Origin of the sequence: Thermomonospora catenispora, from assembly GCF_006363815.1 — a bacterium.
Lineage (GTDB): Bacteria > Actinomycetota > Actinomycetes > Streptosporangiales > Streptosporangiaceae > Thermomonospora > Thermomonospora catenispora.
The window spans coordinates 1-40,444 of sequence record NZ_RRYT01000038.1; the positions used below are offsets into that span (position 1 = coordinate 1).

42 protein-coding genes, 3 tRNA genes and 3 pseudogenes are annotated in these 40,444 nt (G+C 73.1%); 35 read left to right on the forward strand and 13 right to left on the reverse strand.

Annotated features, from left to right (window positions below):
- Positions 1-250: pseudogene (locus EIO00_RS21155) on the forward strand (TCP-1/cpn60 chaperonin family protein); the annotation flags it as partial.
- 194 nt (positions 251-444) lie between these two features.
- On the opposite strand, the gene EIO00_RS21160 reads toward EIO00_RS21155, so the two are convergent.
- Together EIO00_RS21160 and EIO00_RS21165 are read right to left on the reverse strand one after the other, a co-directional pair.
- Positions 445-642: a DUF397 domain-containing protein gene (locus EIO00_RS21160; RefSeq protein ID WP_140181769.1), complete on the reverse strand. Its 198-nt coding sequence runs from the start codon at positions 640-642 to the stop codon at positions 445-447.
- Positions 639-1,451, reverse strand: a complete 813-nt coding sequence (locus EIO00_RS21165; RefSeq protein ID WP_161602769.1) for a helix-turn-helix domain-containing protein — start codon at positions 1,449-1,451, stop codon at positions 639-641. Before EIO00_RS21165 ends, EIO00_RS21160 begins: the two co-directional genes overlap by 4 nt.
- Positions 1,452-1,780: 329 nt before the next feature.
- Between EIO00_RS21165 and EIO00_RS25700 the strand changes: the two genes are divergently transcribed.
- Together EIO00_RS25700 and EIO00_RS21170 are read left to right on the forward strand one after the other, a co-directional pair.
- A complete protein-coding gene (locus tag EIO00_RS25700) occupies positions 1,781-1,906 on the forward strand; it encodes a hypothetical protein (RefSeq protein ID WP_277752896.1) in 126 nt (41 codons plus the stop codon).
- 336 nt (positions 1,907-2,242) lie between these two features.
- The gene (locus EIO00_RS21170) at positions 2,243-2,890 is read left to right on the forward strand and encodes a TetR/AcrR family transcriptional regulator (protein WP_140181698.1); all 648 of its coding nucleotides are present in this window, start codon (positions 2,243-2,245) and stop codon (positions 2,888-2,890) included.
- 153 nt (positions 2,891-3,043) lie between these two features.
- Here the strand turns inward: EIO00_RS21170 and EIO00_RS21175 are convergent, their stop codons facing one another.
- On the reverse strand, positions 3,044-3,970 hold the full coding sequence (locus tag EIO00_RS21175) for a 3-oxoacyl-ACP reductase (RefSeq protein WP_140181700.1): 927 nt from the start codon (positions 3,968-3,970) through the stop codon (positions 3,044-3,046).
- A 109-nt stretch (positions 3,971-4,079) separates the two neighbouring features.
- On the reverse strand, positions 4,080-4,799 hold the full coding sequence (locus EIO00_RS21180; RefSeq protein WP_241661499.1) for a MerR family transcriptional regulator: 720 nt from the start codon (positions 4,797-4,799) through the stop codon (positions 4,080-4,082).
- Between the two features lie 124 nt (positions 4,800-4,923).
- On the opposite strand from EIO00_RS21180, the gene EIO00_RS21185 reads away from it, so the two are divergent.
- Complete coding sequence (locus EIO00_RS21185) at positions 4,924-5,820, forward strand: ABC transporter ATP-binding protein (protein ID WP_140181704.1); 897 nt, start codon at positions 4,924-4,926, stop codon at positions 5,818-5,820.
- On the forward strand, positions 5,817-6,677 hold the full coding sequence (locus EIO00_RS21190) for an ABC transporter permease (RefSeq protein WP_140181706.1): 861 nt from the start codon (positions 5,817-5,819) through the stop codon (positions 6,675-6,677). Before EIO00_RS21185 ends, EIO00_RS21190 begins: the two co-directional genes overlap by 4 nt.
- Positions 6,678-6,684: 7 nt before the next feature.
- On the opposite strand, the gene casG is transcribed toward EIO00_RS21190, so the two are convergent.
- Complete coding sequence (gene casG, locus EIO00_RS21195) at positions 6,685-8,334, reverse strand: steroid-24-oyl-CoA synthetase (protein ID WP_140181708.1); 1,650 nt, start codon at positions 8,332-8,334, stop codon at positions 6,685-6,687.
- Positions 8,335-8,545: 211 nt separating this feature from the next.
- Here casG and EIO00_RS21205 point away from each other — a divergent pair, with 211 nt between their 5' ends.
- The 8 genes from EIO00_RS21205 (at position 8,546) to EIO00_RS21240 (ending at position 17,485) form a co-directional block, all read left to right on the forward strand.
- Positions 8,546-9,316, forward strand: coding sequence for an SDR family NAD(P)-dependent oxidoreductase (locus EIO00_RS21205; RefSeq protein WP_241661500.1), 771 nt, complete (start codon positions 8,546-8,548; stop codon positions 9,314-9,316).
- 108 nt (positions 9,317-9,424) lie between these two features.
- Complete coding sequence (locus EIO00_RS21210) at positions 9,425-10,606, forward strand: NADH:flavin oxidoreductase (protein ID WP_241661501.1); 1,182 nt, start codon at positions 9,425-9,427, stop codon at positions 10,604-10,606.
- Between the two features lie 11 nt (positions 10,607-10,617).
- Complete coding sequence (casI, locus tag EIO00_RS21215; protein ID WP_140181714.1) at positions 10,618-12,267, forward strand: steroid-22-oyl-CoA synthetase; 1,650 nt, start codon at positions 10,618-10,620, stop codon at positions 12,265-12,267.
- A 32-nt stretch (positions 12,268-12,299) separates the two neighbouring features.
- On the forward strand, positions 12,300-13,463 hold the full coding sequence (locus tag EIO00_RS21220; protein ID WP_140181715.1) for an acyl-CoA dehydrogenase family protein: 1,164 nt from the start codon (positions 12,300-12,302) through the stop codon (positions 13,461-13,463).
- On the forward strand, positions 13,460-14,500 hold the full coding sequence (locus tag EIO00_RS21225) for a bifunctional MaoC family dehydratase N-terminal/OB-fold nucleic acid binding domain-containing protein (RefSeq protein ID WP_140181717.1): 1,041 nt from the start codon (positions 13,460-13,462) through the stop codon (positions 14,498-14,500). Before EIO00_RS21220 ends, EIO00_RS21225 begins: the two co-directional genes overlap by 4 nt.
- On the forward strand, positions 14,500-15,606 hold the full coding sequence (locus tag EIO00_RS21230; protein ID WP_140181719.1) for an acyl-CoA dehydrogenase family protein: 1,107 nt from the start codon (positions 14,500-14,502) through the stop codon (positions 15,604-15,606). The genes EIO00_RS21225 and EIO00_RS21230 overlap by 1 nt, the downstream gene beginning before the upstream one ends.
- Positions 15,603-16,313, forward strand: a complete 711-nt coding sequence (locus EIO00_RS25410; protein WP_241661502.1) for a MaoC family dehydratase — start codon at positions 15,603-15,605, stop codon at positions 16,311-16,313. The genes EIO00_RS21230 and EIO00_RS25410 overlap by 4 nt, the downstream gene beginning before the upstream one ends.
- Positions 16,310-17,485 carry a lipid-transfer protein gene (locus EIO00_RS21240; protein ID WP_140181721.1) on the forward strand — a complete coding sequence of 392 codons (1,176 nt, stop codon included), beginning with the start codon at positions 16,310-16,312 and terminating at the stop codon, positions 17,483-17,485. The genes EIO00_RS25410 and EIO00_RS21240 overlap by 4 nt, the downstream gene beginning before the upstream one ends.
- Positions 17,486-17,687: 202 nt before the next feature.
- On the opposite strand, the gene EIO00_RS21245 is transcribed toward EIO00_RS21240, so the two are convergent.
- Entirely contained in the window at positions 17,688-17,882 is a 195-nt protein-coding gene (locus EIO00_RS21245) for a DUF397 domain-containing protein (protein WP_140181723.1), read from the reverse strand.
- A 159-nt stretch (positions 17,883-18,041) separates the two neighbouring features.
- Positions 18,042-18,341 carry a Scr1 family TA system antitoxin-like transcriptional regulator gene (locus EIO00_RS24290; RefSeq protein ID WP_161602770.1) on the reverse strand — a complete coding sequence of 100 codons (300 nt, stop codon included), beginning with the start codon at positions 18,339-18,341 and terminating at the stop codon, positions 18,042-18,044.
- A gap of 84 nt (positions 18,342-18,425) precedes the next feature.
- Here EIO00_RS24290 and EIO00_RS21255 point away from each other — a divergent pair, with 84 nt between their 5' ends.
- On the forward strand, positions 18,426-18,878 hold the full coding sequence (locus EIO00_RS21255; protein ID WP_140181725.1) for an SUKH-3 domain-containing protein: 453 nt from the start codon (positions 18,426-18,428) through the stop codon (positions 18,876-18,878).
- Between the two features lie 83 nt (positions 18,879-18,961).
- Positions 18,962-19,297, forward strand: coding sequence for a hypothetical protein (locus EIO00_RS21260; RefSeq protein ID WP_140181727.1), 336 nt, complete (start codon positions 18,962-18,964; stop codon positions 19,295-19,297).
- A gap of 67 nt (positions 19,298-19,364) precedes the next feature.
- Here the strand turns inward: EIO00_RS21260 and EIO00_RS21265 are convergent, their stop codons facing one another.
- The gene (locus EIO00_RS21265; protein ID WP_140181729.1) at positions 19,365-20,114 is read right to left on the reverse strand and encodes an SDR family oxidoreductase; all 750 of its coding nucleotides are present in this window, start codon (positions 20,112-20,114) and stop codon (positions 19,365-19,367) included.
- Positions 20,115-20,295: 181 nt separating this feature from the next.
- On the opposite strand from EIO00_RS21265, the gene EIO00_RS21270 reads away from it, so the two are divergent.
- The 5 genes from EIO00_RS21270 to dmpG all read left to right on the forward strand — a co-directional run bounded on the left by EIO00_RS21270 (position 20,296) and on the right by dmpG (position 25,250).
- Entirely contained in the window at positions 20,296-21,462 is a 1,167-nt protein-coding gene (locus EIO00_RS21270; RefSeq protein WP_140181731.1) for an acetyl-CoA C-acetyltransferase, read from the forward strand.
- A gap of 54 nt (positions 21,463-21,516) precedes the next feature.
- Positions 21,517-22,422, forward strand: coding sequence for an SDR family oxidoreductase (locus EIO00_RS21275; RefSeq protein ID WP_140181771.1), 906 nt, complete (start codon positions 21,517-21,519; stop codon positions 22,420-22,422).
- A gap of 69 nt (positions 22,423-22,491) precedes the next feature.
- Positions 22,492-23,274, forward strand: a complete 783-nt coding sequence (locus tag EIO00_RS21280) for a 2-keto-4-pentenoate hydratase (RefSeq protein ID WP_140181733.1) — start codon at positions 22,492-22,494, stop codon at positions 23,272-23,274.
- A gap of 13 nt (positions 23,275-23,287) precedes the next feature.
- Positions 23,288-24,178 carry an acetaldehyde dehydrogenase (acetylating) gene (locus tag EIO00_RS21285; protein ID WP_140181735.1) on the forward strand — a complete coding sequence of 297 codons (891 nt, stop codon included), beginning with the start codon at positions 23,288-23,290 and terminating at the stop codon, positions 24,176-24,178.
- A 1-nt stretch (position 24,179) separates the two neighbouring features.
- Positions 24,180-25,250 carry a 4-hydroxy-2-oxovalerate aldolase gene (gene dmpG, locus EIO00_RS21290; protein ID WP_140181737.1) on the forward strand — a complete coding sequence of 357 codons (1,071 nt, stop codon included), beginning with the start codon at positions 24,180-24,182 and terminating at the stop codon, positions 25,248-25,250.
- Between the two features lie 30 nt (positions 25,251-25,280).
- Here dmpG and EIO00_RS21295 read toward each other — a convergent pair whose 3' ends face one another.
- The gene (locus EIO00_RS21295; protein ID WP_161602771.1) at positions 25,281-27,005 is read right to left on the reverse strand and encodes a hypothetical protein; all 1,725 of its coding nucleotides are present in this window, start codon (positions 27,003-27,005) and stop codon (positions 25,281-25,283) included.
- A 155-nt stretch (positions 27,006-27,160) separates the two neighbouring features.
- Here EIO00_RS21295 and EIO00_RS21300 point away from each other — a divergent pair, with 155 nt between their 5' ends.
- On the forward strand, positions 27,161-27,553 hold the full coding sequence (locus EIO00_RS21300; RefSeq protein WP_140181742.1) for an NUDIX hydrolase: 393 nt from the start codon (positions 27,161-27,163) through the stop codon (positions 27,551-27,553).
- A gap of 147 nt (positions 27,554-27,700) precedes the next feature.
- On the opposite strand, the gene EIO00_RS21305 is transcribed toward EIO00_RS21300, so the two are convergent.
- A complete protein-coding gene (locus EIO00_RS21305; RefSeq protein WP_140181744.1) occupies positions 27,701-28,330 on the reverse strand; it encodes a MerR family transcriptional regulator in 630 nt (209 codons plus the stop codon).
- Between the two features lie 66 nt (positions 28,331-28,396).
- Here EIO00_RS21305 and EIO00_RS21310 point away from each other — a divergent pair.
- Positions 28,397-29,429: pseudogene (locus EIO00_RS21310) on the forward strand (redoxin domain-containing protein).
- A 103-nt stretch (positions 29,430-29,532) separates the two neighbouring features.
- On the opposite strand, the gene EIO00_RS21315 reads toward EIO00_RS21310, so the two are convergent.
- Positions 29,533-30,252, reverse strand: coding sequence for an IclR family transcriptional regulator (locus EIO00_RS21315; RefSeq protein ID WP_140181748.1), 720 nt, complete (start codon positions 30,250-30,252; stop codon positions 29,533-29,535).
- A 112-nt stretch (positions 30,253-30,364) separates the two neighbouring features.
- Here EIO00_RS21315 and leuC point away from each other — a divergent pair, with 112 nt between their 5' ends.
- The 5 genes and pseudogenes from leuC to EIO00_RS21340 all read left to right on the forward strand — a co-directional run bounded on the left by leuC (position 30,365) and on the right by EIO00_RS21340 (position 33,648).
- A complete protein-coding gene (gene leuC, locus EIO00_RS21320; protein ID WP_140181750.1) occupies positions 30,365-31,762 on the forward strand; it encodes a 3-isopropylmalate dehydratase large subunit in 1,398 nt (465 codons plus the stop codon).
- Between the two features lie 101 nt (positions 31,763-31,863).
- Positions 31,864-32,451, forward strand: a complete 588-nt coding sequence (gene leuD / locus EIO00_RS21325; protein WP_140181752.1) for a 3-isopropylmalate dehydratase small subunit — start codon at positions 31,864-31,866, stop codon at positions 32,449-32,451.
- A gap of 103 nt (positions 32,452-32,554) precedes the next feature.
- Positions 32,555-32,782, forward strand: a pseudogene (locus EIO00_RS21330) (SCO5555 family protein); the annotation flags it as partial.
- A 184-nt stretch (positions 32,783-32,966) separates the two neighbouring features.
- Positions 32,967-33,245, forward strand: a complete 279-nt coding sequence (locus EIO00_RS21335) for an HU family DNA-binding protein (protein ID WP_140181754.1) — start codon at positions 32,967-32,969, stop codon at positions 33,243-33,245.
- Positions 33,246-33,429: 184 nt separating this feature from the next.
- Entirely contained in the window at positions 33,430-33,648 is a 219-nt protein-coding gene (locus tag EIO00_RS21340) for a cold-shock protein (RefSeq protein ID WP_241661504.1), read from the forward strand.
- Here EIO00_RS21340 and cofC read toward each other — a convergent pair.
- On the reverse strand, positions 33,617-34,303 hold the full coding sequence (cofC, locus tag EIO00_RS21345) for a 2-phospho-L-lactate guanylyltransferase (RefSeq protein WP_140181756.1): 687 nt from the start codon (positions 34,301-34,303) through the stop codon (positions 33,617-33,619). The two genes, EIO00_RS21340 and cofC, sit on opposite strands and share 32 nt — an antisense overlap.
- A 94-nt stretch (positions 34,304-34,397) precedes the next feature.
- Here cofC and EIO00_RS21350 point away from each other — a divergent pair, with 94 nt between their 5' ends.
- Together EIO00_RS21350 and EIO00_RS21355 are read left to right on the forward strand one after the other, a co-directional pair.
- Positions 34,398-35,147: a lysophospholipid acyltransferase family protein gene (locus EIO00_RS21350; protein WP_140181758.1), complete on the forward strand. Its 750-nt coding sequence runs from the start codon at positions 34,398-34,400 to the stop codon at positions 35,145-35,147.
- Between the two features lie 86 nt (positions 35,148-35,233).
- Positions 35,234-36,241 carry an NAD(P)H-dependent glycerol-3-phosphate dehydrogenase gene (locus EIO00_RS21355; RefSeq protein ID WP_140181760.1) on the forward strand — a complete coding sequence of 336 codons (1,008 nt, stop codon included), beginning with the start codon at positions 35,234-35,236 and terminating at the stop codon, positions 36,239-36,241.
- A gap of 25 nt (positions 36,242-36,266) precedes the next feature.
- Here the strand turns inward: EIO00_RS21355 and EIO00_RS21360 are convergent, their stop codons facing one another.
- On the reverse strand, positions 36,267-37,274 hold the full coding sequence (locus tag EIO00_RS21360) for a D-alanine--D-alanine ligase family protein (RefSeq protein ID WP_140181762.1): 1,008 nt from the start codon (positions 37,272-37,274) through the stop codon (positions 36,267-36,269).
- Between the two features lie 204 nt (positions 37,275-37,478).
- Here EIO00_RS21360 and EIO00_RS21365 point away from each other — a divergent pair, with 204 nt between their 5' ends.
- From EIO00_RS21365 to EIO00_RS21390, 6 genes are all read left to right on the forward strand, one after another.
- Positions 37,479-38,150, forward strand: a complete 672-nt coding sequence (locus tag EIO00_RS21365) for an acetamidase/formamidase family protein (RefSeq protein ID WP_241661505.1) — start codon at positions 37,479-37,481, stop codon at positions 38,148-38,150.
- Between the two features lie 140 nt (positions 38,151-38,290).
- Complete coding sequence (locus tag EIO00_RS21370) at positions 38,291-38,779, forward strand: hypothetical protein (RefSeq protein WP_140181766.1); 489 nt, start codon at positions 38,291-38,293, stop codon at positions 38,777-38,779.
- Between the two features lie 311 nt (positions 38,780-39,090).
- Positions 39,091-39,163: transfer RNA gene (locus EIO00_RS21375), tRNA-Leu, on the forward strand.
- A gap of 4 nt (positions 39,164-39,167) precedes the next feature.
- Positions 39,168-39,241: transfer RNA gene (locus tag EIO00_RS21380), tRNA-Leu, on the forward strand.
- A 31-nt stretch (positions 39,242-39,272) separates the two neighbouring features.
- Positions 39,273-39,355, forward strand: a tRNA-Tyr gene (locus tag EIO00_RS21385).
- Between the two features lie 213 nt (positions 39,356-39,568).
- Positions 39,569-40,201: a hypothetical protein gene (locus EIO00_RS21390; RefSeq protein WP_140181768.1), complete on the forward strand. Its 633-nt coding sequence runs from the start codon at positions 39,569-39,571 to the stop codon at positions 40,199-40,201.
- The last annotated feature ends 243 nt before the right edge of the window (positions 40,202-40,444 follow it).

Sequence of the window (40,444 nt, forward strand, 5' to 3'; positions counted from 1 at the left end):
GCCTGGAGGGCGGCGTCGTGGTCGAGAAGGTCCGCGCCCTTCCGCCCGGTCACGGGCTGAACGCGGCCACCGGCGAGTACACCGCCTGTTCGCGGCCGGCGTCATCGACCCGGCCAAGGTGACCCGGTCGGCGCTGCAGAACGCCGCCTCCATCGCGGCGCTGTTCCTGACCACCGAGGCGGTCATCGCCGAGAAGCCGGAGAAGGAGAAGGCCCCCGCCACGCCGGGCGGCGGCGACATGGACTTCTGAACCCGCGCGGCGGCCTTCCCGCAGGGGTGGCGAGCGGACGGAGCCCCGACCCGCCGCATCCCCGGGGCGGGCGGCGACGACCCCGCCCGCCCCGGGGCGGCACCGTGACGACGGCACGTCGTCGTCGACGATGACCTGTGAGACGAGAGGCCCTGCGCCTGGAAGGCGCAGGGCCTCTCACGGTCCGGGTGCGATCAGCCCCGGCGCAGGTCGTGGTCGCCGTTCTTGACGGCCATGATGAGGTGCGCCATCGCGGTGAGGCTGAACCTGTGCCGGGGCCCGTCCGGCTGCTTGGAGTCGCGTGCCGCGATCCACCGCGCTCCGGAGACGCGCGCCAGCTCGACGCATGCACCGCCGTTGGCTCCGCTGTAGGACGACTTGCGCCACTTCATCTCGTCCACCGCTCTTCCATGGTCTTCCTGATCAGCTCGATCGAGTCCGGCTGGCTGAGGGAGTGCGACCTGAAGCGTTCGAACATCCTCCGCAACAGCGCTATGTTCTCCGGCTCTTCGGTCACTTCACCGTTCAGTTGGTTGTCCAGGTAGGCGACTTCTCTTCCGTCGATGGTGGCGATGATGAAATTCGCCAGGAATCCGGCGCAGACCTCGGACATCATCGGGACGACGTGAAGGAAGACGTCGCTTCGCCGGGCCATCTCGATCAGATGCGCCAGTTGGCCGCGCATGACCTCTGCTCCGCCCACGTTGTACAGGAGAACGGCCTCCGAGATGACCGCGACCAGGGTCGGGGAGTCGTATTCCTGGGCGAGGATCTGCTGGCGCCGCAGGCGCTCTTCCGTCATTTTGTCGATGTCGCCCAGGTGGTCCGCCGTCCGGAAGACGGCGGCCGCGTACTCGGGGGTCTGCAGCAGTCCCGGGACGACGTTCGTCTCGAACCACAGCAGCGCCGTCGCCTGTCTCTCGACCTGTCGCCACTCCTCCATCCACTCCAGGGGCGCGGCCGAGTTGATCAGTTCCTCGCGGAGTCCGGTGAGGACGCCCTGGGTGTGGAAGATCTCTTCCAGTTTCCCGAGGTGATCCGGTTGCGGCACGCGCCTGCCCCGCTCCCACGCCCGGACGAGGCTCTCCGAGACGAAGACGCGCCGCGCGAGTTCCTCCCGGGTCAGCCCATTGGCCTCTCGGAGGCGTTGAATCGTCTTCGCCAGAAACCGTCTGGGCGATGTCCGGTGACGCTCGCTCATGGGCGCTCCGCGTGGTGAAGGCTCATCCGGCCGTGGAGGCTTGGGGCTCACCTCAGCGTAGACCTTTGTCGCCTTTGGTGGGCGAATCTTGTGTGATAAAGCCGCAGATAGTTCGGGTAAAAGTGGTGAAGCGGACATTTTGTCGTGCGGAAGTCGTGCGCCGTTCCCATCGCCCCGCGGGCCGTCGAGAAGACGGGCGCCACGAAAGATCGGTGTCAAGGGCGCCGGGCCGGCCGTGACAACGAATCGCCGGTCGGCGTGTCCATGACCGGAGAACGCCCGGAAGCGGTCATCACCGAGAAGCCGAAGAAGGAGAAGGTCCCGCGGCCGTGGTCGCCTCGGAGGAGACCGCCCGGTGCCTGGTGCACCGGCTGGCGATCGCCCATGAGATGCAGCGGGACGGCCACGAGATCGTCTACACGGCCGCCGCGAAGCTCCGCCTGCGCGCACGGTAGCGCTCCATGCAGCGGGCCCGCCGATGCCCTGAGAGGAGGCGCCGGCGGGCCCGTCGCGTTCGCGGGCCGGGCGCCGGTCCGGACGTTCGGCGGCTGGAACGCGTTCGATGCCGCCGCGGCGGCGCCGGTGTGCAGCGGACCGTCCACGGCGTCGTTCCCGTGCCGCGTCTTGCCGAGCGGCTTCGGCGGCGACCGCCGAAGCCCGGGGAGCCGCGGGCGCCGTTCGCGGCGTCCGGCTGCGCCGGATCTCACATCCCGCTCATCGGAATCGGCGGACCGGCCCGTGGTAGAGGGCTCTGTATCGTCATGCGGGAACCGAGCGTGAACGGAGAAGACGTGCCGAGGATCGCATCGGCCCGGCCGCCGGCCGAGCCAAGCTCGCCTGAGCAGCACGACAGGCGTCGGCGCATCCTCCGCGCGGCCGCGCGCATCGGCGGCGAGAAGCCGCTGGAGCGCGTTCAGATGCACGAGGTGGCCAAGGCCGCCGGGGTCGCGATCGGCACGCTGTACCGCTACTTCCCCTCCAAGGTCCACCTGTTCGCGGCGGTGATGTGCGCGCAGATCGAGCGGTTCCGGGAGAGCATCCGGCCGCCGGAGCCCGGCATCGCTCCCGAGGACGCGGTCGGTGAGCTGATGGTGCAGGCCAGCCGGGAGCTGCTGAGCCGCCCGGTGCTGGCGACCTCGATGCTGCAGTCGTGCAACGCGGCCAGCGCGGCGACGACGGCGGACGCGATCCGGATCGACACCATGTTCCGCGAGATCGTGCTGGAGACGCTCGGCATCGACACCCCCACCGCCCAGGACGTGACGCTGGTGCGGCTGCTGCTGCAGTGCTGGTACGGGGTGCTCCAGTCGAGCCTGAACGGGCGGTCGTCGATGGCCGACGTGGAGAGCGACATCCGGCTCGCCAGCCGCCTGCTGCTGGCCCCCCGCTCCAACGCGCCCCGATCCGAGACGTCCCGCGCCGAGGCGCCCGGCGACTGACGGGGGCCGACCGCGGTGCGTCCGCGCCGACCGCCCTCCCCGGTCACCGCGCCGCGTCGTTCGCGTCGCCCCGCGCATCATCCCCGTGCCGCGCGCCGCGCCCGGGCGGCCCCGTTCGGCGCCGCCCGGGCGCTCGGCGCCGTGCGGGGCCGGTCAGCCGGGGGACTTGGTGACGCCGGTGGTGTCCAGGGCGTGGACGCTCCAGGCCGCGTACGTCCGGAACGGGTCGCGGCCGGTGAAGTAGGGGGTGAGCTTGGCGTCCAGCTCCTCGACCGAGAAGACGCCGCCGTCGGCGGTCCAGGTGCGCTCCACGAGCGGTGCGGCCATCAGCGCCACCATGTCCCCGTACACGACGAACACCTGGCCGCTGATGTGCTCGGCGGCGGGGGAGGCCAGATAGCCGACGAACGTCCCGACCCGTTCGGGCGCCATGATGTCCAGCCCGCCGGCGGTGACGCCCTCGGCGAACTGCTCGGCGGTCATCGCGGTGCGGGCGCGGGGGCAGATCGCGTTGGCGCGCACCCCGTACCGGGCCAGGCCCTGGGCGGTGGAGAGGGTGAGCGCGACGATCCCGGCCTTGGCCGCCGCGTAGTTCGCCTGCCCCGGCGGGCCGAACAGGAACGCCTCCGAGGCGGTGTTGATCACCCGCCCGTACACCGGCCCGCCCGTGGCCTTGGCGGCGGCCCGCCAGTGCACCGCGGCGGCCCGGGACACCGACGCGTGCCCCTTGAGGTGCACGCGGATCACCTCGTCCCAGTCGCCCTCCGACAGGTTGAACAGCATCCGGTCGCGCAACACGCCCGCGTTGTTGACCACGATGTCCAGCGAGCCGAACTCCTCGACCGCGGCGGCGACGAGCGTGTCGCCCAGCGACCAGTCGCCGACGTCGCCGGTCACCGCCACCGCCCGGCCGCCGGCGGCCTCGATCTCGGCCGCCACGTCCTCGGCGGCCGGTCCGATGTCGTTGACGACGACGGCGGCGCCCCGCGCGGCCAGCGCCAGGGCCTCGCTGCGGCCGAGCCCGGCGCCCGCGCCGGTGACGACGGCGGTCCGGCCCGCCAGGCTGAGGTCACTGCCCATGCTTGCTCCCGGTCCTACGGTCCACGTGCCGCGGACGCTAGTACGGATCCCGGCGGCGGCCCGGCGACGATCTCACTGAGCGGGCCCTCGGGCGGGCCGCCCGGGCGGATCATCGGGCGGACGCCTCCTCGGCCTCCTCCGGCGTCGACAGCAGCTCGTGCAGCCGGGCGGAGCCCGCGAGCAGGGCGGCGGATCGGCGGGTCAGCTCCTCGCGGCGCCGGGCGATGGCCGCGTGCAGCTCCTCGGTGCCGCCCGTCCGGCGCAGCCGATCCATGATCGGCCGGATCTGGTCCAGCGGATACCGGTTGTCCCGCAGCATCTTGATCATCTGGGCGTGGCCGATCTCCGTGGGGCCGAACCGCCGGTAGCCGGTGCCCGGTTCGCGGTCGGGGGTCAGCAGCCCGGCGGCCTCCCAGACGCGCAGCGCGGAGGCGCGCACTCCGAGCAGGGCGGCCGCCTCCCCGATGCGCATGCCGGAGCGCGGCACGTCCGGCGGGGCCGGGACCCGGCGCGCGATGAGCTCCACGGCCTCGGCCGTCGCCTCCAACGCCCGGCGTTGCGCGTGCAGCTCCGCATGACAGGCGTCCACGGCGGCCAGCGCCGCGGCGACGTCCCCCGCCTGCACGGCCTGGACGATCGTCCGCGCCGCGACCGGTCCGCACCCCGGCAGCAGCGCCCGGTAGGCGAGCAGGAAGCGCAGATGCCGGTCGTCGTAGCGGCGATAGCCGGAGACGGTGCGCGGGGCGGGCGGCAGGATCCCGGCGTCCTCGTAGTTGCGGACCTGCTGGGGGGAGATGCCCGCCGCGCGGGCCAGATCGACGGGACGCAACCGGTCTCCTTCCTTCGCCATGGGTTGCTCTCGGGATTTGAGGGTCGACATCTGATCGTCGGAGTTCATTTCACTGAAAGTCAGGAAAAGTTCCAACAGGAGCTTTAATGACACACTTGAAGGCATGACTACCGGCAGCAGTGCTGGCCCTGTGATCGAGGTGCGTGATCTGCGCATGCGCTACGGCTCGGTCGACGTGCTCCGCGGAGTGGACTTCCGCGTCGGCCGGGGCGAGGTCGTCGCCCTGCTCGGCCCCAACGGCGCGGGCAAGACGACCACCGTCGAGATCCTGGAGGGATTCCGGATGCGCTCGTCCGGAGAGGTCCAGGTGTTCGGCGTCGACCCCGCCCGCGGCGACGAGGCGTGGCGCGCCCGGCTGGGCGTGGTCCTCCAGTCCTGGCGGGACCACGGCCGATGGAAGGTGCGGGACATCCTCGATCACCTCGCCCGCTACTACACCCCCTACCGCGACCCCTACGACCCCGACGAGCTGATGGCGCTCGTCGGCCTGACCGAGCAGGCCCACACCCCGCTCGCCAAGCTGTCCGGCGGGCAGCGCCGTCGCGTGGACGTGGCGGTCGGCCTGGTCGGCCGGCCCGAACTGCTGTTCCTGGACGAGCCCACGGTCGGCTTCGACCCCCAGGCCCGGCAGGAGTTCCACGACCTGGTGCGACGCCTGGCGGACCTGGAGGACACCGCGATCCTGCTCACCACCCACGACCTGGACGAGGCCGAGAGGCTCGCCGGGAGGATCCTCATCCTCCTCGACGGCGTCATCGTCGCCGACGGCACCCCCGCGGAACTGGCCGAGCGGGTCTCCGGCAAGACCGAGGTCCGCTACACCCTCCACGGCCGGCGGCACGTGGAGCACGTCGAGGACGGCACCGCCCACGTGCGCGACCTGTTCGCCCGCCACGGCGACGCGCTCGCCGACCTGGAGGTCCGCCGCACCCGTCTGGAGGACGTCTACCTGTCCATGGTCCGCGACTTCGAGTCCAAGCAGCGCACGGAGGCGGCATGAACCCCCCCACCAACCCCCGCGCGGTCGCCCTCAGGGCGGGGCTGCACCGCGCCCGCCTGGAGCTCCGCCACGCCCTGACCAGCGCGCAGGAGCTGTGGAACCTGCTGTTCTTCCCGGCCGTCGGGATGTTCGCGATGTTCCTGTTCCGCGGCGTCGAAGTGCCGGGCGCCGCCTTCTCCCTCGGCACCCACGCCATTCCCGGCATCCTCGCGATGAACATGATGTTCAGCGGGATGATGGGGCTGGCGATCACCCTCACCATGGACCGGCAGGACGGCACGCTGCTGCGCGCCAAGGCCACCCCCAACGGGGTGATCGGCTATCTGACCGGCCGGATCCTCAGCCGGGGCGGCCTGATCGTCGCCGGTCTGCTCATCCCCCTCGTCCCGGCCGCGTTCCTCTTCGACGGGCTGGAGCCGGCCCGGGCGTCGACCTGGCTGACGCTGGCGTGGGTGCTGACCCTCGGCCTGCTCGCGCTGCTGTCGATCGGCGCGATCCTCGGGTCGCTGTTCACCGACCCCCAGGCGTCGGGCATCGTCATGGTGCCGCTGACGGCGCTGGCGGCGATCTCCGGGGTGTTCTACCCCGTCTCCGCCTTCCCCGGCTGGGTGGAGCAGATCGCCCAGGCGTTCCCGCTGTACTGGCTGGGGCTGGGCATGCGCTCGGCGCTGCTTCCGGACTCGCTGGCCGCCGCCGAGATCGGCGGGTCGTGGCGGCACCTGGAGACCGCCGGGATGCTCGGCCTGTGGGCGGCCGTCGGGCTCCTCCTCGCCCCCCGCGTGCTGCGGCGGATGGCGCGGCGCGAGTCCGGAACGGACCTGCAGGCCCGCCGCAAGAAGGCGATGCAGTGGTCCTGAGCGGCCGCTAAGGCGATCCGGCGGGACGGTCGAACAATGCCTCGACCTCCCGCCGGACCACCTTGCCGGTGGCGTTGCGGGGCAGCGGCTCGGCGGTGATCCGCCACCGCGCCGGCACCTTGAAGTACGCCAGCCGCTCGCGGGCGAAGGCCTCCAGCTCCGCCGCCGCGACCGGCCCGTCCGCCACCACCACCGCCGCGACCTCCTCTCCCAGGTCGGGATGCGGCACCCCCACCACCGCGCACTCGCGCACCCCGGGGAAGGCGGCCAGCACCTCCTCCACCTCGGCCGGGTAGACGTTCTCCCCGCCGCGCAGGATCAGGTCCGACCGCCGTGCGGTCAGCCGCAGCCGTCCCCGCTCGAGCACCCCGACGTCCCCGGTGCGCAGCCAGCGGTCGGCGTCCAGCACGCGGGCGGTGGCCTCCTCGTCCCGCCAATAGCCCAGCATGGTGTAGGCGCCGCGGACGCACACCTCGCCCTCCTCGCCCTCGGGCAGGGCGCGGCCCGCCGGGTCGCGGATCTCCACCTGGACGCCGATGATCGGACGGCCCACCGTGTCCGGCGCCTCCGCCAGATCCGGCGGGGAGGCCACCGTCACCGCCGTGCCCGTCTCGGTCAGCCCGTAGCTGTCGACCAGCGCCTCGCGGGCGGGCGGGAACGCCTCGCGCAGCCTGTCCTTGAACGCCGGCGAGGACGGCGCCGAGGCCAACGCGAAGGCGGTCAGCGACGACAGGTCGTACCTTGAGAGATCCCCCCGCTCCAGCAGCCGGTGCGCCATCGTCGGCACCGCGCCCCAGTCGGTGACGCGTTCCCGCTCGATCAGGCGCAGCACCCGGTCCACGTCGAACGCCCCCTCGTGCATGACCACCGCGCCGCCGTCGGCCAGCCGGGGGATCGCCAGGTTGTGCAGGCCCGCGATGTGGAACAGCGGCAGCGCCAGCAGGTGACGCCGGTCCCGGGGGGCGATGGGGTCGCCGAACGCCTGTTTCACCGCGTTGTTGAACCCGTGATACATGATCACCGAGGTCAGGTTGCGGTGGGAGTGCACCGCCCCCTTGGGCCGCCCCGTCGTGCCGCTGGTGTAGAGGATCACCGCCGGGTCGTCCTCGGCCACCGGCGGCGGCGCCAGCTCGGCGCCCGGATGGCGCGTCGTCAGCTCCGGCAGATCGTCCTCGATGACGATCAGCCGCATCCCGTCGCGCAGCGGGGTCCGCGCCGCCCGCCGGCGGTCGGCGACCACCACGGCGGGCTCGGTGTGCCCGAGCGCGTACTCCACCTCCCGCGGAGCCCACCAGGCGTTGCACCCCACCGGGATCGCCCCGGCGGCGACCGCCGCCCAGAACGCCACGATCCACCCCGGGCAGTTGGCGGCGTTGATCGCCACCCGGTCGCCCGGCCGCACCCCGTGATCCGAGCCGAGCGCCCGGGCCAGCGAGGCGACCCGGGCCGCGTGCTCGGCGAAGCTCAGCCGCTCCCGGGCGGTGACCACATAGTCGCGGTCGCCGAACTCCACCGACCGGACCAGCACCTCGCCCAGGCTGCGGGCGCGGTTGACGAACACCGGCAGCCGGGCGCCCAGCACCTCCTCCTCGCGCAGCTCGAACTCGCCGCCGGGGCCGGTCAGCTCCCGCACCGCGTCCATCGCCGTGGCGGCCATCGGATCCTCCTCCATGCGCCGCACCCGTCCTGCCAGCGCACACTCTCGCCGCCGCGGCGCCCCCGCCGACGTCCCCGCACGATGACCGCCGTGGGACTCCTCGACGACAAGGTCGCCATCGTGACCGGAGCCGGTCAGGGCATCGGCCGGGGCNCGGCCCGATCCCGATGAGCGGGATCGGGCCGGGCGCCCCCGCCGACGTCCCCGCACGATGACCGCCGTGGGACTCCTCGACGACAAGGTCGCCATCGTGACCGGAGCCGGTCAGGGCATCGGCCGGGGCATCGCGCTGGCGCTCGCCTCCGAGGGCGCGGCGGTCGCCGCGGTCGGCCGCACCCTCCGCACGCTGGAGGAGACCTGCGCGCTGGCCCGCGAACGCGGGGCCCGGGCCGAGCCGTACCGCTGCGACGTGGCCGACACCGCCGCGGTCCCCGCCCTGGTCGAGGCGGTCGCCCGGCGGTTCGGCGGCGTCGACGTGCTGGTCAACAACGCCTACTCGGGGGCGTTCGGGCCGCTGCTGTCGATGAGCGACGAGGAGTTCCGGCAAGGGTTCCGCACCGGCCCGTTCGCGGCGTTCGCGCTGATGAAGGCCTGCCACCCGCACATGAAGGCGCGCGGCGGCGGCTGCATCGTCAACCTCGTCACCTCCGCGATGGTCCGCTGGGACTCCGCCTCCTACGGCGCGTACGCCGCCGCCAAGCAGGCGCTGCGCGCCCTGACCCGCACGGCGGCCTGCGAATGGGGGCCGGACGGCATCCGCGCCCTGGCCATCGCCCCGCACGCGCTGTCCCCGGGACTGCGCCGGTGGGCCGAGCACAACCCCCGGGAGGCCGAGGAGTTCCGCACGACCATCCCGCTCGGCTACATCGGCGACTGCGAGCAGGACATCGGACGGGCCGTCGTCGCCCTGCTGAGCCCGGACATGCGCTACCTGACCGGCGCCGTGATCCCGCTGGACGGCGGCCAGGCCCACTTCGGCTGACCCCGGCCGCCTCCCGGCCGTCCGCGGCGGTTCTCGGTCAGCGGGATGACCGGGAACGCCGCCCGACCCCGCCGGTTACCGTCGAGCCGCCACCCGATGGGAGGAGTTGTGAACGACCCCGTCCCCGACGTGCTCGCCCCCGCGAAGCTGGGGCCGGTGACCCTGCGCAACCGGATCATCAAGGCCGCCACCTACGAAGGGCTGAGCCGCGCCGGGCTGGTCACCGACGAGCTGATCGACTTCCATGTGCGGCACGCGGCCGGAGGGGTCGGCATGACCACGGTGGCGTACTGCGCGGTCTCCCCCGACGGACGCACCGACCGCCGCCAGATCCAGTGGACCGACCGGGCGCTGCCGGGGCTGCGCGCCCTCACCGACGCCGTGCACGCCGAGGGCGCCGCGGTCTGCGCGCAGATCGGGCACGCCGGCCCGGTCGCCGACCCCCGCTCCAACGGGGTGCCCGCGATCGGCCCCACCCGGCGCTTCAACCCGCTCGGCGGAGGCTTCACCCGCGCCGCGACCAAGGCCGACCTGGACCGGGTGGTGCGCGCCCACGCCCATGCGGCGTCGATGGCGATCGAGGCCGGGTTCGACGCCGTCGAGGTGCACCTGGGCCACAACTACCTGGCCAGCGCGTTCCTCAGCCCGCGGCTCAACCGCCGCAAGGACGACTACGGCGGGCCGCTGGAGAACCGCGCCCGCCTCGCCCGCGACATCGCCCGCGCCGTCCGCGACGCCGTCGGCGACCGGATCGCCGTGATCGCCAAGCTCAACATGGACGACGGCGTGCCCGGCGGGTTCGGGCTGGAGGAGGCGATCCGGGTCGCGCAGTGGATCGAGCACGACGGGTCGGTGGACGCGCTGGAGCTGACCGCCGGCAGCTCGCTGCTCAACCCCATGTACCTGTTCCGGGGCGATGCCCCGCTGCGGGAGTTCGCCGCCGCCATGCCGCCCCCGATCAGGCTGGGCGTGCGGCTGGTCGGCGGCCGGTTCCTGCGCGCCTATCCGTACCGGGACGGCTACCTGCTGCCCCAGGCCCGGCGGGTCCGGGCGGCGGTCTCGCTGCCGCTGATCGCGCTCGGCGGCATCACCGACCGGCGGACGATGGACCGGGCCATGGCGGACGGCTTCCAGTTCGTGGCGATGGCGCGGGCGCTGCTGCGCGAACCGGACCTGATCAACCGGATCAAGGAGGACGCCGACACCCGATCCCGGTGCATCCACTGCAACAAGTGCATGCCCACGATCTACCGCGGCACCCGCTGCGTGCTGGTCGAGCGACCCGTCTGAGGTCCGGCGCCGTGCACACCGTCGCGGATCTGCTGCTGGCCCGCCTCGGCGACCACCGGCCCGGCCTGCGCAGCCGGGAGAGGACCTGGACGTGGGACGAGGTGGTGCGGGAGAGCGCGGCCCGCGCGGCGCTGGCGCGGGCGCTGCGCGTCGACGGCCCCTTCCACATCGGGGTGCTGCTGGAGAACGTGCCCGAGTACGTGCTGTGGCTGGGCGGCGCGGCGCTGGCCGGGGCCACCGTCGTCGGCATCAACCCCACCCGCCGCGGCGCCGCTCTGGAACGGGAGGTCCGGCACACCGACCCGCAACTGGTCGTCACCGACCGGGCGGGGCTGAGGCTGCTGGACGGCCTGGACATCGGGGTCCCCCGCGAGCGGTTCCTGCTCATCGACGACGACGCCTACGCCGACCTGGTCGCCCGCCACGCCCGCGAACCGGAACGGGACCCCGGGATCACGCCGAAGACGCAGCTGCTGCTGCTGTTCACCTCCGGCACCACCGGCGAGCCCAAGGCCGCCCGCTGCTCCCAGGGCCGCCTGGCGCGGCTGGGCCGCGCCAACAGCGCCAAATACGACGTCAAGCGCACCGACGTCTGCTACTGCCCGATGCCGCTGTTCCACGGCAACGCGCTGATGGCGCTGTGGGCGCCGGCGCTGACCGCGGGCGCGTGCGTGGCGCTGACCCCCCGCTTCTCCGCCTCCCGCTTCCTGGACGACGTGCGGCTGTACGGGGCGACGTTCTTCACCTACGTCGGCAAGGCCATCGCCTACATCCTGGCCACCCCCGAAAGACCCGACGACGCCGACAACACCCTCACCCACGCCTTCGGCACCGAGGCCTCCCCGCAGGACCGGGCCGAGTTCCGGCGCCGCTTCGGCTGCACCCTGATCGAGGGCTACGGCTCCAGCGAGAGCGCCGGGATGATCGCACGGGACCCCCAGGCGCCGCCGACCGCCCTCGGCCGTCCCGCCCACGACGGCGTCCGCGTCGTCGACCCCGACACCCTCCGCACCTGCGCCCCGGCGGTCCTGGACGAGCACGGCCGGGTGCTCAACCCCGAACAGGCCGTCGGCGAGATCGTCGACGTCCACGGCGCCGCCGAGTTCGAGGGCTACTACAAAAACCCCCGGGCCGAGGCCGAACGGGTGCGGCACGGCTGGTACTGGACCGGCGACCTGGGCTACCTCGACCGGGACGGTTTCCTCTACTTCGCCGGCCGCTCCGGCGACTGGATCCGGGTGGACTCGGAGAACATCTCCGCCCTGCACATCCGGTCGGTGCTGCGCCGCCACCCCCGGATCATCGACGCGGCGGTGTTCGGCGTGCCCGACCCGCGCTCCGGCGACCAGGTGATGGCGGCGATCGAGATCCCCCCGGGCGTCGCCTTCGAGGAGCTGGACCTGCCGGGCTTCCTGGCCGCCCAGGAGGACCTGGGCACCAAGGGCGCGCCGCGCTTCGTGCGGGTCTCCCACCGCCTGCCCGCCACCGGCTCCGGGAAGCTCGCCGGACGACGCCTCCAGGCGGAGGGCTGGCGCACCGCCGACCCGGTGTACCGGTGGGCCGGGCGGGGCGCGCCCGACTACCGGCCGATGACCGAGGCGGACAAGGCGGCGCTGCGCGAGGAGTTCGCCGCCAACGGCCGTCTGCGTTTCCTGCCATGAAGTCCTGCCATGAGGAAGGGCGTGACCGCGACATGGACGTGCGTGAGCCCGCGGCGCTCGGCGAACTGCGCGCCGAGCTGCGGGCCTACTTCACCGGACTGCTGCCCGCCGACGAGCGCCGCCGCGTCGGAGAGCAGGGCGTGGGCGGCGACCGGTTCCGCGAAGTGGTCAAAAAGCTCGGCTCCGACGGCTGGCTGGGGTACGGCTGGCCGAAGGAGTACGGCGGGCAGGGCCGCTCCATCAGCGAACAGTACGTGTTGTTCGACGAGGTGCAGCGGGCCGGGCTGCCGTTCCCGTTCGTCACCGTCAACACCGTCGGGCCGACGCTGATGAAGTACGGCACCGAGGAGCAGAAGAGGAAGTACCTGCCGGGCATCCTCTCCGGCGACATCGTCTTCGCCGTCGGCTACACCGAGCCCGACGCCGGCACCGACCTGGCCTCCCTGACCACCCGCGCCGTCCGCGACGGCGAGGAGTTCGTCATCGACGGCGGCAAGATCTTCACCAGCGGCGCCAACACCGCCGACTACATCTGGCTGGCCTGCCGCACCGACCCCGACGCCCCCAAGCACCGGGGCATCTCCATCATCATCGTCCCGACCGACGCCGAGGGCTTCTCCTGGAGCCCCATCTCCACCGTCGGCGGCATGACGGTGACCGCCACCTACTACAGCGGCGTGCGCGTCCCGGTCGGCGAGGTCGTCGGAGAGGTCAACGGCGGCTGGAAGCTGATCACCGCCCAGCTCAACCACGAGCGCATCGGCCTGGCCGCGCTCGGCGGCCGGATGATCCGGCTGTGGGAGGACACGCTGGCCTGGGCCCGCGACACCGGCGCGCTGGAGCTGCCGTGGGTGCGCCGGGACCTGGCCCGCGCCCACGCCAGGCTCGAGGCGATGCGGCTGTTGAACTGGAAGATGACCCTCGCCGCGGAACGCGACGAGCTGACCGGCGCCGACGCCGCCGCCGCCAAGGTCTACGGCACCGAGACCCACATCGACGTGCAGCGCACCCTGACCGGGATCCTCGGCGCCGCCGGGCGGATCCGGCCCGAGTCACCGGGGGCGGCGCTGGCCGGCCAGCTCGAACAGCTCTCCCGCCAGGGCATCGTCAACACCTTCGGCGGCGGCGTCAACGAGGTGCTGCGCGACATGGTCGCCGCCCAGGGACTGGGCATGCCGAGAGCGAGGCGCGCATGAACGGCACCGGGCGCCCCGACGACTACGAGAAGCGGCTCCAGGCGTGGGTCGGCCGCGTCCTGGGAGGGCCCCGCCACGGCCAGGACCCGGTGAACGTGCCGATGATCCGGCACTGGGTCGAGGCCATGGGGGACCCCAACCCGGTCTACCTGGACGAGGAGGCGGCGCGCGCCACCGGCCGGGAGACCGTGGTGGCGCCGGCGTCGATGATGCAGACCTGGACCATGCGGGGCTATGCCGCCACCGTGCGCCCCGAACCCGACCCCGGCGGGATGGAGGAGCTGACCGCCCTGCTCGCCGAGGGCGGCTACACCTCGGTGGTGGCCACCGACTCGGAACTGGAGTTCCACCGCGAACTGGTGCCCGGCGACCGCGTCAGCGTCGAGGAACGGGTCGAGTCGATCTCCCTGGAGAAGAAGACCGCCCTGGGCGAGGGCCGTTTCATCACCACGCTGCGGACCTACCGGGACGCCCACGGCGAGGTCGTGGCCACCCAGCGCTGGCGCCTGCTGCGGTTCCGCCCCGAGGACACCGCACGGCGGGAGCCCGACCCCGCCGAGCGGGCCGGCGGCGGGCAGGCCGGGAAGGGACGGGCCGGCGGCGAGCGGGCCGCGAAGAGACCCGAGGCGCTGCGGCCCCGCCCGGCGATCAACCGCGACAACGCCTTCTGGTTCGAGGCCGCCCGCGAACACCGCCTGGTGATCCAGCGCTGCGCCGCCTGCACGACGCTGCGGCACCCGCCCGGCCCCTGCTGCCCGCACTGCGGCTCGTTCGACTGGGACACCGTCGAGGCCGCTGGCACCGGCCACGTCTACAGCTACGTGGTCGCCCACCACCCCCCGCACCCGGCGTTCGAGATGCCGTACGCGGTGGCGCTGGTGGAGCTGACCGAGGGCACCCGACTGATCACCAATCTGACCGGCATCGCCCCGGAGAAGATCGAGATCGGCATGCCGGTCGTCGTGGACTGGCTGGAGGCCGACCCCGAGCTGACCCTTCCGGTGTTCCGGCCGGCCGTCCCGCGGGAGGAGGGCTGATGGACTTCACCCTGAACGAAGAGCTCGCCGAACTGCAGGGCCTGTCCCGGCGGATCTTCGCCGCCCGCGCCGACCACCGGCGGCTGCGCGCCGTGGAGGCGGGGGAGGACCGCATCGACGAGGCCCTGTGGCGGGAGCTGGCCGCCGCCGGACTGCTCGGCGTCGCGCTGCCCGAGGACGCCGGCGGCGCCGGGCTGGGCCTGGGCGCAGTGTGCGTCCTGCTGGAGGAGCAGGGACGGCGCGTGGCGCCGGTCCCGCTGTGGCCGACGCTGGTGGCGGCGCTGACGCTGGCCGAGCACGGCGCCCCCGACCAGCGCGCCGAGCTGCTGCCCGGCGTGGTCGACGGCTCCCGGCGGCTGACCGTGGCGCTGGAGGAGTTCGGCGTCCTCGATGCGGCCGAACCGGCCTGCGCCGCCGCCCCCGACGACACCGCCGACGGCGGCTGGCGGCTGACCGGCGTCAAGGCGGCCGTGCCCGGTGTCGCCGGGGCCGCCCACGTGCTGGTGTCGGCGACCGGCCCCGACGGGGCGGGCCTGTTCCTGACGGCCGCCGACGCCCCGGGCGTGACCTGGGAGCGCACCGAGACCACCGACCGCGCCATGGCCGGCAACCTCACCCTGGAGGCCGCCCCCGCCCGCCCGCTCGGCCCCGGCGCCCTGCCCTGGACGCTGGACGTCGCCCGCACGGCGCTGGCCGCCCTCCAGCTGGGCGTGGCCTCCGGCGCCCTCGACATCACCGCCTCCTACCTGAGGGAACGCAGGCAGTTCGGCCGTCCGCTGGGAGCCTTCCAGGCGGTGCAGCACCAGCTCGCCGACTGCTACATCGAGATCGAGGCGATGCGGGTGTGCCTGTGGCGGGCGGTCTGCGCCGTCGACGACGGCGACCGGGCCGGCGAGGCCGCGCTGGTCGCCAAATGGTGGGCCGACGAGGGCGGGCTGAACGTGGTGCACCGCACCCAGCACCTGCACGGCGGCATCGGCGTCGACGTCGACTACCCCGTCCACCGCTACTTCCTGTGGGGCAAGCAGATCTCCGGCACGCTGGGCGGCGCCTCCGCCGACCTGCAGCGGCTGGGCGACCTGATCGCCGAGGAGGCCGCCTCATGACGACGCTCACCGGCCGCGCCTACCACGACGTGTCGGTGGGGGAGGAGCTGCCCGAGCTGGTCGTCCCGCTGACCCGCACCATGATCGTGGCCACCGCCATCGCCAGCCGCGACTACCAGGACGTCCACCACGACCCCGAGCTGGCCGTCCGGCGCGGCTCCAAGGACGTCTTCATGAACATCCTGACCACCAACGGACTGGTCGACCGGTACGTGACGAGCTGGGCCGGACCCGCCGCCCGCGTCAAGGCCATCAAGATCCGCCTGGGCGTCCCCAACTATCCCGGCGACACCATGACGCTGACCGGCACCGTGTCCGCCAAGGACGATGCCGCTCGCCGGGTGGAGATCTCCGTGCGCGGCGTCAACTCCCTCGGCCCGCACGTGACCGGCACCGTCGTCATCGAACTCCCCGAGGTTCGCGCCCTGGAAGGGGCGGACGACCGCAGCGGAGCTTGTGCGGAGCGAGGATCGTCCGCCTCCTCGTGCGGGGGTCCGGGGGTCGCCCCCCGGAGGGGGCGGTCAGACGACCGCAGCGGAGCTTGTGCGGAGCGAGGATCGTCCGCCTCCTCGTGCGGGGGTCCGGGGGTCGCCCCCCGGAGGGGGCGGTCAGACGACCGCAGCGGAGCTTGTGCGGAGCGAGGATCGTCCGCCTCCTCGTGCGGGGGTCCGGGGGTCGCCCCCCGGAGGGAAGGAGGACGTCGGTGAGCGTGCTGCCCGGAGCCGCCGCCATCGCCGGCATCGGCGCCACCGAGTTCTCCAAGAACTCCGGACGCAGCGAGCTGCGACTGGCCTGCGAGGCGGTGCTGGCCGCCATCGCCGACGCCGGGCTGGAACCCTCCGATGTGGACGGGCTGGTGACCTTCACCGCCGACACCAGCTCCGAGATCCACATCGCCCGCAACACCGGCATCGGCGAGCTGACGTTCTTCTCCCGGGTCGGCTACGGCGGCGGCGCGGCCTGCGGCACCGTCCAGCAGGCCGCGATGGCCGTGGCCACCGGCGTCGCCGAGGTGGTGGTGTGCTACCGGGCCTTCAACGAACGGTCCGGGGTCCGCTACGGCCTCGGCCAGGCCGACCGGCGGATGGACCAGGGGGCCGACAGCGCCGCCTATGCGTGGCTGCTGCCGTTCGGGCTCAACACCCCCGCCCAGTGGGTGGCCATGTTCGCCCGCCGCTACATGCACGAGTACGGGGCGACCAGTGAGGACTTCGGCCGGGTCGCGGTGGTGGACCGCAAGCACGCCGCCGCCAACCCCAAGGCCTGGTTCTATCGGCGGCCCATCACCTTGGAGGACCATCAGCGCTCCCGCTGGATCGTGGAGCCGCTGCACCTGCTGGACTGCTGCCAGGAGAGCGACGGCGGGCAGGCCCTGGTGGTGGTCTCCACCGAACGGGCCCGCGACCTGCCCCACCCCCCGGCGGTGATCTGGGGCGCCGCCCAGGGCTCCGGCTACGACCAGCACATGATGACCAGCTACTACCGCTCGGAGATCACCGGCATCCCCGAGATGGGGCTGGTGGGGCGGCAGCTGTACCGGCAGAGCCGGTTGACGCCCGCCGACATCGGCGCGGCGATCCTGTACGACCACTTCACCCCGCTGGTGCTGCCGCAGCTGGAAGAGCTGGGGTTCTGCGCCCGGGGCGAGGCCAAGGACTTCATCGCCGACGGCAACCTGGAGATCGGCGGGCGGCTGCCGTTCAACACCCACGGCGGTCAGCTCGGCGAGGCCTACATCCACGGCATGAACGGCATCGCCGAAGCCGTCCGCCTGGTGCGGGGGACCTCGGTGAACCAGCCCGGCGACGTCGCCAACGTGCTGGTCACCGCCGGGACGGGCGTGCCCACCAGCGGACTGATCCTGGGCGCGGACCGGTGAACGCAGGAGAGCGGAGGAAGCGGCGGCCGGGCACTTGGACGTGCTCGACTCAGCAGGCGCCTTCGACCTGTCGTCGTCGTGCCCGGCCCTTCGCGGCTGAACGTGCAAGCCGCTGCTTTGGGGAGATGAGTCCTCTTGCCTGCTGCCTCGGCGGGCGTCGCATAGTCCCCCGGCCGATGGCCGGGGGACTGCGGACATCGAGTCAGCTCGTTTCGTTCGTCTTGATGCGGGCGATGAGTCGGGCCGATTCGGGGCGGCTCGCCAGGAGGTGGCCGGTTTCGGGGGACTCGCTGTCGCGGATGCCGGTCGCGGAAGCCGGATCGGCCGGTTCGACGCAGTGCCCACCGTTGTCCCCGCTGCGGCTGGACTTGCGCCGGACGGCGCGCGTCACGTCCATTGCTCCTCCACCGCTTTTGCCGTGAGGTCCCGCGACATGCCCGCTGGCAGTGCCTCGGACCGAATCCGATCGTGATCGGCCGTCAGCCGGTGCGGATCTGTCGATTCCGAGAGGGGCGGCCCGCGAAGGGCCGTGCCCATGTACGCCACTTGGCCGTGGTCACTCCTGGTCGTGATGACGAAAGACCCCGGAATTTCCGCCATCGGGGACCATGTCGGGGATGATCTGCGCGGATATCCGCTCGGTGCAGGACACCCCGATCAGACGGTCGATCCGGGCGCGCATGGTCTCCTCGTCGCCGACGGGGTTGAGCAGCACGCCCTTGACGAGCAGGACCGACGGACAGGGCGGCTCAGGATCCTCCCTGGCCAGGACCTCCTGCCGGCTCAGCTGTGCCGCCACCGCCTCCTCGTTCCCGCCCGGCAGCGCTCGGGCGCGGCCCTCGATCCGCAGCACCATCGGTCACCATGGGCGCGGTGAACGCGCACGGCTCTGAAGAGGCCGTCGCCTCTTTTCGACGAACTCGGCCTTAGGAGGGCGGTGTTGAGCACCGAAACGTACCGTTGGCCGCCCGAGGTCACCGCCCACATGACCGCGGCCGGCTGGTCACCGGAGCGACGAGTCGATGTGAGTGCCTGGGAGGAAGAGCTCGGCCGGACCAGTGGGTTCCGCATGCACGCCGCCGCGGCTCGTTTCCTGGCTGAGTTCGGAGGGCTCAAGGTGCCCGAAGGGCCCAACGAGCCGGGCCAGCAGGCGGCCTCGGATGAGTTCGACTTGGACCCCCTTCAAGGTGAGAAGATGCGGCCCTATTTCCAGAGGGTCGGCCGTGCCGCCGTCGGAGAGCTCTATCCGATCGGGAGCGTTGCAGGTGGTCACGCGATTCTTGCCATCGATGAATCGGGAACCGTCTTCATGTTGTTCGGGGATCACTGTCGACGTATAGGCGTCGGAAGAGAGGCGATCGCCGATCTCATCCTCGGCCGGCGGACCCGGTGAGGTTCTCTCGCGCATTGTGTATATGGGTTTGGGCCCTTCTGCTGGTCTACTCTGTGATCCGTGTCTCGGGGCAGGGGATTTCGGTGACCAGCGTGTTCGTGCAGCATGACGTCCCCTGGAGTCGTGTGAGGTCGATCAAAAAATCCGGTCCTCTTGAGATCGTTCTGAGAGACGGTACCGTGGTGGGGTCCGTTCAGTTCGGTGAAGCGCTGCTGGGAGAGATTTTCGGTTATCGGACTCATCGGCGGCATCGCCGGCTGCTTCAGGAGCGGCTCGACCGGGCCCGGCGCGACCGCCTTGATGAAGTTCCCGGTTCCTATCGGAAGCGGTGGGTGTTTCCGGCGGTTCCGGTGCTGCTCGCGGCCGCGGGCTTCCTGCTTTGTTTCAGCATCATGTTCTTCGCCGACGTCATGTCATGAAAAGAGGGGGGCGTGACGAGGCGCGCCATGAGGGGATCTCCCGCTCTCCGGAACGCTTCTGTGCCCGTCACCGGCGGGTGACGGTCCAGCGGGCGGGGTATTCGCCGCCGCCGTGCACGGGCAGGTCGGCGCCGGTGACGTAGCGGGCCAGGCCGCCGGCCAGATAGAGGCAGGCGCCGGCGACGTCCTCGGGGGCGCCCATGCGGCCCATCGGGATGACGCCGGCGACGGCCTCGCCGTCGCCGTAGTAGGAGGCGGCGGCCTCGGTGCGGACCGGGCCGACGGTGATGTGGTTGACGCGGACCTTGGGCGCCCACTCCAGGGCCAGGGCCCGGGTGAGCATGCGCAGCCCGGCCTTGGCGGCGCTGTAGGCGGCCGTGCCGGGCTGGGGGTCGACGCCGGAGACGCTGCCGATGTTGATGATGCAGCCGCCGCCCTCTTGGGCCTGCATGATCCTGTTGGCGGCCTGGGCCGCATAGAACGGAGCCAGCAAATTGAGCTGGACGATGCGTTCCACGAACCGGGGGGAGACCGTCGCGGCCTCCGCCTCCGGCGAGCCCCCGGCGTTGTTGACCAGCACGTCCAGGCCGCCCATGAGCTCGGCGGCGCGTTCTGTCATCGCGGCCGCCTGCGCGGGGTCGCGGACGTCGGCGGGCAGGAAGCGCGCCGTCCGCCCGTCCGCGCTCGGCGGGTCGGCCGGTGCGTTCCGGGCGCACACCGTCACCTGCGCCCCCGCCGCCAGGAACGCCCGGGCGATCGCGGCCCCGATGCCCTTCGTCCCGCCCGTCACCACGACCGCCCGGCCGCCGAAGTCCATCGGGACGCCCTCCCGGATTCCCCTCGCCTCTCGACTACGCGGAGCGTACGGGCGCGGCCCGCCGCGGTCGGCCCGCATACCGGTGACCGGGACCGCGCCCCCGCGCGGGCGGATCGGCCGCCCACCATGGCGCCCAGAAGACGCCCGAACGCGCCGATCCCGCATGTGAGGAGGGCTTGCGATGGCCCCTGTGCCGGCCGAGGCCTACATCGTCGACGCGGTCCGCACCCCGGTGGGGCGGCGCGGCGGCGGGCTGTCGGGAGTGCACCCGGCGGACCTGGGCGCCCATGTGCTGACCGCGCTGATGGAGCGCACCGGGGTGGACCCGGCCGCCGTGGAGGACGTGATCTTCGGGTGCGTGGACGCCATCGGCCCGCAGGCCGGCGACGTCGCCCGCACCTGCTGGCTGGCGGCGGGCCTGCCCGAGCACGTGCCCGGGGTGACGGTGGACCGCCAGTGCGGGTCCTCCCAGCAGGCGGTGCACTTCGCCGCGCAGGCGGTGATGTCGGGCACCAGCGACCTGGTGGTGGCCGGCGGCGTGCAGAACATGTCGCAGATCCCGATCGGCTCGGCGATGACGGCCGCCGCGCCGCTGGGCTTCACCGAGGGACCGTTCGTCGGCTCCAAGGGCTGGAGGGCCCGCTACGGCGACGGGGAGGTCTCCCAGTTCGCCGGGGCCGAGCGGATCGCCCGCGAGTGGGACATCTCCCGCGAGCAGATGGAGGAGTACGCCCTCGAGTCCCATCGCCGCGCCGTCGCCGCGATCGACGGCGGCCGCTTCGCCGAGGAGATCGCCCCGCTGGAGGGCGTCGTCGACGACGAGGGGCCGCGCCGCGACACCTCGCCGGAGAAGATGGCCGCGCTCAAGCCGCTCACCGAGGGCGGGCGGCTCACCGCCGCGGTGTCCTCGCAGATCTCCGACGGCGCGGCGGCGCTGCTGATCGCCTCCGAGCGGGCGGTGCGCGCCCACGGCCTGACCCCCCGGGCCCGCATCCACCACATCTCCGCCCGCGGCGAGGACCCGATCCGGATGCTGTCGGCGCCCATCCCCGCCACCGCCCACGCCCTGGAGAAGACCGGCATGACGATCGAGAGGATCGACGCGGTGGAGATCAACGAGGCGTTCGCCAGCGTGGTGCTGGCCTGGCTGAAGGAGACCGGGGCCGACCCGGCCAAGGTCAACCCCAACGGCGGCGCGATCGCGCTGGGCCACCCGCTGGGCGCCACCGGGGCCCGGCTGATGACCACGCTGCTGCACCACCTGGAGCGCACCGGCGGCCGGTACGGGCTGCAGACCATGTGCGAGGGCGGCGGCCAGGCCAACGTCACCATCATCGAGCGACTGTGAGCGGGGAGCCGAACGTNTCACCATCATCGAGCGACTGTGAGCGGGGAGCCGAACGTGATCTGCGAGGGACGCGTCGTCGTGGTCACCGGCGCCGGGCGCGGGCTGGGCCGCGCCCACGCCCTGGAGTTCGCCCGGCAGGGCGCCAAGGTGGTGGTCAACGACCTGGGGGTGGCCCGGGACGGCACCGGCGGGGCCGACCGGGGCCCGGCCCGACGGGTGGTGGAGGAGATCCGGGCGCTCGGCGGCGAGGCGGTCGCCGACGACCACGACGTGGCCACCGAGGAGGGCGCCGCCGCGCTCATCGACACCGCCCTCGACGCCTTCGGCGGGCTGGACGCGCTGGTCAACAACGCCGGCTTCCTGCGCGACCGGATGCTGGTCAACACCGGCGAGGAGGAGTGGGACGCGGTGATCCGCGTCCATCTCAAGGGCCACTTCCTGCCGCTCAAGCACGCCGCGGCGCACTGGCGGGCCCGCGCCAAGGCCGGGGAGCCGGTGGACGCCCGCGTCGTCAACACCTCCTCGGGCGCGGGCCTGCTCGGCAGCGTCGGCCAGGCCAACTACTCGGCCGCCAAGGCCGGCATCGTGGGGCTGACCCTGGTGGCCGCCGCCGAGCTGGGCCGCTATGGGGTGCGGGTGAACGCCATCGCCCCGGCCGCCCGCACCCGGATGACCGAGGAGGTGTTCGCGGCGACCATGGCCCCGCCCGAACCGGGCCGGTTCGACGCCATGGCCCCCGAGAACGTCTCCCCGCTGGTCGTCTGGCTGGGCTCGCCGGAGTCCCGGGACGTCACCGGGCGCGTCTTCGAGGTCGAGGGCGGCCGGATCTGCGTCATGGAGGGCTTCCGGCACGGCCCGGCGGTCGACAAGGGCGCCCGCTGGGACCCGGCCGAGCTTGGCCCCGTGGTCGCGGGCCTGCTCGCCGAGGCCCGGCGGCCCGAGCCGGTCTACGGGGCCTGACCCCGGCGGCATCCCACTGGACGGGAGCGCCGCGGGCGCGGCCGGGCCGCCGCTCGTACCGTCACGGGCATGCTGACCGAGGAACAGCGCCGCGCGGCCGCCGACCGGCTGCGCGAGGCCGAGCTCAACCGGGCTCCGATCCCGCCGCTCACCGAGAGCCTGCCGGGCATCGACGCGGCCGACGCGTACCGGATCCAGCTGATCAACGTCCGCCGCAGGTTGGAGGCGGGCGCGGCGGTGCGCGGCCACAAGGTCGGCCTGTCGTCCGAGGCGATGCAGCAGATGATGGGCGTGGACGAGCCCGACTACGGCCATCTGCTCGACGACATGGAGCTGCGGCCCGAGAAGCCGGTGGAGGTCGCCCGCTACTGCTGTCCGCGCGTCGAGGTGGAGGTGGGGTTCGTGCTCGGCGCGGACCTGCCCGGCGAGGACTGCACCGAGGACGACGTGCTGCGGGCCACCGAACGGGTCGTCCCCGCCCTGGAGCTGATCGACAGCCGGATCGTCGACTGGAGGATCCGGCTCGCCGACACCATCGCCGACAACGCCTCCTCGGCCGGCTACGTCATCGGCGAGGGCCGTTCCCCCGAAGGGCTGGACCTCACCGCGATCGAGGCGAGGCTGTACCGGGACGGCGAGCATGTGGTCTCCGGCCGCTCCGACGCGGTGCTCGGCGACCCGGTCACCGCGGTCGCCTGGCTGGCCCGCAAGGTCGCCTCCTTCGGCGTCCGCCTGCATCGCGGGCATCTGGTGCTGCCGGGCTCGTGCACCCGGGCGATCGACGTGGCCGCCGGTCAGACGTTCACCGCCGAGTTCACCGATCTCGGCGCCGTGTCGTTGACGTTCACATGACCAGGGAGTGGCCATGGCGGTGACCGCCGCGATCGTCGGGCCGGGCAACATCGGCACCGACCTGCTGTACAAGCTGCTGCGCAGCGAGCACATCGAGCCGCGCTACATGGTGGGCATCGACCCCGACAGCGAAGGGCTCCGCCGGGCGGCGAGGCTGGGCCTGGAGACCAGCCACGACGGCGTCGACTGGCTGCTGGCCCGCCCCGAGAAGCCGGATCTGGTGTTCGAGGCGACCTCGGCGCGGGTGCACCGGGAGACCGCGCCCCGCTACGCGGAGGCCGGGATCCGGGCGATCGACCTGACGCCCGCCGCGGTCGGACCGGCCGTGGTGCCGCCCGTCAACCTGCACCGGCACCTGGACGCCCCCAACGTCAACCTGATCACCTGCGGCGGGCAGGCCACGATCCCGATGGTGCACGCGGTCTCGCGGGTGGTGCCGGTCGAGTACGCCGAGATCGTCGCGTCGGTGGCGTCGGTGTCGGCCGGGCCGGGCACCCGCGCCAACATCGACGAGTTCACCCGGACCACCGCCCGCGGCATCGAGACCATCGGCGGAGCCCGGCGCGGCAAGGCGATCATCATCCTCAACCCCGCCGAGCCGCCGGTGATCATGCGGGACACGGTGTTCTGCGCGATCCCCGTCGACGCCGACCGCGACAAGATCACCGAATCGATCCTCGACGCGGCCGCCGACGTGGCCTCCTACGTGCCCGGCTACCGGCTGCGCGCCGAGCCCCAGTTCGACGATCCGGACCCGGCCGGCGGCGGGCTCGCCCGCGTGGCGATCTCCCTGGAGGTGGAGGGCGCGGGCGACTTCCTGCCCCCGTACGCCGGGAACCTCGACATCATGACCGCCGCCGCCGTCAAGGTCGGCGAGGTCCTCGCGACCCGGGCAGGAGCCTGACATGCCGTACTCCGACACCCTCGACATCCGCATCACCGACTCCTCGCTGCGCGACGGCTCGCACGCCAAGCGCCACCAGTTCACCCTCGACCACGTCACCTCGGTCGTCGCCGCCCTCGACGAGGCCGGGGTGCCGGTCATCGAGGTCGCCCACGGCGACGGGCTGGGCGGATCCTCCTTCACCTACGGGTTCTCCAAGACCCCCGAGCAGGAGCTGATCAAGGCGGCGGTCGAGACCGCGACCCGCGCCAAGATCGCGTTCCTGATGCTGCCGGGGGTGGGGGTCAAGGACGACATCCGCCGGGCCGCCGACAACGGGGCGCAGATCTGTCGGATCGCCACCCACTGCACCGAGGCGGACGTGTCGGTGCAGCACTTCGGGCTGGCCCGCGACCTGGGGCTGGAGACGGTCGGCTTTCTGATGATGGCGCACTCCCAGCCGCCGGAGGTGCTGGCCGGTCAGGCGCGGATCATGGCCGATGCGGGCTGCCAGTGCGTGTACGTGGTGGACTCGGCGGGCGCGCTGATCCTGGAGGAGGTCGGCGACCGCGTCGCCGCGCTCGTCGCCGAGCTGGGGGACGACGCCCAGGTCGGCTTCCACGGCCATGAGAACCTCGGCCTCGGCGTGGCCAACAGCATCGCCGCCGTCCGGGCGGGCGCCCGGCAGATCGACGGGTCGGTGCGGCGCCTGGGCGCGGGCGCGGGCAACACCCCGGTCGAGGCGCTGGTGGCGGTGTGCGACAAGCTCGGCATCCGCACCGGCGTCGACGTGTTCAAGATCGTGGACGCCGCCGAGGACGTGGTCCGCCCGGTGATGGACTCCGAGTGCCTGCTGGGCCGGATGGAGATCATGATGGGGTACGCGGGCGTGTACTCCAGCTTCCTCAAGCACGCCGACCGCCTGGCCGCCCGCTACGGGGTGTCCGGGGCGCAGATCCTGGCCCGGGCGGGCGAGCGCAAGCTGGTCGGCGGCCAGGAGGACCAGCTCATCGACATCGCCGTCGAGCTGGCCAAGGAGCAGGCCGGGGAGCGGGCGAGGGGGGAGGAACGGAGCCCCGCCGCGACCGCCTGACCGCGGATCTGTCGAGCGCGCCGAGGGGCCTCACCGATCCTCGGGGCGGGGGCGCGCCGGGGCGCCGGTCACCGCCTCCACCAGCGCCCTCGTCACGGTGGCGTGGTCGAGGCCCAGCCGCTCGGCGACCCGGCCGACCTGCCGCGGCACGTGCGGCGGCGCCATCCGCGCGATCGCCGCGGCCGCCGCGTGCAGCGCCGCCGCCCGCTCCTCCGGCGACCGCGGCGCCCCGCCCGCGCGTTCCACCGCGGCGTCCACCGCCAGGTCCGCCATCGGCCGGGCGTTCCGCAGCACGCGCAGCAGCCCGTCCGGCCCCTCCCGCCGCAGCACCTCCGCCGGATCGTCCCCCGGCTCGAACACCGCCGCGTCCACGGGCGCGCTCAGCCCGCGCAGCGCCTCCCAGGCCCGCAGCATCCCCGCCCGTCCCGCCGGGTCCCCGTCCAGCGCCACCACGATCCCGGCCCCCTCGACGGGGCCGCCGCTTCCGGGACGGTCCGCCGGGCCGCCCCGCTCGGAGCCGCCGGCCGGTGCCGGATCGGGGGCGGCGGGCCTCGCCGCGCCCGGGGCGCAGTGGTCCATCAGGATGCGGAGCTGGTCGGGGGTGATGCCCGAGCCGCAGGTCGCGATGCCGGCATGGCCGGGGAGGAGGTTGACGGCCAGGGCGTCGTAGGGGCCTTCGACGATGACCGGGCGGGCGCCGGCCGCGAGACGGTCGCGGGACTCGTGCAGCCCGTACAGCAGGCGGCCCTTGCGAAACAGGGCGGACTCGGGGCTGTTGAGGTACTTCGGGCCGCCGCCCGCGCCGCGGCGACGGCCGATGAAGCCCGCGATCGCGCCGCGGGCGTCCCGCAGCGGGAACATCGTCCGGTCGCGGAACCGGTCGTGCAGCGCGCCGTCGCGCCCGCGGCGTGCCAGCCCGGCGGCGACGATCGCCTCGTCGGGCAGCCCCAGCCGCCGCAGGTGCTCGGTCAGGGCCCGCCAGGCGGCGGGCGCACAGCCGACCGGGGCGTCGGCGGGCAGGCCCCGCCGGGCCAGGTGGTCGGGCACCCAGCCGCTGCGCCGCGCCCGGGCGAGGAAGAACGCGTGCGCGGCCTCCAGGCAGGCGTGGGCGGCCCGGACCTTCTCCAGCTCCGCGACGACGACGCCGGCGGCCTGAAGGATCCGGTCGCCGGCGGAGATCACGGCCGCGGCGTCGGCGGCCCAGGCCCGCACCGGCGGATGCACCAGATGCGTCGCCCGGATCCCCAGATGCGCCAGCACCAGGTGGGCGACCGAGGCGGTGTGCCGGGGCAGCAGCCGGTGGCCCAGCCGCAGCGCCAGCGCCGTCAGCGCCTCCCGCACCACGGGGGGATCGGGGTCGGCCCGCAGCCCCAGGGCGTGCGCGGCCTGCCGCAGCCGCTCGTAGGCCGCGTCCGGCGGCAGGGCGCGGGCGGGCGGCGGCGCACCGGCGGTCTGCGCGATGTCGAACACCGCGCGGGTCCGCCCCTCGGGCGTCAGGATCCAGATCCCCTTCTCGCCCTTGCGCACGTGCCGCCGGACGGCCCGCCACTCGTCGTGGGAGCGGACGTCGGCGGCGTGGGGGCGCTGCGCGGCGATCAGCAGCGTGTTGACGAACCCGTGCCGTCCGTGGCGCGCCGCCTGCTCCAGCCACCGGCTCCAGGGGCGCGAGCCCGCCAGCAGGCGGGCGATCTCCTCCTCGACCGTGTCGCGCAGCGCGCTGGGCGTCGGATCCGCCGAGGACGTCACCGCGGGCATGGGAGGGCCTCCGCACATCGACCATGGGGAAGCCGTCAAAAGTGATACCCATAAATATTTCCCCCTAAAACGCGCTAACAGGGGGAAACTTCCTCACCATGCCGCTCATGCCGCCGGGGACGGGACGGGCGGGACGGCGTGGGATGATCATGCACATGCTGGACGTCGTCGCCTGGGTGCACATCGTCGACGGCAAGATGCTCGCCGTCCGGGCGCGCGGCCGCGACCTGCTCTACCTGCCCGGCGGCAAACGCGAGGCGGGGGAGGGGGACTGGGCGGCGATCTCCCGCGAGGTCCGCGAGGAGCTGTCGGTGGAGCTGGACCCGCTCACCTTCCGCCCGCTGGGCGTCGTCCACGCGCCCGCCCACGACCAGCCCGAACACGCCCACGTGCGGATGGCCTGCTTCACCGCCGCCTTCCGCGGCCGGCTCCGCCCCTCCGGCGAGGTCGACGAGCTGCGCCTGGTGTCGATGGGGGAGCGCGACCTGCTGGCCCCGGCCGCCCGCGCCGCCCTCGATCTGGCGGCCGACTCCGGGCTGCTGGGCTGATCGGCGCCCGCGGCCCGCGCCGCGCCGCCCGGCGCTCCGGCTCTCGCGCATCGCCGCTCCGGCCTCCGTCCGGCTCGCCGGCGCCCGAGTCCTCGGCGGGGCCTCCGTGGGCTGCGGCGGGTTTCGGCGGGCCCGGGCGGGCGTCGGTCAGCCGGGCCCGAACCGCCGGGCCGAGGCGTCCTCCTGGGCCAGCCGGTGCAGCGCCACCAACACCTGGTCGTACACCACGGAGGCGGCGAGCATGCGCAGCGCCTGGGCGCGCGTGGTGTCCTCCCGCAGCAGCCCCGTCTCGTGCTCGGCCAGCGCCGCGGCGGCCTCCGCATAGGGGCGCAGCGCGGCGGGCGAGGGCGTGAACCCCAGCCGCCGCAACGCCACGAGCGCCTGGGCGAGCACGGTCCGGGCCGGGGCCTGCCCGGTGACCCGCCAGCCCAGCTCCTCCAGCAGTGCGTCCACCTGCTCCCGCGCGGCCCGCCAGTCCGGGTCGTCGTCGGGCGCGTCCACCCGCGGCCCGATCGCGTACGCGGCGGCGCCGAACAGGTCGTGCAGCCCGACCCCGGGGTCCTCCAAAGCGGTGATGATCCGGCGGATCGCCGCCACCGACAGGTCGCCGACCTCGCGCAGCGCCCGGATCAGCCGCAGCCGCTCCAGATGCGTCTCGTCGTACTCGGCCCTGGTCGCGGCGGAGGCCGTGCCCTTGGGCAGCAGTCCCTCCCGGATGTAGAACTTGATCGTCTGCACCGGCAGTCCGCTGCGCTCGCTCAGCTCGGAAATCCGCATGACACCCCCGGCTGGATAGTACTACTATCCAATCATTGGATAGTGGAGGTATCTAAAGGGGGGCGAATGTTCACCGCCATCGACGCCGCCGGCGCCCACGAGCTGGACGCGCGTCCCGCACCGAACGGCGGGCTGCTGGCCCCGCTGCACCGGCCGTTGCTCGGCTGGACCCGCAAGCCGCACGGCTGGTGCCGCGGTGAGGCCTGTCTGCCGGCCTTCCGCGCCGCCGCCGCCGAGACCGCCGACGGCGTCGACGTCGTCGCGTTCGCCGAGCTGATCGGCAAGGTCGCGGTGGTCGACCGGGCCGAGCGGGCGGTCGCCTTCGCCGAGGGGGGGCGGGGCGTCGACCGCCGGGCTCACCGCCGGCCGGGCCCCCGACTTCACCCTCGACGGGGTGTCCCTGGCCGACCTGCGCGGCCGCAAGGTCGCGATCGTGTTCTGGGCCTCCTGGTGCGGCTGCCGCTACGACCTGCCCGCCTGGCAGGAACGGCACGACGAGCTGGAGCCGCACGGGCTGACCGTGCTCAGCGTCTCCCTGGACCGGACCGCCGCCGACGCCCGGCCCTGGATCGCCGAGGCGCACGCCGCGGCCCGCGACCCGCACCCGGCCGTGATCGACACCGAGGGCCTGGTCGCCGAGCTCTACAACGTGATCAATGTGCCGACCGCGGTCTGGGTCGACGAGGAGGGGCGCATCGCCCGTCCGCAGGAGACCCAGACCGCCACCGACTTGTTCCGCTCCATGAACGGGCTGGACTCCGCCGCATCCGGTGCGGCGCTGCGCCGCTGGGTGCTCGACGGCGACGCGGGTCTGGCCGCCGAGCAGGTCCGCCGCCACCTGCGCGTGCCGACCCGCGAGGAGAACCGCGCCCGAGCCCACGCCCGGCTGGCCGCCTGGCTCGCCCGCCGGGGACGGGTCGAGGCCGCCCGCCGTCACCTGGAGGCCGCCGCCGCGCTCGCGCCGCACGATGTGGCGATCCGCCGCGGGCTGATGCCGTTGACCGGCGAGGACCCGTTCGGCGACGCCTACTTCGCCCTCCGCCGGGAGCTGGAGAGCGCCGGCATCCCGCTCTACCGTCCGCTGCCCGTCGAGGAGTGAACCCCCGTCCCCGCGGGCCGGGCGCCGTCCCGGCGCCGCCGGCCCGATCCCGACGAGCGCGCCGGCCGTCCGCGCAGAGGGGCGAGGGGGCGAGCGGGGCGGGCTAGGTCGCGGTGCGGCGCATCGCCTCGGTGATCTTCTCCGCGGCGGCCATCACCGCCGCGGCGTGCAGCCGGCCGGGGGAACGGGTCAGCCGCTCCAGCGGGCCGGACACCGAGATCGCGGCGATCACCCGGCCGCCGGCCCCGCGGATCGGGGCCGACACCGAGCCCACCCCCGGCTCGCGCTCCCCGACGCTCTGCGCCCAGCCGCGCCGGCGCACCGCGGCCAGCGTGGCGGCCTCGAACTTGGCGCCGCGCAGCCCCCGATGCAGCCGATCCGGCTCCTCCCAGGCCAGCAGGACCTGCGCCGCCGAGCCGGCGGTCATCGGCAGCGCGCTGCCCACCGGCACCGTGTCCCGCAGCCCGCTGCTGCGCTCGGCCGCCGCCACGCACACCCGCACGTCGCCCTGCCGCCGGTAGAGCTGGGCGCTCTCCCCGGTGTGGTCGCGCAGCTGGGCCAGCACCGGCTGGGCGATCGCCAGCAGCCGGTCCTCGCCGGCCGCCACCGCCAGCTCGGCCAGCCGGGGGCCGAGGATGAACCGCCCCTGGGCGTCCCGGTGCACCAGCCGGTGATGCTCCAGCGCCACTGCCAGCCGATGGGCGGTCGGCCTGGCCAGACCGGTCGCCTGCACCAGGCTGGCCAGCGATGCGGGGCCGGCTTCCAGCGCGTTCAGTATCAGCACCGCTTTGTCAAGTACGCCGACTCCGCTAGAGTTGTCCATACATCGATATTGCAGTCTTGAAATGTGAGATGCAAGTTCGGGACCCCGATCCTGGCGCGACGGTACGCGCGGGGTGACCCCACGGTGAGGCAAGACAGGTGAGGTGGAGCTCATGGGCCGGACACTGGCCGAAAAGGTCTACGACGCGCACGTCGTGCGGCGTGCCGAGGGCGAGCCGGACCTTCTCTACATCGACCTGCACCTGGTGCACGAGGTCACCAGCCCGCAGGCGTTCGACGGGCTGCGGATGGCCGGCCGCAAGGTCCGCCGGCCCGACCTGACCATCGCCACCGAGGACCACAACGTCCCCACGGAGAACCTGCTGGCCCCCATCGCCGACCCGGTCTCGCGCACCCAGGTCGAGACGCTGCGCAAGAACGCCGCCGAGTTCGGCATCCGGCTGCACCCGATGGGCGACGACGGCCAGGGCATCGTGCACGTCATCGGCCCTCAGCTCGGGCTGACCCAGCCCGGCATGACGGTGGTCTGCGGCGACTCGCACACCTCCACCCACGGCGCGTTCGGGGCGCTGGCCTTCGGCATCGGCACCAGCGAGGTCGAGCACGTGCTGGCCACCCAGACGCTGCCGCAGATCAAGCCCAAGACCATGGCCGTCACGGTCGACGGCGCGCTGCCGGCCGGGGTCACCGCCAAGGACCTGATCCTGGCCATCATCGCCGAGATCGGCACCGGCGGCGGCCAGGGGCACATCATCGAGTACCGCGGCGAGGCCATCCGGAGCCTGTCGATGGAGGGCCGGATGACGGTCTGCAACATGTCCATCGAGGCCGGCGCCCGGGCCGGGATGATCGCCCCGGACGAGACCACCTTCGCCTACCTCAAGGGCCGCCCGCACGCTCCCCAGGGCGCCGAGTGGGACAAGGCCGTCGAGTACTGGAAGTCGCTGCGCACCGACGACGACGCGGTCTTCGACAAGGAGGTGGTGATCGACGCCTCCACGCTGACCCCGTACGTCACCTGGGGCACCAACCCCGGCCAGGGCCTGCCGCTGAGCGAGTCGGTGCCCGACCCGGCCTCCTTCGACGACCCGATCGAGCGGCAGGCCGCCGAGCGGGCGCTGGAGTACATGGGGCTGACCCCCGGCACCCCGCTGCGCGACATCAAGATCGACACCGTCTTCGTCGGCTCCTGCACCAACGGGCGCATCGAGGACCTGCGGGCCGTCGCCGAGGTGCTCAAGGGCCGCAAGGTCGCCGACGGGGTGCGGATGCTCATCGTCCCCGGCTCGATGAAGGTCAAGGCCCAGGCCCAGGAGGAGGGGCTGGACGAGATCTTCAAGGCCGCCGGCGCCGAGTGGCGCGAGGCCGGCTGCTCGATGTGCCTGGCGATGAACCCCGACAAGCTCAGCCCCGGCGAGCGCAGCGCCTCCACCTCCAACCGCAATTTCGAGGGCCGCCAGGGCCCCGGCGGCCGCACCCACCTGGTCTCGCCCGCCGTCGCCGCCGCCACCGCCGTCACCGGCCGCCTCACCGCCCCCGCGGACCTGTAGGGGCGGTCGCCGGGGCGCCCGCGCCGCCGGACGGCCCGGCGCCCGCCCGAAGCGGCCTTCGGCACGAGCAGTACGTGACAACAGACTGGGAGAGACGACAGATGGAAGCGTTCACCGTTCACACCGGGCGCGGGGTGCCGCTGCGGCGGAGCAACGTCGACACCGACCAGATCATCCCGGCGGTGTGGCTCAAGCGGGTCAGCCGCACCGGCTTCGAGGAGGGCCTGTTCGCGGCCTGGCGCGAGGACCCGGAGTTCGTGCTGAACAAGCCCGAGCACGCCGGGGCGAGCATCCTGATCGCCGGGCCGGACTTCGGCACCGGCTCCTCGCGCGAGCACGCGGTGTGGGCGCTGCAGCAGTACGGGTTCCGGGTGGTCATCGCCCCGCGGTTCGGCGACATCTTCCGCAACAACTCCACCAAGATGGGGCTGCTGCCGGTCGTGCTGCCCGCCGAGACCGTCGAGGCGCTGTGGAAGGCGGTCGAGGAGGACCCGGCGACCGAGATCACCGTGGACCTGGAGGCCCGTCAGGTGCGGTGGTCCGGGAACACCGTCGGCTTCGAGATCGACGACTACACCCGTTGGCGGCTGATGGAGGGGCTGGACGACATCGGGCTGACCCTCCGCCACGCCGACGCCATCGCCGACTACGAGCAGCGGCGGCCGTCCTGGCTGCCCACCACCGTGTGACGCCCGTCACCGATCGCACGGGGGCGGCCGCTTGGGCATGCCTTCCGCGGGGGATGATGGCTCGCGGGAGGCATGCCCGATGTGGTTCCGGGGGGCGAGCAGCATGAGCAATCCGTCCACTCCGCCGCATCCGCCGGCGTGGAGCGGGCCGCAGTGGGACGACCCCGTGCTGACCCGGCTGGCCCGCCGGCTGCGGGACGCCCACCGGGCGGTCGCCCCGCTGCCGCCCGAGTCGCGCCGCCGGCTGATCCGGCACCTGCTGACGATCACCGACCTGGCCAAACGCGACCACGCATTGGCCGATCGCAAGCTGGAGGCGTTCCTGGCGGACCTGCCCTGCCGGCTCGCGGCAGAGCGTGACGAATCCGACACTTCGGGTTCGCAGTCCTCGTCGGAGACCCCTTCGAGTGACGAAATCGCCTGCGACACAGGAAGTATTGCTTGCAGGTGATTGTGTCAATGCCCAACGTCCTTTAGTTTCGTGCGGGCAAGGGGGGAACCGGAGGAGTAACCCAATGAACAAGCGTGAGCTGGTCGACGCCATCTCAGAGCGGCTGGGCAGCAAGAAGGCCGCAGCCGAGGCCGTCGACGCGATCCTGGAGACGATCCAGAACACGGTCGCCAAGGGCGACAAGGTCGCGATCACCGGGTTCGGTTCGTTCGAGAAGGCCCAGCGGCCCGCCCGCACGGCCCGCAACCCGGCAACCGGCAAGACCATCGAGGTCCCCGCGACCTGGGTGCCCAAGTTCAGGGCCGGCGCCGACTTCAAGAACCTGGTGGCCGGCAAGAAGTAACCACCGCGTTCTGCACACGCGCCCGGGATCCGCAGACCCCTGCGGATCCCGGGCGCGTGTTTATCGCCTCCTGTTCGCCGTGCCTTCCCGGGGCGGGGGAGAGGCCGGTCGGACGCGGAGAAGGGCGCGGGCCGCCCCGGAGGCGGGCGCGGGAAAGCGACGGAGACGGGGATAAGGTCGCGGTATGGCTGGTGTGCGGGTGCAGGGCACCGTGGGGACGTTCGACACGCGGACGCGCAGCGGGACCGTCCTGCTGGACGACGGGACGGAGCTGACCTTCGACGCCGAGGCCTTCGCGGCCGGAGGATTGCGCCTGCTGCGGCTCGGCCAGCGGGTGAACCTCGCCGTGGAGAACGGGAGGATCCAGGCGATCACCCTCTCGACGTTCCCGCTTCCGGACTGAGCGCCGGCAACCGGGCGGCCAGGGCGGCGGTGCGGGGGCCGGCCCCCAGCGCCAGCGCGGCGCGCAGGTCATCCAGGGTGTCGACGTCCCGCCGGACGCTGTCGATGCCCTCCAGCGCCAGCTCCCGGGCCCCCCGCGCCGCATGACGGGCGCGCGAGTCCGGTCCGAACGCGGGGGAGAACGGCACGCCCGGACGCGCCGCGTACACGGTGGTGCCGACGTCGGCGGCGTCCGGGACGAACGACTCGGGGAACGCCGCCGCCGCCGTCAGCACCCGGCCCAGCTCGAGCGGACGCAACGCCGGCAGATCCGCGGACATCGCGCCCACGCCCGCCTCGGGCCGGGTCCGGCGGGCCACGGCGGCGCCGTGGGCCAGGGCCGGGTTGAGACCCTGATCGGGCTCATCGGGCACTATGTGAGCGCCCAGCGCGGACAGCTCCGAGGCGGCCAGCGGATCGTCGGTGACGACGATCACCTCGGCGACCTGAGGGCAGCGCAGCGCGGCCGCCACGGTGTCGGCCGCCACGGCCAGCGCCAGGGCCTCCCGCAGGGGCCCGGCCGCCGCGGCCAGCCGGGTCTTGGCCTTGGCCAGCACCTTCACCGGCAGGACCAGCGACCATGACGTTTCGGTGTGATGTGAGGTTTCGGCAGGCATCGCAACTCGACACTATGCGGCGCCAGCCGAGAGACTTGAGGCCCACCCCCGGAGCGGCACGCTTCCGGCGGGGAACGGCCAGAGGAAGGCAGGCATGAGTCACGAGTATTCGCCGCGATGGCGCAAGCTCACGGTCGTGGTGCTGCGCCCGTTGCTGTACGCGCTGCTCAAGCGCGACTGGCGGGGACGGCACAACGTGCCCCGGGAGGGCGGCATCATCGTCGCCGCCAACCACCTGTCATGGGCCGACCCCCTCGCCCTGGCCCACTTCGTGTACGAGTGCGGCCGGTACCCGGTCTACCTGGCCAAGTCTCCGCTGTTCGAGGCCAAGTTCATCGGGGCGGTGCTGCGCGGCACCGGGCAGGTCCCGGTCTACCGCGACCGCGCCGACGCCGCCCTGGCCCTCAAGACCGCCGAAGAGGCGCTCAAGGCCGGCGAGTGCCTGATGTTCTATCCCGAGGGCACCTGCACCCGCGACCCCGACCTGTGGCCGATGACCGGGCACACCGGAGTGGCCCGGCTGGCCATCACCACCGGCGCCAAGGTCGTGCCGATCGCCCACTGGGGGGCGCACGAGCTGCTGCCGTACGGCACCAAGAAGTTCCGCCCCTTCCCCCGCAAGACCATGCGCGTGATCGCCGGCGAGCCGATCGACCTGTCCAAGTACGCCGGCAAGCCGATGACCGCGACTCTGCTGCGCGAGGCCACGGATGAGATCATGAGGACCATCGCCGATCTCCTGGGCGAGCTGCGCGGCGAGGAGCCGCCCAAGGAGCTGTACGACCACAAGAAGGCGATCGCCGAGCGCCGCCGACGCGCGGGCGGAGACCCGGCGGCCTCATGACCGGAGCGGTCCGGCCGCCGTGACCGCCCGGCGGCCGGACGGCCGCGGTGAACACGGACACCAGGCATCGACGACGGAGCGAGGCATTGACGAGAGCGGCAGTACTGGGTGCGGGATCGTGGGGCACCACCTTCGCCAAGGTGTTGCATGACGCGGGCACCGAGGTGATCGTGTGCGCCCGCCGCCCGGAGATCGCCGAGCAGATCAACGAGCGGCATGAGAACGTCCAGTACCTGCCGGGCATCACCCTTCCGGAGGGGCTGCGCGCCACCGCCGACCCGGCGGAGGCGCTGGACGGCGCCGACCTGGTGGTGATGGCCGTGCCGAGCCAGACGCTGCGGGAGAACCTGCACCTGTGGCGTCCGCTGTTGCCGCCGGACGCCGTCCTGGTCAGCCTGATGAAGGGCATCGAGCTGGGCACCGGCCGACGGATGAGCGAGGTGATCGCCGAGGTCACCGGCGCCCCCGCGGACCGGATCGCGGTGGTGTCCGGCCCCAACCTGGCCCGCGAGCTGGCCTCCGGCCAGCCCGGCGCGGCGGTGGCCGCCTGCGTCGACGAACGCACCGCCCGGCGCATTCAGGCGGCCTGCATGACCCCCTACTTCCGCGTCTACACCAACACCGACGTGGTGGGGTGCGAACTGGGCGGAGCGATCAAGAACGTGATCGCGTTGTGCGTGGGCATCGCGGTCGGGCTGGGGTTCGGCGCCAACACCCAGGCGCTGCTGATGACCCGGGGACTGGCCGAGATCGCCCGACTGGGCGCCGCGCTGGGCGCCGACGAGCACACCTTCGCCGGCCTGGCCGGGCTCGGCGACCTGGTCGGGACCTGCAGCTCGCCGCTGTCGCGCAACCGCACGTTCGGGGAGAACCTGGGGCGCGGCATGACGCTGGAGGAGACCATCGCGGTCACCAAGCAGACCGCCGAGGGCGTCAAGTCCTCCGAAGCGGTGCTGGAGCTGGCCCGCAAGCACGGCGTGGAGATGCCGATCACCGAGGTGGTGGCGGCCGTGATGCACCACGGGATGAGCATCTCCGAGGCGGCGTCCCTGCTGATGTCCCGCTCGCCCAAGCCGGAACGCTACGGCGTCTGACCGCCGCCCGGCGGCCCGGCGGGGCTCAGCGGCCCCGCTCCCGCAGCGCCGAGGCGCACAGCCGTTCGCACAGGTCGCCGAAACCGATGCCGGCCGCCGCCGCCGACTGCGGCATCAGGCTGGTGGCGGTCATCCCCGGCAGCGTGTTGGCCTCCAGGCACCACAGCCCGCCGTCCGGATCCATCCGGAAGTCGATCCGGCTGTAGGAGCCCAGCTTGAGCGCATCGTGCGCGGCCACCGCCAGCCGCTGCACCTCGGCGGTGACCTCGGCCGGCAGGTCGGCGGGGAACGTCTCGACCGCCCCGCCGACCTGGTACTTGCTCTGATAGTCGAAGATCTCGCCGAGCTGCGGCACGATCTCGCCGACCGCCAGCGCCCGGCCCTCCAGCACCCCGACCACCAGCTCCCGGCCGGGCACGAACCGCTCGACCATCACCTCGCGGTCATAGGCCGCGGCCGTCTCGATCGCCTCGGCCAGCTGCTCCGGCGCCTTGACCACGGTGAGCCCGATGGTGGAGCCCTGGGCGTTGGGCTTGACGATCGCGGGGAACCCGATGCGCTCGGCGACCTCCTCCACGGTGGCGGGCGCCATCAGCCAGTCCGGGGTCGGCACCCCGGCGCAGCGGAACAGCCGCTTGGACACGTCCTTGTCCATCGCCACCGCGCTGCCCAGCACCCCGCTGCCGGTGTAGGGGACGCCGGCCGAGTCCAGCAGCGCCTGCAGGGTGCCGTCCTCGCCGGAGCCGCCGTGCAGCGCCAGGAACACCACGTCCACCTCGCGCAGCGGGCCGTCCTCGGCGACCAGTCGGGCGGTCGTCTCGGCGGCCGGGATGTCGGACAGGTCCGGCGGATCGTAGGACACGGTGGCGCCGACGAACGCGGCGACCTCCTCGTCGGACAACGGTCCCCGGGCGGTGTCGACGGCGATGACGTCATGTCCGCGCTCTCGCAGTGCCGTGAAGACCTGCGCGGCGCTGGCGATCGAGACCTCCCGCTCCGCGCTCGCCCCTCCGAACAACACGGCAATACGCATCAGCCATCCCCATCGCTGCTGTGTGCTGGGCCGATCCGGGTTCGGGGCCCGCGTCCGCAGCAGAGTAGCAAGACATCCACCCTCCTTCGGAAGCCCCGGCCCGCCCGTGCCGGGCAGCTCTTACGGGGCCGTAAGCGCCGGGAAACCGCTGTGAAACAGCGATGGGAACACCATTTCCCAACGAGTTCCCGGAAGGAGGTCCCCGTGACGCCGTCGCCGGTGCCGTTGCTGCCGCACTCGCCCGTCCCGGCCGCCGCGCAGACCGTGCCCGGCCACAACCGCTGGCACCCCGACATACCGGGGGTCGCCGAGGTGATCACCGGCGGTTCGGTGCGGCTGGAGTGCGAGGGCGGGCCGCCGGGGCGGGAACCGGTGCTGTGCGGGCCGATCGTGGTGGTCGGCGCGGAGGCCGGCGATGTGATCGTGGTGGACGTGCTCGAGGTGGGCCGCAGGGGCACAGGCCCCGTCCACGACGGTCATCCCGGCGTCATCGGGTGCGCACCCGCCCCACAGAGCCTGGTCGCCGCCGGCGCCCGCCCGGCGGGCTCCCGCGACGCGCTGCTCGGCCGGGTGCGACCGGGAACCGCCGGCTATGAGCAGGTCGCCGCCGAGGCGGTGCCGACCGTGGCGCGCGGCCGGGAGATCGGCTCCTGCTCCATCGCCCCGCTGACCGCCGGCTCGCGGATCCTGCTGCCCGTCTGCGTGCGCGGCGCCAAGCTGTCGGTGGGCGACCTGCACTTCCCCGAGCACGGGGGGAAGGGGTGCGGCCCCGCCAGGGACGGCTGGGTCGACCTGCGGATCAACCTCACCAGGCAGGGGGTCGAGCGGTTCGGCGTCCGCGGCCCGCTGCTCCTGCCGGGGCCGGACGCCGCCTGATCCCGGTTCGCCGAGAACGTCACCGACCCGCCGTCTTCACGGCGGTCGAGGCCGGAACGGGCCCTTGTGCGCCGCCCGGTGGCCGATCCCAGACCGCGGCCGGGGATTGTCTTGAACCGTGGCCAGGTAGACGCCTGTGCATGATGCGACAGACGCTCCTCACCACCGCGCTGGCCATGGCCGTCTCGGCGCTGCCGGCCCTGCCCGCCCTGGCCGCTCCCGGCGACGGACGGGTCACCGTCCGCCCCGTCGGCGTCGCCGCGGACGCCGCTCAGGACGCGAACCGGGTCTGCCGGTTCTACCTCGAGGCCACGGGGTTCCAGGGCAGCCACACGCTTCGGTACCGGGTCGAGCGCGAGCGCTCCTCCTCGACCGTGATCGTCTCCGGCACGATCCGGCTGCGCGACGGCTCCGGCAGCAGCGGCGTCATCCGCGTTCCCGACGGGGAGTACTCCCTGACCTGGAACGCGTTCGGCTCCTCCTCCGACGCCGGCGAGAAGAAGATCACCGTCGACTGCAAGGGCACCGCCGCCGGCTCCCAGTCCGGCTCTCAGTCCGGCGCCGACCAGCAGGCGACGGGGACGTCCACCAGGGACGAAGGCTTCCTGGACCTGTCCCGGCTCCCGTAGAACGCCCGCTGGGACAGAAAAAGCCCCGGTCCGACCTAGCCCCGGACCGGGGCGCCTTTATGCCCGGCGGCCCCTTTCCTCCCGGACGCAGAAAATGCGTTGCACCGCCCGGGAACGGATGACAGAGTCTTGAACGTCGGCCGGAAACGACGCGCGAGGGCTGTGAGAGGAGGACCGGCCATGCGGCGACTGTCGCGCCTGTGCGCCCCGGGTCGACTTACCCGGGCGTCGCTCGCTCGCTGCGGCCGGCTCCATTATCGGTGATTCTTCCGGGCCGCGGTGATCGCGGTGACGCCTCCCCGATTCATCACGCGGCTCTACTCCAACGGCAGAGAGACCACTTTCAGGAAGTGGACGGTCCGGGTTCGAATCCCGGGAGCCGCACGACGCCCTCGTAGCCCAACCGGAAGAGGCGCTTCGTCGAGAGCGAAGAGGCTGCAGGTTCGAATCCTGCCGGGGGCACGCGACGACGGATTCCCTCCGGACCTTCCCCGGGGCGGCGCCGACGCGGGAGAGTCGGGCCTGCCTGTAAAGCAGGTGCTGCGCGCTGAGTGGGTTCGAATCCCACCCGCCCCACCGAGACGACGCCGCACCGGGCATCGCCGCCCCGCCGCACCGGCCGCGAGAGAACGGCCGGGCGCATGCCGTCCGCAGGCGGCCGTGCGTCGCCTCCGTCTTCCCGCGCGAGAGCGGATCGTCACCGGACTCCGGTAGCGTTCACGCGACACGCCGCCCGGCGTGTCCGCATGCCGGGCGGCGATGAACCCGCATCCGGTGGGGGTCTGTGCGATGGACGAGGAACGCGACGGAAAACTGGCCCGGATCGAGGAGAAACTGGATCTGCTCAAACGCGTGGAGGCCGAACACGGCTTCGGCGTCATCATCGAGGAGCCGAGGAAACTGGAACCCATTCCCGAGCTCCCCGAGGGAGTGACGGAGGTGTTCAGCCTGTTCCACCGGCTGGGCGGAGACTATTTCCGCTTCGAACAGCCCCCCGAGATCACCGACCGGCGGTCCTGGGCCGACCGCCCCGTCAACCCGCACTGCCCGCTGGGCAACCCCTTGAGCATCGGCTGCGAGCGCCATGGCGTTCCCGAGGACATCGACGCCGGCAACACCGACATCTGCCTCGACCTGCGGGACGGGGACGTCTACTCCTACCTGCCGGACGACTATGTCTTCGCCTACAAGAACGGCGAGGAGTTCATCGAGGTCACCGAGCTGGCGCCGGACATCGTCACGTTCTTCGACGTCTGTGTCCTGGGCGCGGGCTATCCCCGGCTCGTCGAGTCGGTCATCGGCGGGCACGCGCTGACCCTCCGCAGGCGCCGTGGCCGGCGCGCCCGTCCCGGCCGGCACCGGGACAGCTGGATGAGCCTCCTGGAGGCGAGCGGCTTGATCCCCCCGATGGATCCGCACTAGGGGACCGGCCGCCGGGGAACGCGTCCGCGGAGGAGGCGGTGCCGGGCATCGCCGGGATGCGCCGTCAGCGGCTCGGACGGGCGCCGCGATGCCCGTCTCCCGGCGACCGCCCCGCAAGCCCCGCCCGGTCGGACCGCGGGCGGGAACGACGCGGGGCCCGCACCGACCGGTGCGGGCCCCGCGGTCCGTTCTGCGGTCAGACCGTCAGTCCTTGTTGAAGTTCACTGCGCCCTCCACCGGCGG

Bases quoted from the DNA above. Each gene is read 5' to 3' on its own strand.
- EIO00_RS21160 (WP_140181769.1), bottom strand. From the start codon at position 642: ATGAAGTGGCGCAAGTCGTCCTACAGCGGAGCCAACGGCGGTGCATGC.
- EIO00_RS21165 (WP_161602769.1), bottom strand. From the start codon at position 1,451: ATGAGCGAGCGTCACCGGACATCGCCCAGACGGTTTCTGGCGAAGACG.
- EIO00_RS21175 (WP_140181700.1), bottom strand. From the start codon at position 3,970: ATGGGCAGTGACCTCAGCCTGGCGGGCCGGACCGCCGTCGTCACCGGC.
- EIO00_RS21185 (WP_140181704.1), top strand. From the start codon at position 4,924: ATGACTACCGGCAGCAGTGCTGGCCCTGTGATCGAGGTGCGTGATCTG.
- EIO00_RS21190 (WP_140181706.1), top strand. From the start codon at position 5,817: ATGAACCCCCCCACCAACCCCCGCGCGGTCGCCCTCAGGGCGGGGCTG.
- casG (WP_140181708.1), bottom strand. From the start codon at position 8,334: ATGGCCGCCACGGCGATGGACGCGGTGCGGGAGCTGACCGGCCCCGGC.
- EIO00_RS21205 (WP_241661500.1), top strand. From the start codon at position 8,546: ATGACCGCCGTGGGACTCCTCGACGACAAGGTCGCCATCGTGACCGGA.
- EIO00_RS21220 (WP_140181715.1), top strand. From the start codon at position 12,300: ATGGACGTGCGTGAGCCCGCGGCGCTCGGCGAACTGCGCGCCGAGCTG.
- EIO00_RS21225 (WP_140181717.1), top strand. From the start codon at position 13,460: ATGAACGGCACCGGGCGCCCCGACGACTACGAGAAGCGGCTCCAGGCG.
- EIO00_RS21230 (WP_140181719.1), top strand. From the start codon at position 14,500: ATGGACTTCACCCTGAACGAAGAGCTCGCCGAACTGCAGGGCCTGTCC.
- EIO00_RS25410 (WP_241661502.1), top strand. From the start codon at position 15,603: ATGACGACGCTCACCGGCCGCGCCTACCACGACGTGTCGGTGGGGGAG.
- EIO00_RS21245 (WP_140181723.1), bottom strand. From the start codon at position 17,882: ATGGACGTGACGCGCGCCGTCCGGCGCAAGTCCAGCCGCAGCGGGGAC.
- EIO00_RS24290 (WP_161602770.1), bottom strand. From the start codon at position 18,341: ATGGTGCTGCGGATCGAGGGCCGCGCCCGAGCGCTGCCGGGCGGGAAC.
- EIO00_RS21265 (WP_140181729.1), bottom strand. From the start codon at position 20,114: ATGGACTTCGGCGGCCGGGCGGTCGTGGTGACGGGCGGGACGAAGGGC.
- EIO00_RS21270 (WP_140181731.1), top strand. From the start codon at position 20,296: ATGGCCCCTGTGCCGGCCGAGGCCTACATCGTCGACGCGGTCCGCACC.
- EIO00_RS21280 (WP_140181733.1), top strand. From the start codon at position 22,492: ATGCTGACCGAGGAACAGCGCCGCGCGGCCGCCGACCGGCTGCGCGAG.
- EIO00_RS21285 (WP_140181735.1), top strand. From the start codon at position 23,288: ATGGCGGTGACCGCCGCGATCGTCGGGCCGGGCAACATCGGCACCGAC.
- dmpG (WP_140181737.1), top strand. From the start codon at position 24,180: ATGCCGTACTCCGACACCCTCGACATCCGCATCACCGACTCCTCGCTG.
- EIO00_RS21295 (WP_161602771.1), bottom strand. From the start codon at position 27,005: ATGCCCGCGGTGACGTCCTCGGCGGATCCGACGCCCAGCGCGCTGCGC.
- EIO00_RS21300 (WP_140181742.1), top strand. From the start codon at position 27,161: ATGCTGGACGTCGTCGCCTGGGTGCACATCGTCGACGGCAAGATGCTC.
- EIO00_RS21305 (WP_140181744.1), bottom strand. From the start codon at position 28,330: ATGCGGATTTCCGAGCTGAGCGAGCGCAGCGGACTGCCGGTGCAGACG.
- EIO00_RS21315 (WP_140181748.1), bottom strand. From the start codon at position 30,252: ATGGACAACTCTAGCGGAGTCGGCGTACTTGACAAAGCGGTGCTGATA.
- leuC (WP_140181750.1), top strand. From the start codon at position 30,365: ATGGGCCGGACACTGGCCGAAAAGGTCTACGACGCGCACGTCGTGCGG.
- leuD (WP_140181752.1), top strand. From the start codon at position 31,864: ATGGAAGCGTTCACCGTTCACACCGGGCGCGGGGTGCCGCTGCGGCGG.
- EIO00_RS21335 (WP_140181754.1), top strand. From the start codon at position 32,967: ATGAACAAGCGTGAGCTGGTCGACGCCATCTCAGAGCGGCTGGGCAGC.
- EIO00_RS21340 (WP_241661504.1), top strand. From the start codon at position 33,430: ATGGCTGGTGTGCGGGTGCAGGGCACCGTGGGGACGTTCGACACGCGG.
- cofC (WP_140181756.1), bottom strand. From the start codon at position 34,303: ATGCCTGCCGAAACCTCACATCACACCGAAACGTCATGGTCGCTGGTC.
- EIO00_RS21350 (WP_140181758.1), top strand. From the start codon at position 34,398: ATGAGTCACGAGTATTCGCCGCGATGGCGCAAGCTCACGGTCGTGGTG.
- EIO00_RS21360 (WP_140181762.1), bottom strand. From the start codon at position 37,274: ATGCGTATTGCCGTGTTGTTCGGAGGGGCGAGCGCGGAGCGGGAGGTC.
- EIO00_RS21370 (WP_140181766.1), top strand. From the start codon at position 38,291: ATGATGCGACAGACGCTCCTCACCACCGCGCTGGCCATGGCCGTCTCG.
- EIO00_RS21390 (WP_140181768.1), top strand. From the start codon at position 39,569: ATGGACGAGGAACGCGACGGAAAACTGGCCCGGATCGAGGAGAAACTG.